Source organism: Citrobacter sp. CK194 (genome assembly GCF_030333395.1).
GTDB classification, from domain to species: Bacteria; Pseudomonadota; Gammaproteobacteria; order Enterobacterales; family Enterobacteriaceae; genus Citrobacter_B; species Citrobacter_B koseri.
On record NZ_JAOWGA010000015.1, the window covers coordinates 170,793 to 228,463 of the forward strand.

Below are 57,671 nucleotides of genomic sequence, written 5' to 3' on the forward strand. Positions count from 1 at the left end.
CGGTCCGATCGCGATCGAGCACGGCAAAGCGCAGGTTTTCCACATCCATGCTGATACCGTAGCCCATGATCAACATCAAAATGACCGTCCCCAGCAAGGCCAGCGTTGACCGCACCGGATCGCGGCGCAGCTCCAGCGCTTCACGGCGGCTGTAGCTGAACAGGCGTCGCAGACTAAAGCCCTGGCGCGGCGGTTTACTCGTTTTATGCGCGTCTGGCGCGTCCGTTGTCGGCAGCGGTGATACTGGCGCTGGCCCTGCGGCTTCCTGTAACCAGGAGATAAACGCCTCTTCAAGACTGGCAGCGCCCCGCCGCTCTACCAGTTCCTGCGGCGTGCCGCTGGCAAGCACCTTTCCGGCGTGCATCAGCGACATACGGTCACAGCGTTCCGCTTCGTTCATAAAGTGGGTGGAGATAAAAATGGTCACCTTATCCTGGCGCGACAGATCCACCATCAACTGCCAGAACATATCCCTGGCGACCGGGTCCACGCCGGAGGTCGGCTCATCCAGAATCAGCATTTCCGGGCGATGGATCACCGCCACCGCCAGCGACAAGCGCTGGCGAATACCGAGCGGCAGCGCCTCCGGCAGCATATCTTCGACGTCAGAGAGCATAAAACGCTCGCTCATCTGCGCTACACGCTGCGGAATCTCTGCGTCCGGGATGTGGAACAGGCGGGCATGTAGCTCCAGGTTTTGCCGCACGGTCAGCTCGCTGTAGAGTGAAAACGCCTGCGACATGTAACCCACCCGGCGGCGGGTTTCGATATCCTTCGGGTCAACCGACTGTCCGAACAGCCAGGCTTCCCCTTCGCTGGCAGGCAGCAGCCCGGTGAGCATTTTCATGGTGGTGGACTTGCCGCAGCCGTTCGATCCCAGAAAACCAAAAATCTCTCCGCGCGGGATGCGGAAATTGACGTGATCGACGGCGACGAAATTGCCAAACCGCATGGTCAGATCTTTCGCCTCAATGGCTATCTCTTCCTGCGTCGCATCATAAGGCGGGATAACAACGGGTTTGTGCGCCTGGCGCTGCGCCTCTGGCAACAGGGCGATAAACGCCTGTTCCAGCGTGGCGCTGCCGGTTTTGTCCCGCAGTTCTTGCGCACTGCCCGTCGCCATCACTTCACCTGCGTTCATCGCCACCAGCCAGTCGAAACGCTCGGCTTCTTCCATATAGGCCGTGGCGACCAGCACGCTCATGTTAGTCTGGCGCTGACGAATGCTGTCGATCAACGCCCAGAACTGGGCGCGGGAAAGCGGGTCGACCCCGGTGGTAGGCTCATCAAGAATCAGCAGTTCCGGGTCATGGATCAGCGCGCAGCACAGCCCCAGTTTTTGTTTCATGCCGCCCGAGAGCTTCCCCGCCGGGCGATCGCGAAACGGCGCCAGCCCGGTGCTGTTCAGCAGATCGGTAATTCGCGCTTCACGCTCCGCTTTATCATGCCCGAAGAGACGCGCGAAGAAATCGACGTTCTCATACACCGACAGCGTATGGTAGAGGTTCTTTCCCAGCCCCTGCGGCATCCAGGCTATCCGTGGGCAGACATCGCGGCGGTGCGTCGCGTCGCGCATGTCGCCGCCCAGCACCCGCACATTGCCCTGCTCGATAACGCGCGCGCCGGAGATAAGCGACAGCAGGCTCGACTTACCGACGCCATCCGGGCCAATCAGCCCCACCATACAGCGAGCGGGGATATCCAGCGTGATGTTGTTCAGCGCCACCGTTGCCCCGTAATGCTGACTCACGCCGTCAAGGTGCGCCACGGGAGGAATGGGAAGACGCGCCAGGTTCGTCATTGCGGCAGCCTCACCGCCAGATCGTCAGGCCAGGGGCGCTGTTCATCCAGCCGCACCCATGCCATACCCGGCAAACCGGTTTTAACGTATTCCAGATGCTGCTGTAACAGCGCTGGCGGGATACGCGCCTTCACGCGGAACATCAGCTTCAGCCGTTCATCGCTGGTTTCGACGGTTTTCGGCGTGAACTGCGCGACGCTGGCGACAAAACTGATGGTGGCCGGAATGCGCAGGCTGGGCGCGGCATCCAGCACCAGGCGCGCTTCTCCGCCAATTTTCAGCAGGCCGGCCTGCTCGGTCGGCAGGAAGAAGGTCATGTAGACATCGCTGAGATCGACCATATTCAGCACCCGACCGCCCGCAGACAGCACCTCTCCCGGTTCGGCAACGCGGTACTGGACGCGGCCATCTCGCGGCGCTTTTAATTCACTGTCATCGATGTCCGCCACAATGCGTCGCTCGGTAGCCTGCGCCGCGTCTACGCGGGTCTGCGCCTGAATAATGCTGGTGCGGGCCGCTTCAATCGCCGCTTTCGTCGCAGAGACCTGGGCTTTGGCGGATTCCAGCGCGGCGCGAGCGCTTTCGGCAGCGGCGCGATCGTCATCCAGCTGTTGAGCGGAAACCGCACCGCGCTGCGACAGCGAGCGGGAACGCACATGACGTTTGGAGACCGAATCCAGCTCTGCTTCACGCTGCTTCACCACCGACTGGGCGGCGCGCGTTTCGCTCTGGCGTTGCTCCAGCAGGGCGCGCGCGGCGGCAACCGCGCTTTCAGCCTCTTTGATTTGCGCGATGGCTTCCAGCCGCTGTTCCTGCAACACGCGGGTGTCCATCTTCGCCAGCACCTCGCCCTGGCGCACAAACTGCCCTTCCGACACCAGAATGGTGTCAATTCGACCGGCGATTTTGGTGGCAATATCGACTTCTGTTGCCTCAATTCTGCCGTTGCTGGCGGCAAAGCCATCCGGTACGCCAGCAGGACGTAGCATCCACCACGCTACGGCTGCTATTGCCACCAGGATGCCAACACTCCACCACACCAGATGACGCTTTATTTTGTCCATATCCGACCCGCCGTGATCCCTGTTAGCCAACAATGCGTGTCACAACACCCCCGAACACATGTTCAGCGGGATATTCCATCCGGGATAAGAAGGAAAAAAAGAAAATGGCCAGACGGCATGCAGGCGTCAGCGCGGCGCTCGCCGTAAAGGAAAGTGAATGACGGAAATGCTCGAAAAACGGGTACTAATGTTGTCATCATCAGCGTTCCTGGCCGTAAATGAAACACGCATACTCATATGTACTATCAATGAAATACTAACACCAATACCCGTGATGTCTATTCACTTCATTCTTTAATGGGTTTCGCTGGCTTTTATTGGCAGAGAGACAATGTGGTATATCAACCGTTGATAAACCATCTAAATTATAAACATTGTGAATGGTTAACATTCTCTATACTGGCGGCTCATTTTATCGATCTCGTTATGGCGAGGCTCCTGCACAAATATAAGTTACCGCCCTGCTGGTATCGAGAGAGACCACTCAGGGAAATACAGGCATCCATCGAATCAAGGTGTTGCCAAGGTAACTTCTGACGATATCACTATCGGGCAGATACGTTGTGCAGTGCTAAAACCAGGACGTAGGGATCTGCCTGTGCTCATCCTGTCTTGTTCGCCCCTATGAGAGCTTTTTATAGGGAATTACATCAATGTCATCCATCCACGTTTGCAACGCACATCACCCGGCTCCGGCTTTTGACGGCGATGCTATCGCGCAATATATGCGTACCGATTTTATTACGCTGCCGGATCATCTCAGCGTTCATGAGGCGCGTGAATTCTTTGTGTCGCAACTCACCTCAGATGATATTCCCGGCCAGGTGTTTGTGGTTGCGGAAAAACAGCTGCGCGGGGTTTTATCCATCAAGAAACTTTTGCAGGCAAGCGACACGGCGCAATCTATCCGCGCCTTAATGGACAGTTGCCTGTTTCGCGTCAAACCCGACGACGAACGTCCACACATCATTGCCGAGCTGACCGAACGCCAGCTCGATCTGGTGCCGGTCGTCGATAAAGGCGAGCTGGTCGGCTGCCTGATGGAAAAAGAGATTGCCCATCTTCTGGAAGATGACGTCACTGAAGACGTGCAGCGCCAGGGGGCGACGCTGCCGCTGGAGAAACCGTATCTGGACATCAGCCCGTGGACGCTGTGGAAGAAACGTTCTGTGTGGCTGCTGTTGCTGTTTGTGGCGGAAGCCTATACCAGTAGCGTACTGCAACATTTCGAAGAGGCGCTGGAGTCAGCGATTGCGCTGGCCTTCTTCATCCCCCTGCTGATTGGCACCGGCGGCAACAGCGGCACGCAAATAACCTCTACGCTGGTGCGCGCAATGGCACTGGGCGAAGTGCGGCTGCGCGACATGGGGCGGGTCATTCGCAAAGAGGCATCGACCTCGCTGCTGATCGCCATAACGCTGGGCCTGGCGGGTTGTCTGCGCGCCTGGATGATGGGTATCGGCGTGGAAATCACGCTGATCGTCAGCCTGACGCTGGTATGCATTACGCTGTGGAGCGCGGTGGTGTCATCAGTGATCCCGATGGTGCTCAAGCGCATCGGCATCGACCCTGCGGTGGTCTCTGCGCCGTTTATCGCCACGCTGATCGACGGCACCGGACTGATTATCTACTTTAAAATCGCCCAGTATTTTCTTGGCCTGAACTGACAACTGCGCCCGACCGCTCTCAGGTCGGGCAAACCCGTTATCCTTCGCTCAGCGCCTGCGCACATGCCCACGCGCTCGACCAGGCCCACTGGAAGTTGTAGCCCCCCAGCCAACCGGTGACATCCATCACCTCGCCGATAAAATAAAGCCCCGGCACTTTTCGGGCCTCCATCGTGCGCGAAGAAAGTTCATCGGTGTTCACGCCGCCAAGCGTCACTTCCGCCGTGCGATAGCCTTCCGTACCGTTAGGCTGTACGCGCCATTCGGTCAGCGTTTCAATCAGCGCTTGCTGCTCGCGTGCGTTCAACTGTTTCAGGGAAACATCCGGGATCTGCCCAAGCTGCTGTAAACATTCCACCAGGCGCTTCGGCAACTGCATCGCCAGCGTATTTTTCAGGCTTTGATTCGGGTGCGCGCAACGTTGTTCATTGAGGAAATCATCAGGATCGACCTCCGGCAGCAAATTGATGCTGACAAATTCGCCGGGCTGCCAGAAACTCGAAATCTGTAAAACCGCCGGGCCTGACAGCCCACGGTGGGTAAAGAGCAGATTTTCACGGAATACCATACCGTCCTGCGCCGCGATCACCGCAGGCACCGAAACGCCGGATAACACCTGAAGCTGCTCCAGCAGCGGTTTATGCAACGTGAAGGGCACCAGCCCGGCGCGGGTCGGCAGGACATCCAGACCAAACTGTTCGGCAATTTTATAACCCAACGGCGACGCGCCCAGACCGGGCATGGAGAGACCGCCCGTGGCGATCACCACTTTTTTCGCCGCGACCGTCATGCCGTTCAGTTCCAGGGTAAACCCTTCGTCATCACGCGCAATACTGAGCACTTCGCTGCGCAGGCGTATCGTCACGTTGCCCTTTTCGCATTCCGCCACCAGCATATCGACAATTTGCTGCGCAGAGTCGTCGCAGAACAGCTGGCCGAGCGTCTTTTCATGCCAGGCGATGCCGTGTTTGCCCACCAGATCGATAAAGTCCCACTGGGTGTAACGCGCCAGCGCCGATTTGCAGAAATGGGGGTTCTGGCTCAGATAGGCAGCAGGTTCGACATACAGATTCGTGAAGTTGCAGCGCCCGCCGCCGGACATCAGGATCTTACGCCCCGGTTTTTTACCATTATCGACGAGCAGCACGCGGCGCCCCGCCTGACCGGCCTGCGCCGCACAGAACATACCCGCCGCGCCAGCGCCTATAATAACGGCATCAAACCTTTCCACTTTGCGATCCTCTCTGAAAACAGGGCGTGAATTGTAAAGATTCCTCAGTGGTCGCACCAGCGACAAAATCAATGGATATGAGTATTTAATTGAATTCTATAAGATAATTCTTTAGTGGCATGGCATTAAGCAGGCGTTATATCAAAAAAAGTCTATATTTCACTTTGCCCGCGCCGCGAAAGTCACTGATAATGCGCCGCGTTCATGTCCTCAAAATGGCGTAACGTCCTATGCTACATTTGTTTGCTGGCCTGGATTTACATACCGGGCTTTTATTATTGCTTGCTCTGGCTTTTGTGCTGTTCTACGAAGCGATTAACGGCTTCCATGATACAGCCAACGCAGTGGCAACCGTGATTTATACCCGTGCGATGCGTTCGCAACTGGCGGTTGTTATGGCTGCGGTCTTTAACTTCTTTGGCGTTCTACTGGGCGGTCTGAGTGTAGCCTATGCCATCGTGCATATGTTGCCTACGGATTTGCTGCTTAACATGGGTTCCGCACATGGCCTCGCTATGGTGTTCTCTATGTTGCTGGCGGCCATTATCTGGAACCTCGGTACATGGTACTTTGGTCTGCCTGCCTCCAGTTCCCATACGCTGATTGGCGCTATCATTGGTATCGGTTTAACCAATGCAATGATGACCGGCACTTCAGTGGTGGATGCGCTAAATATACCTAAAGTTATCAATATCTTTGGGTCATTGATTGTCTCCCCTATCGTAGGCCTGGTGTTTGCTGGCGGTCTGATCTTTTTGCTGCGTCGCTACTGGAGCGGCACTAAAAAGCGCGCACGTATCCACCTGACCCCTGCTGAACGTGAAAAGAAAGACGGTAAGAAAAAGCCGCCATTCTGGACGCGTATCGCACTTATCCTCTCGGCTATCGGCGTGGCGTTCTCTCATGGCGCTAACGATGGTCAGAAAGGCATTGGTCTGGTCATGCTGGTTCTGATTGGCGTGGCGCCTGCGGGCTTCGTCGTCAATATGAACGCATCCGGCTATGAAATTACCCGTACCCGCGACGCCATCAACAACGTCGAAACGTACTTCCAGCAGCACCCTGATCTGCTGAAAAAAGTCACCGGCGTGGATCAGTTGATTCCCGCACCGGAACCGGGCGCGACAGAACCCGCAGAGTTCCATTGCCACCCGGCGAATACCATCAATGCGCTTGATCGCGCGAAAGGTATGCTGGCGAATCTGGAAAGCTACGACACGTTAAGCGTTGACCAGCGTAGCCAGCTGCGTCGCATTATGCTGTGCATCTCCGACACGACCGATAAAGTCGTGAAGCTGCCTGGCGTAAGCAATGACGACCAGCGTCTGCTGAAAAAACTGAAAACCGATATGCTGAGCACCATTGAGTACGCGCCGATCTGGATAATCATGGCCGTCGCGCTGGCGCTGGGTATTGGCACCATGATCGGCTGGCGCCGCGTGGCGACCACCATCGGTGAGAAGATTGGTAAGAAAGGCATGACCTATGCGCAAGGGATGTCGGCGCAGATGACGGCCGCAGTCTCTATCGGTCTCGCCAGCTACACCGGTATGCCGGTATCCACCACGCACGTCCTTTCTTCCTCCGTCGCGGGGACAATGGTTGTGGACGGTGGCGGTCTACAGCGCAAAACGGTCACCAGCATTCTGATGGCCTGGGTGTTTACCCTGCCAGCGGCGATTATTCTGTCCGGCGTGCTGTACTGGATCTCGCTGAAGATTATCTAAGCGCGACCGTGCCGGATGGCGGCGATACCTTATCCGGCCTACAAAAACGCAGCACGTAGGCCTTAAAGCGACGCGCCATCAGGCAAAGGAATGCAGAATCAACCGTATTGAGCGGGTCAGGAAACTGACCCGCTTTTTTTATATGCGCTGTTTTTCTATTAACTCTCTACTTTCATTAGGAAAATCTGAACACTTTTTGTTCAGATTATCGATACACGAGAAACTATCATGCCGGGCAGGATTAAAACCGAACACTGGAGGATGTATGGCTTCCGTTCCAACCCCTGGCCCTGGTTCAATTGTTATAGCTAACAACATGCGTGAAGCACGCCAAAATGGAATGTCTCGTAATATGGCCACGGCTTCTACTTACTACTGGTTCTATCAAAAAGTCAGAAATGGCGGCCCATGGGATTATAAAAAATTCGATCCGTATTTCGCAGCATTTGGCAATTTCAACTTCGGTGCCGCAGGGACTGCTGCAGGCATTCCTGCAAAGATCCTCCTTATTGGCGGGGGTTGGGCTCAGAACCGCGCAGGTACTTCAAAACCTGAATGGGGTAAATGGTACGATAAACCACCTTACGGTGATGACCCAACGGATCAGCGCAATATCAGAGAAGGAATAGACTATGCCATTCAGAACGGCTATTAGATGGCTCCATCGGCTTGTCACGCTTGTACTTCTCATCGTGGTTACAGGTTTTGCCTGGTTAAATCATCAGCCCGCCCCTCTCAGTGACGACGAGTTGCAGCGCGTTTATCAAGTTTCAGATTGCGTCTGGCTGTACATGACTGTGAATCATCAGGGTGGCGCAACCGTACCTACCATTTACCGATATTATCTGTCGAATAAGCTAGAGGGCAAAGACACAGACATTATCCAGCAACTCTCTACGAAATCTCCCGTCATTGAGGGTACTGGCACTATTACGAATGCCAGCCCAGATAAAAACGGGGCGGTGAGCATTTCTTATAGCGGTAAAGTTATCTCGATTCAGGACAATATCTCAGACCTCCGGTTCACAGTTGCGCCCTGAGCCGGATGATAAAAAGGCGAGGATATCCTCGCCTTTTTTATTTTTGCTCAGTGCCAAATCAACAGCGCAACCATACTGATCAGCACCAGACCGCATAATGCGCTGGTGAGGATGAACTGGCCGCGAACGCGTTCACAACGGCGGATGAATTCATCATCGTGGTGATCGCGATAACGTTGCGCGTAGATATACCACACCAGACGCATCTGTTTGTTGGGTTGACCATGCGAGGTAAAGAAGCCACCTCCATCCACATATTGGTAGAGCAATGGATCGCAACCACGCAGTACCACTAACAGCGCGCGTAACGATGAGAAATAGCGCGTCATATTAACAATGCAAACGACACATAAAGCCCAGAATAATGCGACGGTGCTTATCATACCTCCTCCCCGGCGACCCGCCCACGGAGCTCCTCTCCGGGACTACCGCTCCCCCGATACTCAGCCAGACAGTTCAGTGAAAGAGTCCTGCTAAACCGTTCACGCCAGTGCCCTGCATCCGAACGGCTCTATTAAATAGTGTAGGAGATCAGTTAATTTTTTTGCCAGAAGGTTAACCGCTATCAATGCAATTAACTGAAAATTTTGTTTAACTGATTGGCAAGCAAGGCGGATTGACGGATTATCCAGGTCGCTATAATGTAAGGATAGTCTTTACATTCACTTCTCGGCTGGGCTAGCCCCGCGCTGTAGTTCGCAGGACGCGGGTGACGTGGCGGCACAAGAAACGCTAGCTGGCTAGTCATCGACAACTTATGGAAGGAGTAACACTATGGCTTACAAACACATTCTCATCGCGGTTGACCTTTCCCCGGAAAGTAAAGTTCTGGTAGAAAAAGCGGTTTCAATGGCGCGTCCTTACAACGCGAAAGTCTCTCTTATCCACGTTGATGTCAATTACTCTGACCTGTACACCGGCCTGATCGACGTGAATCTGGGCGATATGCAAAAACGCATCTCTGAAGAAACACACCATGCGCTGACCGAACTTTCCACCAATGCCGGTTACCCTATCACCGAAACCCTGAGCGGCAGCGGCGATCTGGGTCAGGTACTGGTTGACGCGATCAAAAAATACGATATGGATCTGGTCGTTTGCGGTCATCATCAGGACTTCTGGAGCAAACTGATGTCTTCAGCACGCCAGTTGATTAATACCGTGCATGTCGACATGCTGATTGTTCCGCTGCGCGACGAAGAAGAGTAAGTTCCTGTTGTGCCGGATGGCGGCTGACGCCTTATCCGGCCTGGCATTCATCAGCCCGATATACACAGCGCCCGCCAATGCGGGCGTTTTTGTTTATGCCTTCCCTCGAACGCATTCCAGTACAACATTCCAGACCACAAATCATAATTAGTGTGATCAACTAATTAGATCGAAAACCATCTCTATAATAATCTATTCATTCGGTTAATGACCGCAGTCTATAACAGAGTCAGACTTTTTCGGCGCGTTTTGGCATACGCGTTCATACTTTTCGGGATGGCATTGAAAGGCGAAGGAATATGAATACAACTGCACCTACGGGCTTGCTACAGCAACCCCGTCCGTTCTTCATGATCTTTTTTGTAGAATTATGGGAGCGATTCGGCTATTACGGCGTCCAGGGCATCCTGGCGGTTTTCTTTGTTAAACAGCTTGGCTTCTCTCAGGAACAGGCATTTATCACCTTTGGCGCATTTGCCGCACTGGTGTACGGCCTGATATCCATTGGCGGCTACGTTGGCGATCACCTGCTGGGAACTAAGCGTACCCTGGTACTGGGGGCGATTGTCCTGGCGATCGGCTACTTCATGACCGGGTTATCGTTACTGAAACCGAACCTGATTTTTATCGCGCTAGGGACGATTGCCGTCGGTAACGGACTGTTTAAAGCCAACCCTGCGAGCCTGCTGTCCAAGTGTTACCTGCCCAAAGACCCCCGTCTGGACGGCGCGTTCACCCTGTTTTATATGTCGATTAACATCGGGTCGCTGCTGTCGCTCTCCCTCGCCCCGGTCATCGCCGACAAATTCGGCTATGCCGTTACCTATAACCTGTGCGGCGCCGGGTTGATTGTCGCGCTGCTGGTCTACTTCGCCTGTCGCGGTATGGTGAAAGATATCGGTTCAGAGCCAGACCATAAGCCGCTGAGCTTCCGTAATCTGCTCGCCGTACTGATCGGCACCGTCGCCATGATTTTCCTCTGCGCCTGGCTGATGCATAACGTAAAAATCGCCAACCTGGTGCTGATCGTCCTGTCGATTGTGGTCATCATTTTCTTCTTCCGTGAAGCGTTTCGTCTGGATAAAACCGGACGCAACAAAATGTTCGTCGCTTTTATCCTGATGCTTGAAGCGGTGCTGTTTTATATTCTGTACGCACAGATGCCTACATCGCTGAATTTCTTCGCAATCAATAACGTACATCACGATATTCTCGGTTTTACCATTAACCCGGTCAGCTTCCAGGCGCTGAACCCGTTCTGGGTGGTGGTTGCCAGTCCGGTACTGGCGGCGATTTACACGCGTCTGGGGAGCAAAGGCAAAGATCTGACCATGCCGATGAAGTTTACGCTGGGCATGTTCCTCTGTTCGCTGGGCTTTCTGACCGCCGCCGCCGCAGGCATGTGGTTCGCCGATGCGCAGGGGCTGACTTCACCGTGGTTTATCGTGCTGGTGTACCTGTTCCAGAGTCTGGGTGAGTTGCTGATTAGCGCCCTGGGGCTGGCAATGGTTGCCGCGCTGGTGCCTCAGCACCTGATGGGCTTTATTCTCGGGATGTGGTTCCTGACGCAGGCGGCGGCTTTCCTGCTGGGCGGCTATGTCGCAACCTTCACCGCCGTACCGGAAAATATCACCGACCCGCTCCAGACGCTGCCTATCTACACCGGCGTGTTCAGCAAAATAGGCCTCGTCACACTGGCGGTCACCGTTGTGATGGCGATTATGGTGCCGTGGTTGAACCGGATGATTAATACGCCGGATAGCAGTAAATAAGCGTCAGCGCCGGATGCGGACATAGCCGCATCCGGCCTGCGTTCGGGCATTTACCCTTTACGCGCGTCAATCCATTCCTGCACTTCAACCACAAAGGTCTCTGGCGCTTTGCGGTACATCTTACGCGCCAGATCGAGAATGGTATGCTGCCCTAACGCTTCTTCCATACGCTGCTGCGCCATGTCCATTACCGAGCGCACGCCGCAGATACCTTCACAGGCCCACGCCGGAGGCTGCTCATCAAAAACAGCCAGACGCTGGCGAATTTCACGGCATTCAAAGATGCGCTTGTCACCGTCAATGGCGTTGACCACATCCAGCACCGTGATGTGTTCGGCAGGCCTGGCGAGCTGAAAACCACCGCCTTTGCCTTCGATGCTGCGCACCAGGCCCGCTTTCGACAGACGGGTAAAAATCTTGGCCAGATAGTCGTAGGGCACGCTTTGCAGGTCAGCAATTTCGCGAACGCTCATATCGCGGGCGTCGCCTTTGCTGTCCACCATACACATCAGGCTATGGATGCCGTACTCAACCCCGGAACTGTAGAATGCCATGCTCTTATCTCAGCCAAAATAATTCTGAGTTATTGTAGCTTTTTCGACAGGCGCTTGCCAGACAGAGAACCACAGCACATTAGGAATTAAAATTTAATTCATTATTTATCATAATGATAACCAACAGATCTGGATCATTTTCCACCGGATCGCACAAATGACATTGCATTCATTAACTACGACCAATAAAATCCGAGTAAATAACTTCATCGTTAACATTGAGTGCAACCTAAATGCGTAAACAAATTCTGATCGTTGGTGCAGGTTTTTCCGGGATGTGGGCCGCGTTGAGCGCCGCCCGTCTGGCAGATAAACACCAGAATGACACAATTGATATCACCGTTATCGCCCCACAACCCGAACTTCGCGTACGCCCTCGCTTTTATGAAAATGCCGTCCAGACGCTGGTCGCTCCCCTGCAACCGCTGTTCGACGAAACCGGCGTCAACTTCCTGCGCGGGACGGTTGCGCAGATCCTTCCCGACTCAAAAGAGGTGAGCTGGGCAGATGCCTCCGGCAAAACGCACTTACATCGCTACGACCGTTTGATTCTGGCAAGCGGCAGCCACGTTAACCGTTCACTCGTAACGGGCGCAGATGCGCATGCGTTCGATCTGGATCAACTGGAAAGCGCCGCCGTACTGGAGCAGCACCTGAAGGATCTGGCGAACAAAGAAGAAAGCGACGCACGCAATACCGTTGTTGTTTGCGGCGGCGGCTTTACCGGGATCGAGATGGCGCTGGAGTTGCCTGGCCGTTTACGTGATATTCTCGGCGCTGATGCTAAGACCAGAGTAGTCGTAGTTGAACGCGGCCCGCAGCCTGGCGCTCGCTACAGCGAAGAACTGCGCAACGTGATTATCGAAGCGTCGGCAGAGCTGGGCGTGGAGTGGCTGGTGAATACGGAAGTGGAAAGCGTGGACGCAACGGGCATCACGCTGAAAGACGGGCAAACCATCGCGTCGCAAACCGTCATCTGGACCGTCGGCGTTCAGGCGAACGATCTGACCGGGCAGATTGACGCTCCACGCGACCGTCAGGGGCGTTTACATGTGAATGCTCAGCTTCAGGTGGTGGGTCACGATGACATTTATGCCACTGGCGATGTGGCGTACGCCGCAACCGATGACAAAGGCAATCATGCGTTAATGACCTGCCAGCACGCTATTCTGCTGGGCAAGTTTGCCGGGAATAACGCGGCCGCTGACCTGCTGGAGGTCGCTCCTCTGCCGTATCGTCAGGAAAACTATGTCACCTGTCTGGATCTTGGCGCATGGGGCGCGGTCTACACCGAAGGCTGGGATCAGCAGGTAAAACTGACGCGTGCGGAAGCGAAAAAACTCAAGCTGTCGATTGTCAGCGAGCTGATCTATCCACCGAAGGCCGACAGAGCCGTGGCGTTTGAGATTGCCGATCCGCTGGCGCCGTTTGTTTAGTCAGCCTTGCCGGATGGCGGCGTACCCTGCACTGAACCGTAGGCCCGATAAGCGAAGCGCCATCGGGCAATTCGTTACTCCACCAACGCCGTACCGGCATAAATATCAAACCGGTGGCCTTTGGTGACAACCGCGTTCGGCGTGGCGACATCCGCTAACGGTGGCGCGTAATCCGGGCGCTTCACCACGACCCGTTTGGTCGCCAGCTGGCGCGCTGGCGCCAGCAAACCATCGGCATCAAGATCCGGCCCGACCAGCGACTGAAACACCCGCATCTCTTTTTTCACCAATGCGCTTTTCTGCTTATGCGGGAACATCGGATCGAGATAAACCACCTGCGGGCGCGGCGTGATATCCGTCAGCGCCGTCAGGCTGGAGGCATGAATCAACTGCAAGCGTTCCTGCAACCACGGGCCGATTTCCGGGTCGGCATACCCGCGCGCCAGACCGTCATCCAGCAACGCCGCGACCACCGGGTTGCGCTCCAGCATGCGCACTCGACACCCCACGGAAGCCAGCACAAAAGCATCGCGCCCCAGTCCCGCCGTCGCATCGACCACATCCGGCAGGTAATCGCCTTTAATGCCGACCGCTTTCGCGACCGCTTCGCCGCGACCGCCGCCGAACTTGCGGCGATGGCCCATCGCCCCGCCGACAAAATCGACAAAGATGCCGCCAAGCTTCGGCTCATCGCGCTTACGCAGCTCCAGATGCGCAGTCGTCAGCACCAGCGCCATCGGGTTGTTTTCGTCATGCTCTAACCCCCAGCGGGCGGCAAGAACAGATAAGGCGCCGTCTCCGGCGCCTGTTTCATCAACTAAGCAGATCTTCACGTACGCTATCAGCCTTTAATGCCGTAGTGCGTCAGCATCGCGTCCAGCTGCGGTTCACGGCCACGGAAGCGCTTGAACAGCTCCATCGGCTCTTCCGAACCGCCGCGAGTCAGGATGTTGTCGAGGAACGACTGCCCGGTATCGCGGTTGAAAATGCCTTCTTCCTCAAAGCGCGAGAAGGCATCCGCCGCCAGTACATCGGCCCACAGATAGCTGTAGTAACCTGCCGCATATCCCCCGGCGAAAATATGGCTGAAGGCGTGCGGGAAGCGACCCCATGACGGCCCCGGCACCACGGCGACCTGTTTTTTGATCTCAGAAAGCGTCTCCAGAATTTTCGCCCCTTGTTCCGGGTTAAATTCCGCATGCAGACGGAAGTCGAACAGGCCAAACTCCAGCTGACGCAGAATAAACAGCGCCGCCTGGTAGTTCTTCGCCGCCAGCATTTTATCCAGCAGTTCCTTCGGCAGCGGTTCGCCGGTCTCGTAGTGACCGGAGATAAACGCCAGCGCGTCCGGCTCCCAGCACCAGTTTTCCATAAACTGGCTCGGCAGTTCGACCGCATCCCACGGCACGCCGCTGATGCCGGAAACGCCCGCCGTTTCGATGCGGGTCAGCATGTGGTGCAGACCGTGGCCGAACTCGTGGAACAGGGTGATCACTTCATCATGCGTGAACAGCGCCGGTTTACCGTTAACCGGACGGTTAAAGTTACAGGTCAGGTAGGCGACCGGTTTTTGCAGCGAGCCATCGGCTTTGCGCATCTGGCCGACGCAGTCATCCATCCACGCCCCGCCACGCTTGTGCTCACGCGCATACAGATCGAGGTAGAAGCTGCCGCGCAGTTCGTTGTTTTCGTCATACAGCTCGAAGAAGCGCACGTCGGGATGCCAGACATCCACATCGTTACGCTCTCTGGCCGTAATGCCATAAATGCGTTGTACCACTTCAAACAGGCCGTTCACGGCTTTGTTTTCCGGGAAGTACGGGCGCAGTTGCTCATCGCTGATGCTGTAAAGGTGCTGCTTCTGTTTCTCGCTGTAGTACGCGATATCCCACGGTTGCAGTTCATCGACGCCGAACGTCGCTTTCGCGAAGGCGCGCAGTTGCGCCAGCTCTTTCTCGCCCTGCGGACGCGCGCGTTTCGCCAGATCGGTTAAGAAATCCAGCACCTGCTGCGGGTTTTCCGCCATTTTGGTGGCGAGCGATTTAAAGGCATAGCTGTCGAAACCCAGCAACTGCGCCAGTTCATGACGCAGCGCGAGGATCTCTTCCATCACCGGGCTGTTGTCCCATTTACCCGCGTTCGGCCCCTGATCGGAGGCGCGCGTCACATAGGCGCGGTACATCTCTTCACGCAATGCCGGGTTGTCGCAGTAGGTCATCACCGGCAGATAGCTTGGAATATCCAGCGTCAGCAGCCAGCCTTCCTGTTCTTTCGCTTCCGCCTGCGCTTTCGCGGCGGCAAGAGCGCTTTCCGGCATGCCCGCCAGTTCCGCGTCGTCAGTCACTAACTTCGTCCAGCCCATCGTGGCGTCGAGCACGTTGTTGCTGTACTGATTACCCAGCTCGGACAGGCGAGTGGCGATTTCACCATAGCGCTGCTGTTTTTCCTTCGGCAGACCAATACCGGAAAGCTCAAAATCGCGCAGCGCGTTATCAACCGCTTTTTTCTGCGCGAGGTTCAGGGTCGCGTAATGGTCGCCGTCGCGCAGGTCGCGGTACGCATTGTACAGACCCTCGTGCTGACCAACCCAGGTGCTGTATTCAGACAGCAGCGGCAGCGTCTGCTCATAGGCTTCGCGCAGTTCCGGGCTGTTTTTAACGGAATTCAGGTGGCTGACCGGAGAGAAAATGCGCCCCAGCACGTCGTCCACTTCCGCCAGCGGCTGGCAGAGATTTTCCCAGGTGTACGGCGCGCCCTGCGCCACTACCCGCTCCACGTTTTCACGGCAGTCATTCAGCGCCTTTGTCACGGCAGGCACCACATGCTCAGGCTGGATTTGGGAAAACGGCGGTAGCGAGAAAGGCGTCAGTAATGGATTGGTCATAAGCGCTGTCCTGTTGAATGAGGTGAATGAAGCGCGCATCCGGCGCTGTGCATATTTGTTTCAGATGGGGGTAAGTGTAGTGAATTTCAATGGCGAGCGTAGCGGAAAAATACCCGGTAGCGCTGCGCTTACCGGCCTACGGGTAATCTGCCCTTTTCTGCTGTAAACTGTGACAAATCGTCTATTTCAGCGGAATTTAATTACCCATGCTCAGTTATCGCCACAGCTTTCACGCTGGCAACCACGCCGACGTCCTCAAACACACTGTTCAGAGCCTGATTATCGAGTCGCTCAAAGAGAAAGAGAAACCGTTTCTTTATCTGGACACGCACGCTGGCGCTGGCCGTTATCAGCTGAGCGGCGAACACGCCGAACGCACCGGTGAATATATGGAAGGGATCGCCCGCATCTGGCAGCAGGACGATTTACCGGCCGAGCTGGAGCCTTATATCGGCGTGGTAGAGCACTTTAACCGTAACGGGCAACTGCGTTACTACCCGGGTTCCCCGCTCATCGCCCGCCAGCTGCTGCGTGAGCAGGACAGCCTGCAACTGACGGAGCTGCATTCAAGCGATTTTCCGCTGCTGCGTTCTGAGTTTCAAAAAGACAGCCGCGCCCGCGTGGAGCGTGCCGACGGCTATATGCAGTTGAAGTCCAAACTGCCGCCGGTTTCGCGTCGCGGCCTGATCCTCATCGACCCGCCTTACGAAATGAAAACCGATTATCAGGCGGTCGTCAGCGGCATCAGCGAAGGGTATAAGCGCTTTGCCACCGGCACCTATGCGCTGTGGTATCCGGTGGTGTTACGCCAGCAAATTAAACGCATGATTCACGACCTGGAAGACACCGGAATCCGCAAAATCCTGCAAATTGAGCTGGCAGTACGCCCGGACAGCGACCAGCGCGGCATGACCGCCTCTGGCATGATCGTCATTAACCCGCCGTGGAAGCTGGAACAACAGATGAACAACGTGCTGCCGTGGCTGCACAGCAAGCTGGTTCCAGCGGGCACCGGGCACGCTTCCGTCAGCTGGATCGTGCCAGAGTAATCACAGCCATCGGTGGAACCTTTTAATTCCAGGTATACAATCGCGAATATTTTGGCGAATGGCATTGCGCTCATTCGCCCTACAATGAACATGAAGGAGCGGTCATGACCAAACACTATGATTACATCGCGATCGGCGGCGGAAGCGGCGGTATTGCCTCGATTAACCGTGCCGCTATGTACGGTCAGAAATGTGCGTTGATTGAAGCCAAAGAGCTGGGCGGCACCTGCGTCAACGTCGGTTGCGTCCCTAAAAAAGTGATGTGGCATGCCGCGCAGATTCGCGAAGCGATCCATATGTACGGCCCGGACTACGGCTTTGACACCACCATCAACGCGTTCAACTGGGACACGCTGATTGCCAGCCGCACGGCCTATATCGACCGTATTCACACCTCGTACGACAACGTGCTGGGTAAAAATAACGTGGATGTGATCAAAGGCTTCGCCCGCTTCGTGGATGCCAGAACCCTTGAAGTGAATGGGGAAACGATCACTGCCGATCACATTCTGATCGCCACCGGCGGTCGCCCGAGCCATCCGTCCATTCCGGGTACGGAATACGGTATCGACTCCGACGGTTTCTTTGCGCTGCCTGCGCTGCCGGAGCGCGTTGCGGTGGTCGGCGCAGGTTACATCGCCGTAGAACTGGCTGGTGTGATTAACGGCCTGGGCGCCCAAACGCACCTGTTCGTGCGTAAACACGCGCCGCTGCGCAGCTTTGACCCGATGATCACCGAAACGCTGGTTGAAGTGATGAACACAGAAGGCCCGACCCTTCACACCCACGCGATCCCGAAAGCGGTGGTGAAAAACGCCGACGGCAGCCTGACCCTGCAACTGGAAGACGGTCGCAGCGAAACGGTGGATTGCCTGATTTGGGCGATTGGCCGCGAACCGGCAACCGACAACGTTAACCTTGCCGCCGCCGGCGTGAAAACCAACGAAAAAGGGTACATCGTCGTCGATAAATTCCAGAATACCAGCGTGGAAGGTATTTATGCGGTGGGCGATAACACCGGTGCGGTTGAGCTGACACCAGTCGCCGTGGCGGCGGGTCGTCGTCTCTCCGAACGTTTGTTCAACAACAAGCCGAACGAGCATCTGGACTACAGCAATATTCCGACCGTGGTCTTTAGCCACCCGCCGATTGGCACCGTGGGCCTGACCGAACCACAGGCGCGCGAACAGTACGGCGACGACCAGGTGAAAGTGTACAAATCATCGTTCACAGCCATGTACACTGCGGTAACGTCTCACCGTCAGCCCTGCCGCATGAAGCTGGTGTGCGTCGGCGAAGACGAGAAGATTGTCGGTATTCACGGCATCGGCTTCGGGATGGATGAAATGTTGCAGGGCTTCGCGGTCGCGCTGAAAATGGGCGCCACCAAGAAAGACTTCGACAACACCGTGGCGATTCACCCAACGGCGGCGGAAGAGTTCGTGACAATGCGTTAATCGTCGATAAGCGCCGGATGGTGTGACGATCCTGTCGGCCGGATAGGCGTTTACGTCGCCATCCGGCGCCATGCCCGATGGCGCTATGCTTATCGGGTCTACGCATGCGGTTTTCCGTAGACCCGATAAAACTTCAGCCGTCATCCGGCATTCTTTTATTTTCCTTGCATATACGGCGTATACACCCCGTTCAGGCTTTCCAGAAACGCGACGATATCATCAATGTCTTTCTGCGGAATCTCTTTCCCCACCTGATAACGCAACATCAGTTTCACCGCTCCGTCGAGGGTTGGCACATCCCCCCGGTGGAAATACGGCGCGGTCAGCGCAACGTTACGTAATCCTGGCACTTTCTGACGCAATTTATCGCGAACTTCATTGGTGACGTTCATACGTCCAATGTCCGCAGCGGTAATTTCGCCGAAATTAAAGTCTTTCTTCAGACCCAACGGCTCGAAAGAACGCCCACCGAGAATAATACCGCCGTGACAGGTCGCGCATTTATTCTCTTTGAACAGCTCATAGCCATGCTTCTGCTGCGCCGTCAGCGCATTTTCATCCCCTCGTAACCACTTATCGAAAGGCGAATTTGGCGTAATCAGCGTCTTCTCAAACTCGGCAATGGCATCCGTAATCGCTTCTCCGCTGAAGCCCTGCGGATATATCGCCGTGAACTGCTGTTTTAGCACCGGGTCTTTATCGAGTTTCCCAATGATTTCATCCCAGGATTTAGAGGCCATTTCAATCGGGTTTAACGGCGGCCCGCCAGCCTGCGCCTGCAACGTCGGCGCGCGACCATCCCAGAATTGCTCAACGTTAAAGATTGAGTTGAACACCGTTGGCGCGTTGATTGGCCCTACCGCGCCGCCCACGCCGATGGAGGTTTTCCTGCCGTCCACGCCGCCCGCATTCAGCGCATGGCAATGCGCGCAGGAGATGGTGCTGTCACCCGATAAACGGGCATCGTGGTAGAGGGTAAAACCCAGTGCGACTTTTTGATCGTCAACCGGCAGTTTTTCGGGGACAGGCTGAACCGGCTCATTGCGATGCGCCGCCGCCGTATCCGCGCTGGCGTAGTAACGCTCGCGCTGTTTAGCGATCCAGCCGAGAATCTCCTCCCGCTCCGTATCACTGACCTTACCGGCCCAGTGCAGCGCGGTATAGCGCGTTGGCGGCATTGTTTCGTACTGCATCACCCATTCAATCTTATTCAGATCGCTTTGCGTGACGGGTTTATCCGCGACCAACGCGGCGCGTACTGCTTCAAGGTTGAAAGATTTATAGCCCAGTTGAATGTCATAATTCATCAACTGCTTAGCAACGGGAAAAGAGGAATAAAAAGGCAGTTCAGCAGAGGGGGTATGACAATAATCGCATCCCTTTTCCCGTAAAAAACCCAGGATTTTATTATTGTCTTCCAGCGTTGAGGCTTGCACATCAGCTTCTTTACTACGTTGATTATCGTGATACCAGACGTAACCAGATAATCCTAAATAACAAATCGCAATGCCTGCTATGGCTATCGCGGTAAGACGGGTAATGATTTTCATTATTTTACCCTCACTATAGTGAGATATTATGGCCCAGAAGATGAACATAAATCAGGCGTATGTCTTTATTAGACATAGCCATCATAGGAAATACAGGCGAAGGGTTTTTGATAAGTATCAAGCAATTACATGGGGATAAACTATCGATAAGATAGCTTTTCCCTATTATAAGCAGGGGCTTTCGGCGTCGGTATTCATAACTCGTTGCAATCGAATGTTCTGAAAGTGAAAATCTTCCTGTTACGGCTATTCCATATTTTTTATATTATTATCAGTAATCTATATTTAAAGACTCTTTTTCACGCATTAACAAAGCGTGATCTATCGCACAGTTTGCACCTCATATACCGAAGCGAATGTCTACGCTTAATAGACAGCCGGGCAACACCCGTATCATTTACGACGCAATCCGGAGGTCCTTCTCATTATGCTCAACCAGAAATTACACCCCGCCCCATCCGACGAATTAACGATCGAAATCGATCTGCTTTATGAAACGGACCCGTGCGAGTTAAAGCTGGATGAAATGATCGAGGCAGAACCGGAACCTGAGATGATTGAGGGGCTACCCGCCTCCGACGCCCTTACCCCAGCCGATCGCTATCTTGAGCTGTTCGAGCATGTGCAATCATCCCGGCTTTTTGCCGACAGTAAAACTTTCCCCGACTGCGCGCCAAAAATGGACCCGCTGGATATTCTGATCCGCTACCGTAAGGTCAGACGACACCGCGACTTTGACCTGCTGCGCTTTGTTGAAAATCACTTCTGGCTACCGGAAACCCGGTCCAGTGAATATGTCTCCAACCCGGAAAATTCACTGAAAGAGCATATTGATCAGCTCTGGCCGGTGCTGACGCGTGAGCCGCAGGATCACATTCCCTGGTCCTCGCTGCTGGCGCTGCCGCAATCCTATATCGTGCCGGGCGGACGTTTTAGCGAAACCTACTACTGGGACTCCTATTTCACCATGCTGGGCCTGGCGGAAAGCGGCCGGGAAGACCTGCTGAAATGTATGGCAGACAACTTCGCGTGGATGATTGAGAATTACGGCCACATCCCCAACGGAAACCGCACATATTATTTGAGCCGCTCGCAGCCGCCGGTCTTTGCGCTGATGGTCGAACTGTTCGAAGAGGATGGCGTGCGCGGGGCGCGGCGCTATCTGGATCATCTGAAAATGGAGTACGCCTTCTGGATGGACGGCGCGGAATCTCTGGTGCTCAACCAGGCCTATCGCCATGTCATCAGAATGCCGGACGGTTCCCTGCTCAACCGCTACTGGGACGATCGCGACACGCCCCGCGACGAATCGTGGCTGGAGGATGTGGAAACCGCCAAACATTCGGGTCGCCCGGCCAATGAGGTATACCGGGATCTCCGTGCTGGCGCGGCCTCCGGTTGGGATTACTCATCACGCTGGCTGCGCGATGCAAGCCGGCTGGCCAGCATCCGCACAACCCAGTTCATCCCCATTGACCTGAACGCTTTCCTCTACAAACTGGAGAGCGCGATTGCCAACATTTCCGCCCTGAAAGGCGACCGTGAAACCGAAGCGGCATTTCGCCAGAAGGCCAGCGATCGCCGCGCCGCCGTAAACCGCTATCTGTGGGATGACGAGAATGGCTGCTATCGGGATTACGACTGGCGGCGCGAGCAAATGGCGCTCTTTTCCGCCGCCAGTATCGTGCCGCTGTACGTCGGCATGGCGACTCACGAGCAGGCAGACCGCCTCGCTAACGCCGTTCGCAGCCGCCTGCTGACGCCTGGCGGGATCATGGCGACGGAGTATGAAACCGGCGAGCAATGGGATAAGCCTAACGGCTGGGCGCCACTACAGTGGATGGCAATCCAGGGCTTCAAGCTGTACGGCGACGATATGCTGGGGGATGAAATTGCCCGCAACTGGTTAAAAACCGTCAATATTTTTTACCAGCAGCACCATAAACTGATCGAAAAGTACCATATTGCCTGCGGCACGCCGCGTGAAGGGGGCGGCGGGGAATATCCGTTGCAGGATGGGTTTGGCTGGACCAATGGCGTGGTTCGCCGTTTGATTGGTTTATACGGCGAACCATAGCGGCGTTACCGAATCACATTATAAATGGCGGTCTGAATCTTTAACCATTTTTTGTTTTCCGCGCTGGGCTCGGCCTGAACACGCAGCCGGGCCTGCTCCATATCATGCTGCTGGCGCATCACCACCGCCGGAACGGTACAAAAACTTTGCAGATACTTTTTATGCAGCGACGTCAGCGACGCTCCGTTCAGCATGGCGTGGCTCAGCGACGTCAGGAAGCGTCGGCAGGGTTTTACCTCATCCATCAGCGAAGGGTAGCGCAGCAGCAGTTGCAGCACATCGGCATTGCCCGCCGAAAACGCCTGTTCGGTCCAGGCCAGCTGCCAGTTCATCCCGCCCTGTAAGAACAACGCCGTAACGCGCGTATCATTACGGTCGATCGCCGAGCGCATATTAAACGGGTCCCAGGTGATCCCCATGCGGCTCATGGTTTCCCGCGCGGAGGGCGCCTCAAGCCGGGCGTCATCCTGCATGACCTCGTCGCGTTGTACGGGCGCGGCAGAGGGAGGCGGAGAGCTGAACAACCAAAACGCCCCCACCAGAATCGCCAGCACCATTGCGCCAACCCCGCCCCACAACACCCCGGAAATCAGCTGCTCACGCTCTTCAGCCGTCCGCTGCTGTCGCTTGTGAGGCGGTTCAATACTCTCGCCAATTTCCTGGTTATCTCCCCCTGCCAGCGCGTCTTTTTCTCGCGCCTCCTCCCAGAATTTCTCCACCACGCCCTCATCGGACGCCATAAACGAAGCCGGGTTTATGCGGGTGCGTTTTTCATTAAACGCCCGCTGTACCGAGCGGGTGATCTGGCGGAACTGACAATCCAGTAGCGACAACTGTACGGAACTGAGCGGCTGCCCGGCGATGATGCCGTTACGCGCCTGACGGCAATCCTCAAGGAACATACGCAGGGTCGTACGCGGCTCAACAAACAGCGTCAGCGCAGACGCGTCTTTGAAAAATGCGGAATAGTGACGGGCAAACGACTTTTTATCGACCACCATCAATGCCAGCTCGCTGAACAGCATCGCGCTGAGCGCATCCTGTCCTTCGCTGAGTTTTAACCAGCGTCGCAGACGATCGGCGCCAAAATGCAGCTTCAGGTAGCTATTCAACTGATGACGATCTGGCCACACCTGCGAAATAAGCGCTTTCAGCGTGAGTTCAATCGCCCGCAGCTGACGCCGGGCCTGTATTTGCGCGTCCTGATTGCCTGCATCAATATCAGTCTGATAAGTGAGAAGCGGCTGCCGCTGGCGCAGTTGTTCCAGCGACGCCACAAAACGCAGGGCGGCAAGCAGTTGGTTTTCACTGACATCCTTCCCGCTGTCATATTGCGGAACATACTGCTGGAGATGTCGCAAATGCAGCATAAACTGGCTCAGTTGCGCATCGTTTATATGTAATTTTTTTGCCACCACGCTCCAGCCGCCTAAATTAAGGCGGGCTTGATCCAGTTGTTCCATAAACCAGCGCGGTTCTTTTCCTTCCGCAACATGTACGCCCAGCAGCAGCAGGATCTCCACTGACGCCTGACGGATGATGCCCAGACAGTGTTCAAAAGGCGAATGCATCGCCTGCGAAGCGTTATTCGTCATGATCGTCCCTAAAAAAGCCCCTCCATAAAGAAGGCTTTTAATATTATTTTAATTATCTGTTTTGATAGATATAACAGATTTTTTTGGCATTACAGTGACTATAACGCAAAGGTTGAGAAATTTATTTTGGGCGGCGAGAGAAATAAAGAGAAGTCGATGAACAATCATCGCGGAATATTAAAATTAACGTCAGGAATAAAACAGCGTTCCTGAAATAAGTTTATCCTTAATCTAAATTAATGTTGCGGGTGTAAACCACCCGCTTAATATTATCATCCTGATTATAAGAACATGCCGCCCGACACTTCGATACGCTGCGCGGTCATCCAGCCCAGTTCATCGCTGAGCAACGCAGCGATGGCATCACCAATATCGTCCGGCAAACCGACCCGTCCCAGGGCGGTTTGTGACGCGATATACGCATTCAGTTGTTCATTGTCCCGCACATTGCCGCCGCCAAAATCAGTTTCAATGGCTCCCGGCGCAATAATGTTCACGGTGATGCCGCGTTCGCCCAGCTCTTTTGCCTGATAACGCGTCAGCACTTCCATCGCCCCCTTCATCGCGGCATAAGCGCTGTAGCCAGGCAACGCAAAACGGGCCAGCCCCGTTGACACATTGAGGATCCTGCCGCCATTCTTCAGCAGGGGTAACAGCCCCTGAGTCAGGAAAAACGGCCCTTTAAACTGAATGTTCAAAAGCTGGTCAAACTGCGCTTCAGTGAAGGTCGAATACGGCGCGTTGATGCCGATTCCGGCATTGTTCAATAAATAATCAAATGAATCACGCTGCCACTCCGTTTTCAGGGTTTCCTGCACCTTTTCAACAAACGCCGGGAATCCCGAAATATCCCCGACATTCAACTGCAATGCTGCGGCTTTCCCGCCTGATTGCGTAATTTCATGCACGACCTGCTGCGCCTCTTTTTCATTGCTGTTCCACGTCAGAATGATCCCGATTCCTTTGCTCGCCAGCTTAAGCGCCGCGTTTTTACCGAGCCCTCGGCTGCCGCCGGTCACTAATGCGATACGTTGCGTCATAAGAAACCTCATTTCAGGTGTTGTGAAGATTGAGAAAGAGCTTATTAGGTGTTAGAAAAACAATAAATGTAGCGAAATGCGCTTCACTGTTTCATTCAGAACAACACCGGGACCTCGCGATGGATAAAATTCACGCAATGCAGTTGTTCATTCGCGTCGCTGAACTGGAGAGTTTTTCCCGCGCCGCCGAAACATCAGGCCTTCCTAAAGGTAGCGTATCCCGCCAGATACAGGCGCTGGAAAACCACCTCGGCACGCAGTTGCTGCACCGCACCACCCGGCGGGTTCAGCTTACTCAGGACGGAATGGTGTATTACGAACGTGCGAAAGATCTGCTGACGAACCTGGACGAGCTGGACGGTTTATTCCAGCACGACCCGGCTAGCATCAGCGGCAAGCTGCGGGTCGATATGCCGGTTGGGGTCGCCAAGAACCTGGTGATACCGCGCCTGCCCGCGTTTTTACAGCAATATCCGGGTATTGAGCTGGAACTCAGCAGCAGCGATCGCCTGGTGGATTTGATACGGGAAGGGTTCGACTGCGTAGTGCGGGTCGGGACGCTAAAAGATTCCGGGTTGATCGCCCGCCCGTTGGGAAAGTTGTCGGTCATTAACTGCGCCAGCCCGCAGTATCTGGCGCGTTTTGGCTACCCAGAAGGCCTGGACGATCTGGCTTCGCATGCGGTGGTTCATTATTCCGTCAATCTGGGCACGCGCCCGCAAGGCTTCGAAGTGGCAACGGCAAACGGCACGCAGTGGATTAAAACCGGCGGCATTCTGACGGTCAACAGCACCGAGACCTACCATGCCGCCTGCCTGGCGGGGCTGGGAATCATTCAGGTGCCGCGCATCGGCGTTCGCGAAGCATTGCGCGCCGGGACGCTCATCGAGATCCTGCCGCAGTATCGCGCTGACCCAATGCCGGTGTCCCTGCTCTACCCGCATCGCCGCAACCTCTCCCGCCGGGTGCACCTGTTTATGGAGTGGCTGACCGGCGTAATGAAAGACTACGTGGACTGACACGCTATACTGTTCTGAGAGTTAACAAAAGAAGGACTATCGACCTGATGACGCAGGAAAAAGATGTAAAACGCCCTATTCAGGAACTCGACCATGCGCCGGTGCCCAAAGTGGAGACGCACGATCGTGACGAACCAGAAACAAACAATAAGGCCACCCAGGCGCTCAAAACGGTCTCCACGACGGCAGCGAGAATCCAGCGTCAGCCGGTGATTGCCCACCTGATCCGCGCCGCAGAGCGTTTTAACGATCGGCTGGGCAACCAGTTTGGCGCCGCGATCACCTATTTCTCGTTTCTGTCGATGATCCCTGTCCTGATGGTGTCGTTTGCCGCCGCCGGTTTTATTCTCGCGTCGCATCCCACGCTATTAGAGGACATTTTCAATAAAATCCTGATGAACGTCAGCGACCCTACGCTGGCGTCCACGCTGAAAAGCACTATCAACACCGCCGTTCAGCAGCGAACCACCGTCGGCCTGGTGGGGCTGGGCATTGCGCTCTATTCCGGGATCAACTGGATGGGCAACCTGCGTGAAGCGATTCGCGCCCAGTCTCGGGACGTGTGGGAGCGCACCCCGCAGGATCAGGAAAAAATCTGGATAAAATACCTGCGCGATTTTGTCTCGCTGATTGGGCTGTTGGTTGCGCTGATTATCACGCTGTCCATTACCTCGATTGCCGGTTCTGCGCAGCAGATGATTATCTCCGCGCTGTATCTCGACAGCATTGAGTGGCTAAAACCCGCCTGGCGGTTGATTGGGCTGGCCATTTCGATTTTCGCCAACTACCTGCTGTTCTTCTGGATTTTCTGGCGGCTACCGCGCCATCGACCGCGCAAGAAGGCATTGATTCGCGGTACGTTTATCGCCGCGATCGGTTTTGAGGTGATCAAAATCATCATGACCTACACGCTGCCTTCCCTGGTGAAATCCCCGTCCGGCGCCGCATTCGGTTCCGTGCTTGGCCTGATGGCGTTCTTCTACTTCTTTGCCCGCCTGACGCTGTTTTGCGCGGCCTGGATAGCCACCGCCGAATACAAAGACGACCCACGTATGCCAGGGAAAACCCACCGCTAGTTCATTATTTGATGCCGGATGGCGCGATGCTTATCCGGCCTGCCGCCCGGCAGGTCGCTACGCCTTATACGGCACGCATTGCAGCATATAAATCCAGACCGTAACTTTTATTTAACCTAAAACCAGTTTTATCCTCTAAGTTTAAAATTGTGTGAAGCATTTCATAGACGTGAAATCGCAGGTCTAAACATTATCCCCTTTTTGACCATTATTTGAGCGAAATCCCGCTTTGTTACAGATTGAAATGTCGCTTTTGCTGTGCGTAATATGGCCGTTCGTTCGCCAAAAAATAAGAAAATACTATGCAAGCAACCGCCACCACACTCGACAACGAACAGGAACACGTTCCGGTAAACTCGCGCAATAAAGTCGTCGTTGCCTCCCTCATCGGCACCGCCATTGAGTTCTTCGACTTCTACATTTACGCGACTGCCGCAGTAATCGTGTTCCCCCATATTTTCTTCCCGCAGGGCGATCCGGCAGCGGCAACGCTTCAGTCCCTCGCCACCTTCGCCATCGCCTTTGTCGCGCGTCCAATTGGCTCTGCGCTATTCGGCCACTTCGGCGACCGCGTCGGGCGTAAAGTGACGCTGGTGGCGTCATTGCTGACGATGGGGATCTCCACCGTCGTGATCGGTCTGCTGCCGGGCTATGCCACCATTGGCATTTTCGCCCCGTTGCTGCTGGCGCTGGCGCGCTTTGGCCAGGGTCTGGGTCTCGGCGGAGAATGGGGCGGCGCGGCGCTGCTGGCGACCGAAAACGCCCCGCCGCGCAAGCGCGCGCTGTACGGCTCTTTCCCGCAGCTTGGCGCGCCTATCGGCTTCTTCTTCGCCAACGGCACGTTCCTGCTCCTCTCCTGGCTGCTGACCGATGAGCAGTTCATGACCTGGGGCTGGCGTTTACCGTTCATTTTCTCTGCGGTGCTGGTCATTATCGGCCTGTACGTCCGCGTCTCGCTGCATGAAACACCGGTATTCGCTAAGGTCGCCGCGGCGAAAAAGCAGGTGAAAATCCCGCTGGGCACCCTGCTGACCCGGCACGTACGCGTAACGGTACTCGGGACATTCATCATGCTGGCGACCTATACGCTGTTCTACATCATGACGGTCTATTCCATGACGTACAGTACCGCAGCCGCTCCTGCGGGGCTCGGTTTACCGCGTAACGAGGTGTTGTGGATGTTGATGCTGGCGGTGATCGGCTTTGGCGTGATGGTGCCGGTTGCGGGCCTGCTGGCAGACGCTTTTGGTCGCCGTAAGAGCATGGTCATTATCACGACAATAATCATTCTGTTCGCGCTGTTTGCCTTTAAACCGTTGCTCGGTTCCGGTAATCCGGCATTGATATTCGTTTTCCTGCTGCTGGGGCTGAGTCTGATGGGGCTGACCTTCGGCCCGATGGGCGCGCTGTTGCCGGAGCTGTTCCCGACAGAAGTTCGCTACACCGGCGCGTCCTTCTCGTATAACGTGTCGTCAATTCTTGGCGCGTCCGTAGCGCCATATATTGCCGCATGGTTGCAGGGGAACTACGGTCTGGCGGCGGTCGGCACCTATCTGGCGTCAATGGCCGCCCTGACGCTGATTGCGCTGCTGTTGACCCACGAGACGCGCCACCAGTCGTTGTGATTTGACCGCCATCACCCGTAGGCCGGATAAGGTGTTTACACCGCCATCCGGCACTATCATCATTTCTTCATCTGCGACAAAATCGTCCGACACTGATTCGCATCGCCTTCTGACGGGGAAATCAACGCCAGAAGCGCGGCGGCAGGCGTGACTAACGTCGCCAGCGCCGCAGCGACCGCGCCTCGCGCGATCAGCGGCCCGGCTTTCACCCCCGCCTGCGGGTTTTTAAACGACCCGCGCACATACAGCGGCGAACGCAGCGTAATAATACGAATCCCTTTGCTCTCTGGATCGATGGTTAAATCCAGTTGCTCAGAGGCGAAACTCGCGGTTCCGGTGACGTTAACCAGCGCATTTTCCGTATCAAAAGCAAAGATTTGCGGGCGCGCAACGCCATTAACGATGTCAAGATTAGCCGCCGCGCAGTTGACCCGTACCTCATCGTCGCCAAATATCTGCCCGACAATAAAGTTGCCCACGTTCAGGCCGACAATCTCCATCAGGTTGCGGCTGATCACGCCATCGTTCATCAGCAACTTCAGGTTGCCATTACTGTTACCTAACAGCGCCGCCACTGAATTGCCGCTTCCCCGGATATCCGCGTCACCGTTCATTTCGCCCAATGTTTTCTGCATCAGTTCGACATCCGGCATCAGCGCTTTCAGTTTAAGACGACGCGCCTGGATATTCGCCCTTCCCTGCATCGGCTTTTTATCCCCTTCCAGATGAATGCTGGAGACAATGCTGCCGCCAGCCAGGCCAAATTTCAGCGGCTGCAAACGTAAATCGGCATTTTTCAGGATGATATGGGTAGAGAGATCGCTGACCGGCAGGCTGCTGCCGTGCTCAATACGCCCGCCCTTAAAACGCACGTCGGCATCCATCACGTCCCATTTATCGGTTTCAAAGCGGTCATAAGGCAGCACTTTGTCGGCAGGCTGAATGCTCTTTTCGCCCTTGCTTTGCTCGGCGCGTTTCGACTGTTGCGCCCCCTTCCCGGAATCCACGCCGATCAGCGGCCCCAGGTCAGCCAGGCGAAGCTGGCGCGACTCCACATCCCCTTCCAGTTTGGGGCGCGGTTTGCCGGTGGTGTAAGCAAGAGAGCCGTGAATATCGCTGTCGCCGATGCGGCCATTAAAATTGCGGTAGTCAAAAACCGAGGATGTCTCCGTATCGATTTTCGCCACCAGGCGACCGTCCGTTTCAAACGGCGGCGTGTCCGGCAGCAGTACGCCGGTCAGGTCGTACAATTCGCCCAGCGAGTCGCCGGAAAACTTAAGCTGGAGATCGACGCCGCCCATGTTCAGCGGATCGTTGACCACCCCGGCAAAGGCCACGCGAGTATTGCCCGAGCGGAAATCAGCCTGCACCGGGAAAGGCGCGCCTTCGCTGCGTAACGCCAGCATACCGCCAATTTTGCCCGTGCCGGTCAGCGGTTCCCCGTTATAACGCCCCTGCGCCTTAAGGCCGAAAACATAATCCCCCACGTTGTTGTTGTCGTTGTTGCTTTTGGCTCCCGTGACTTCGCTAAAAGGCAGTGGTTTACCCAGCGGATCAACCAGGATCTCGATATCGGCTTTGCTGACCTTATCGTCAATGGCGATACGCCCCTGATCGAACAAAATCGTATCCAGACGGAACGACCAGGCGGACGGCTGCGCATTGGGATCGTTTTTCTCGTCAGCCGCAAGATTGAAGGTCCAGTTATTGTTTTTCTCCGAGAGGCGGATAAGGCGGGCGTCAGGCTTCACCAGTTTGATCCACGGCAGCCAGACGGTTTTGGTCAGCAACGCCAGCGGCGCCAGCGTGGCTTCAACGCGCGGGAGATGCACCATCGTGACTTCGGGGATATCCGGCGGATTGCCGAGGATAATGTCTTCGGCATGAACGTGCGGCCAGGGCACCCAGCTTCGCCAGCCGGTTTCCTGTTTTTGACGTTCCCACACCACGCCCAGATCGCCGCGAATGGCGAATGGCCGGTTGAGTTCTGTAGAGACTTTCTGGTTGATGGTCGGTTTGAGGCGATTCCAGTCAAATGTCGCAATCAGGACGATGAGTACGACGATCAACAACAACAAAGTCCCTGATACGGCAGCGGTTATTTTGCCTGCTTTCGTCATGTTTTACTTCCTCACTTCTTTCCTTGCCAGTCCTAAAGATAGTCCAGCAGACGGAAAAGGGAGGCAGGCTGCGTCCTGGAATACCGCGTGAAAGACGCGCCATTCCGGGAAACAGCGGGTATTACAGCATCAGGATCACCTGTTCAAGGTTCTCCAGCGGAACAGGACGCGACAGAAAATACCCCTGCGCCGCGAAAGCGGGCGAACGTTGTACATCGCGCCACTCTTCCAGCGTTTCCACGCCTTCGACGATAACGCCGCGGCAATAGCGGTTCATCAGTTGCAGCAGCAGCGTAAAGAGGTTTCGCCCTTCCGGCGTCTGGCGCAGCATCACAAACAGATCCCGCGCCACTTTGATGTAGTCGTAACGCACTTCGCTCAGGGCAGAGAAATTCGCCATGCCGGTGCCGAAATCATCCAGCCAGAGCGGGCCGAATTCACACATTGAGGCGAACGAAGAGTCTTTCGGTAAACGAATATGTTCCACCAGTTCGAATCGCAGCCAGGGCAGGCGCTCAATCGTTTTCAATACCTCTGGCTGCTGACGCATCGCGATCAGCGTCGGGCCATCGACATTGACCGAGGCCAGCAGGTCATGACGCATGAAAAAATCGGCTTTCTGCTCCAGAAACTGGAGCTGTTCTTTCACCACATCCACGCGGTGTCTTACCGCCAGTTCGGCAAAATAGCGATCCGGGGCAACGCGCCGGGAAGGGTTATCCGGGTGTACCACAACCGTCAGCAGTTCCACGGCCATCAATCGCCCGTTGGTCTGGTAGATTGGCTGATAAGTGTAAGCACGTTCGCACTGCAACCAAAAGCGCCGCTCCTGCAAGCTTTCAATGCTTGCCTCAGGAATGCTTAGCTGCTGGATAACCTGCTTTATCATCTCAGATGTCCTGTTAATGAGAGTGTGACTGCCCGGACTCGTCAAAGGTTATCGGCGCTCTGGCAAAGAACTTTATGTTCAGCGTCCCGCAAAATAGAAACAGCATGACAAAAATCAACACAGAATACGCGTTGGCTCAAAAAAATAATGGAACGATGTTTTAATATAGTTGACCGCTGAATACACCACAGCGCACACTAACGCTAATTTTTTTCAGAGCAGGTTCACGACTATGTCCAAAAAGATTGCCGTGATTGGCGAATGCATGATTGAGCTGTCACAGAAAGGCGCAGACGTTCAGCGCGGTTTCGGTGGCGACACGTTGAATACATCCGTTTACATCGCCCGTCAGGTCGATTCTGCGGCCTTGTCCGTACACTACGTGACGGCGCTGGGCACTGACAGCTTCAGCCAGCAAATGCTGGATTCATGGCAAGGCGAAAATGTCGATACCTCCCTCACGCAGCGCATGGAAAACCGTCTACCGGGCCTCTATTACATCGAGACGGACAGCACTGGCGAACGCACTTTCTATTACTGGCGCAACGAGGCGGCAGCGAAATTCTGGCTGGAGAGCGAGCAGTCTGCGGCAATCTGCGAAGAGCTGGCGACCTTCGACTACCTCTACCTGAGCGGGATCAGCCTTGCCATTTTAAGCCCATCCAGCCGCGATAAATTACTGTCGCTGCTGCGCGAATGCCGCGCCAACGGCGGGAAAGTCATTTTTGACAACAACTATCGCCCGCGCCTGTGGGCAAGCAAAGAAGAGACGCAGCAGGTATATCAGCAGATGCTGGAATGCACGGATATCGCGTTCCTGACGCTGGATGATGAAGACGCGTTGTGGGGTGAAAAGCCGGTTGCCGAGGTCATTGCCCGCACGCACGACGCAGGCGTCCAGGAAGTGGTGGTGAAACGCGGCGCAGATTCCTGCCTGGTTTCCATCAAAGGCGAAGAGGTGATTGACGTTCCGGCGGTGAAATTGCCAAAAGAGAAAGTGATCGACACCACCGCTGCGGGCGACTCCTTTAGCGCCGGGTATCTGGCAATACGTTTAACCGGCGGCGACGCTGCCGGGGCCGCACAGCGCGGGCACCTGACCGCCAGCACGGTCATTCAGCATCGCGGGGCGATTATCCCGCGCGATGCAATGCCGCAATAACCGTACTGTAGGCCGGATAAGCGTAGCGCCATCAGGCATGACATTCTCGCCGGATGGCGGCGTGACCGCCTTATCCGGCCTACTGCTACTGCGCAGCCGGGATATCCGTGACTTCCGGGTGGACATCATCGGTTTCTGCGCTTGTTGCTGCTGCTGTCACTGGCGCCATGATTTGATCCCACGTTGCCTGTAGGTCCTTCATATTCAGCTCCGGTTCGCCCTTCGGCTGAAGCAGAATCAACGCCATATCTTGCGATAGCTGCTGACGCAGGTTTTGATTCAACATCTCAACGGTCAGGTTATTCAGGAAGTTCTGCCGTAAACGCTGGTACTGTTCCGGGGCAATATCGACCACCTGATTTTGCAACGAGCGCATCCGTTGGCTGATCAAGATATCGGTATCGGTACGCGCATAAGTGGCGAACAGCTTCTGCAACTCCAGATTCTTCTGCGCCACCAGCGCGTTAAACTCCTCTTCCGGCAAGCCGTTATCACGGACTTTCGCCAGTTCACGCGCCACCAGCCCCAGGTTCAGATTCAGCTTATCGCCGGGAGATTCAACGTTGATCGCGCACTGCGCACGCAGGAACAGCACCCGGCAGTCAAAGCCGAGACCAATCTCTTTGGCGTTGTTCTTGCTGAGCGCCTGCTGAACATGCCAGAACAGGGCCTCACGGGCTAAATCCGCCTGCCAGTAGCGCAGCAGCGCGGCGGACTCGCGAATGGGCTGCCACGGCGTATCCCACATGATGGAGAGACGATCCTGGCGCACGGCGTCAGTCATAATGCTGACCGCTTCGGCGCGCAGAGGGGAAAGCGTCGGCACCGGCGCAGGCGTTTCACGTTTGCCTTGCAACTCGCCGAAGGTTTTGTTGATCTGCTCAGAAACCGAACGCGCGTCCACGTTACCGACGATAATCAGCGTCATCGCGTCCGGGGTGTACCATTTCTGGTAAAACGCGTTAAGTTTCTCCACATCCACAGGCTGTTTCAGCGGCTCGGCCGGATCGTGGCCTAACAGCGCAGACCCTTTCAGACGATAGCGCCACCAGCCCTCTTTGGTGTCCATAGGCCAGGTGGCAACCATATCTTCACTATTGACTGCATGCGCAACCGTCTCTGGCGTGATGGACAGTTTGCCGGAGGTATGCGCCAGATAAGAGAGCGCCTCTTTTAGCAGATCGTTACGGGTGTTGGGCAGGCTGAGGTTATATAACGTGGAATCATAAGAAACGATAACGGGCGGCACAGGGCGTTTGGGGTCAAAGCCCTGCTGCCAGAGTGAACGTGCTTGCGCGGCCTCAAGGCCGCCGCTTTGCGTCAGCGCGATACGGGGAATGGCATGGCTGAAACCGCTCTGTTGCGTACTTTCGGTGAGCGAACCGGTATTGACCAGCAGACGAACCTCAATACGATCGCTTGGGCGCTGCGGGGTAGCTAATACTTGCCACTGTAATCCATTTGCCAGCGTCCCCTGTTGCCATGCCGGGTCAGGCTGGAGCGCATCTGCCTGCACATAGCCGACAGTAGCCATCATCAGCAGACTGCCCGCTAAGAGTCGAATTTTTGTGCCCTGCATGTAAACCCCTGATCAACAATCCTGGTAATAAAAAGACAGCCTGGAAGGCTTATCTGAATATGACGTTAAAAACACTTCGTGTTAGACCGCGCGAACATAAAAATGTCACGCCAGAAGTGAAAAAATCCCGAAGCCACATGTTGAGTGATTCGGGTGCAGGGGTCAATTATGCGCAAACACCCGCAGTCCTGGAAGGGACTGCGGGCATAAGAGGTGAGATTAAGAGGATAATTCGTGCGTTTTGCCATCAGGCGCACGATTATTCAGCACATCATCCAGCTTTTTGTGGTCCAGTTCTTTCACCCACTTCGCCACAACGACCGTTGCCACGCCGTTACCGACCAGGTTGGTCAGCGCGCGGGCTTCAGACATAAAGCGGTCGATACCGAGGATCAGCGCCAGACCCGCAACCGGTAAGTGGCCCACCGCAGAGATCGTCGCAGCCAGCACGATAAATCCGCTCCCCGTTACCCCGGCCGCCCCTTTCGAGGAGAGCAGCAGCACCACCAGCAGGGTTACCTGATGGAAGATATCCATATGACTGTTGGTCGCCTGGGCGATAAACACCGCCGCCATCGTCAGATAGATCGAGGTTCCGTCCAGGTTAAACGAGTAGCCAGTGGGAATAACCAGCCCCACCACCGACTTACGGCAGCCCAGCTTTTCCATCTTATCCAGCATACGCGGCAGCACGGATTCGGAGGAGGACGTCCCCAGCACAATCAGCAGTTCTTCACGGATGTAGCGGATAAATTTAAAAATACTGAAGCCAGCTGCGCGGGCAATCGAGCCAAGCACCACCACCACGAACAGAATACAGGTGATGTAGAAGCAGACAATCAGCTGCCCCAACTGCACCAGCGTACCCACGCCGTATTTACCGATAGTAAAGGCCATCGCACCGAAAGCACCGATAGGCGCCAGGCGCATGATCATGTTGATGATGCCGAAAATGACCTGCGAGAAGCTTTCAATCACGTTGAAAATCAGCTGGCCTTTGCTGCCCAGACGATGCAGCGCAAAGCCGAACATCACCGCAAACAGCAGAACCTGTAGGATATTACCGCTGGCGAACGCGCCGATGACGCTGCCCGGGATGATATCCATCAGGAAGCCCACGATTCCCTGGTCTTTTGCTTGTTCGGCGTAGATCGCCACCGCTTTAGCATCCAGCGTCGCCGGATCGACGTTCATCCCGGAGCCAGGCTGAACGACGTTGACGATAATGAGACCAATGATCAGCGCAATCGTACTGACAATCTCAAAGTAAAGCAGCGCAACCGCACCGGTGCGGCCCACCGCTTTCATGCTTTCCATACCTGCAATGCCGGTAACGACAGTACAGAAGATAACCGGTGCGATGACCATCTTAATCAGCTTAACGAACGCGTCGCCAAGCGGTTTCATTTGTGCGCCTAATTCAGGGTAGTAATGGCCAAGGAGGATACCAATGGCAATTGCTGTCAGGACCTGAAAGTAAAGGCTTTTGAACAGAGAGGTTTTCATAGGGTGTCCTTGAAGTAAAAACCACAGGTCTTGTAAGGTTATGGTTAACCTGCGGCCTTAAAATAACACCCACACAACATGACAGAAATGCACCTGGATCATAATTGAAACAAAAATGTTAAAAACTTTGAGCTGGCTCGCACAAGTCTGACCTTTTTTAAGTTTTGTAATCAGGCTGCGCGTTCTTCAGGTAACGTTCTTCAAACACATCCGGCGGAACCGCGCGGGCAAACAAGAAACCTTGCGCCACGTCCACCCCTGCCTGCGCCAGCCAGTCGCGCTGCGCTTCGGTCTCCACGCCTTCCGCGATCATTTTCAGGTTAAGGCTGCGCGCCATCAGGATAATCGCCGTGACCATGCTGTCATCCTCCGGCAATCCCTCAACAAACATTTTGTCGATTTTTAGTATATCGACCGGCAGCGATTTCATGTGCTGAAGCTGACGCAACCCTGCGTATCCCATACCAAAGTCATCCAGCGCGATGCGTACGCCCGCGCTGCGCAGCGGGCGCAGGATGGCGACGGCGGCATGCGGGTCGTCGATGCGTCGGCTTTCCGTTACTTCCAGAATCAATGTATCCGGCTGAATACAATAGCGGCTTAGCAGCTCCAGCAGATCCGACACCATATTCGGGTGCATGAGCTGCAATGCGGAAAGATTCACCGAGAGCGGCATCATCACGCCGCGCTCCTGCCAGGCGGAAAGCTGGCGACAGGACTCTTCCAGCACCCAGTACCCGACCGTCACCATCAGACCGCAGGATTCGATACGGTCAATTAACCCTTCCGGGAGTTCCCAACTGCCATCCGGCTGCTGCACGCGTAATAATGCTTCTGCGCTCAGGACCTTACCGCTGGACATCTCCACCTGCGGTTGCAGCCAGATGGCGAACTGGTGGTTATCCAGCGCGTTGAGAATATCGCTCTCTTCCGTCAATCTCTGCTGCGCGGCTTCCATCTGCGCCGGGTCAAAGAACTGAATCTGATTTTTACCTTTGCGGCGGGCGGTAAAGGCGGCGGAGACGGCGCGACCATAAAGCGCCTCGGCCGTCAGGTCGCCGTAAAACATCGCCACCCCGATGCTGCAACTGGGGCGCAGCTGGATGCTTTCGATCGGCAGCCGTTCATTAATGACAGTGAGCACTTGCTGACCTAACGTAATCGCGTGCCACGGTTCTTTTACGCCGTGCGCGATGATGGCGAAATCAAAGCCGCTTACCTGCGTCAGCACCATTCGCGGCGCCAGTACCGATTTCAGTTTTTCCACCAGCGTAAGCAACAGGATTTCCCGCTGCGTCTCTTTGAGCACGCCTGCGGTATCGCGCAGCGTTTCACAGGTGACAATCATTAACGCCGTCGTCTGCTGACGCGTCACAACCTGTTCCAGAAGCCCCATCAGAAAAGCCTTGTTGGGGAGCTCGGAAACCGGAAAGCGCATCGCATGATCGTTTTGCTCAATGCTGTGACGCTGGGCAATCTGCTGATTCAGGTTGTAGCTACGCACCAGCATACCGATCTCATCATCATGATGCAGACGCGGCAGCGCCAGCTGATGGCCTGTCAGCTCCTGCGGCGGGATATCGTTAAGCTCCCGGGCGATTTTGCGTAGAGGATGCACAATCAGGCGGTTCATACACCAGGTTATCGCCACCGTCAGCATCAGCGATAAAAGTAAGTAAATGGTCACTAACGTCGAGAGCGTGCTCATCACGAACTTATACATGCGGAACGAGTCCGCCTGGAGCACCAGATACGCCAGCGGCTGTGGGTTGGCTGGCCGCTCAAGGGAATAGACCGGCAGCGAGATCTGCACCGGCAGTTCAAACAGACGCGTCACCGTCACCGGGACGGAGCGCTCAGGAATAAAACTCATTCGTAGCGCCTGGAATTGGTTCGGCAGCACCACGTCGGCGCGGCTGACCACGCCCGCAGGCTGAATGCGCGCCAGGATGGTTTCCGCTTCAGGGATATCCGCTTTCAGGATTGCGGCGGACAGCGGTTCGCGGACAGAACGGGCGATACTTTCCAGTTGCGTAGCCGTGTTATAGCGGTTCTGCTGTACTAAATGAAACAGCAAAACGGTGCAAAAAATAAATACAAACACCAGGACAACGGCCGCAACCATTGCCATCTGCTTAATTGTTAACGAGCGGCTGACGCGCAAATTGACTCTCCATGACTATCCCCAGGCTGCCGCCAGAGTATACCCGATCGCGCAGACATAAAGAGAGGCCGTATCTGAAAAGGACTTTTCCGAATCATCAGTGCCGGATGGCGGCGTAACCGCCTTATCCGGCCTACAGAAAGCGCACACTGCCGGATGGCGGCGTGACCGCCTTATCCGGCCTACGAAAGAGCGCATTGCCAAATGGCGGCGTGGCCGCAAGCGCGCGTTGTAGGCCTGATAAGACGCGAATGCGTCGCCATCAGGCGTTCGGCGCTTACCAGTCCGCGTACGGCACCAGCGGCTGCGGCGGTAAATCCATATCGCCCTGCCATCCCGCAGCGGAATAACGCACATACAGCAGGAAATGGCTCGGCGTATAATCCTTCGCTTCCTGAATATCAATTGCCGTTCCGAGGAACCAGTTAGACGTCACCCGTCGCTCGATCAGCGCCCGCGCCGTATAACCAAAGCCCTGACTGCTGCCGCCGCCATTCGTCTGCGTGGCCGCCTCTTCGCGGTAATCCGTCGGGATCAAATTCATCAGCGGATAACGCGGCATGGTTTTGGTGCGTGAATGCGACCAGGATACCGAACCGCCCAGTTCCCACGACCAGTTTTCCGTACGCTGCCGCCACATCACCGGCACGGCGAACGACACATACTCCTGCGGACTGTAATAACCGCCATGCCCCAGCGAATACCCGCTCAGGTCTTTGTCGTAGTGCCAGATCATATTGTTCAGGCCGACGGTGACGCGACGGTTATTCTCATTGATGATTTTATAGTAATAGCCCGTCATCCAGCGCACGCGCCAGTTATCCGCGACGTTCTTACCGGTCAGTTGATCGCCGCTCAGCGAAGCCCAGACGCCGTTGGCTTCACCTTTGTCATAGCTCAGGCTCACACCGCCGCCGTCCGCACGCACGCCGCCCCATTTTGTGCCCGTGTTGCTCGGCGCGTCTTTCTGCCCGCCGAAGGCCAGCAGAGAGCTGGAGATTGGCCGACGGTGCGCGTTCAGCGTATAACCCAGCGGCCCGATATCATTGCTGTAGCTCACGCCGCCAACCACATCGACAACGTTAAAGCCCATCGGCGTAGTCCCGATATCCCAGCTCCAGGTTTCGTTTTTCCAGCCGACCGCCACGCTCGTGCCGGTATCAGACTGGCTGCGGTTGCCGCTACAGTCATGCAGCGTACAGGTGCCCCAGTTCTTATCCCAGGTGCCGTCCGCACGGGTCGAGAAACTGCCGACATCCACGTTCACCAGGTCAGCACGGAAGAACATCCGGCCATCTGACAACGGCGCGTCAACCTGGAACATGGTGGTATGCGCTTTCAGATCGGAGTAGCCGCCGGTGCCGCTCGATCCCCAGTAATCATGCTCCAGCGTGACGTTCAGATCCTGCTGTCGGTATAAATCCGCCGCATCGCTGCGCACGCCGCGTTTTAACCAGTCATCTTTCGCGTCATTACGGGTCAGGCGAGTAAAGGTGTCATTATCCTGCGGGCGGGTCGGCGTAATGCCGGAAGCCACCATCGCATCTTTGTACGTCTCAAGCGCCTGCTGCGGTTCGCCGTTTTGCGCCTGAAAGCCCGCCGCGTCGCGCAGCACCATCGCAGTTTCCATAGAAGGCGGCTGTGACTTCGCCTGCGGTACAATCGTGTTGAAGGTCTGCTGCGCCGCGACGGTATCGCCCAGTTGCGCCTGGGCCCGCGCCATACGGCGCTGCATATTGATGGACAGCGACTCCCCGGTTGCCGGGGCGGGAAGTTTCGCCAGTTCCGCCCGCGCCGCCGCGTTATCGCCCTGCGCAATATAGACTTCCGTCAGGCCAAGCCGGGCATCGACATTACCCGGCTCCCGCGCCAGAACCGCATCATAGGCGGCGCGCGCCGAAGAATAATCGCGCCGCTGCTGCGCCCAGTCGGCAAGGGTTAAATCAATGCGCGTAGAGGCGGGCTGTTGGCGAAGCAGCGTTTCCGCTTCCCGCTCTTTGCCGCTATCACGCAGGCGGCTGGCGGTTTCCAGCACCTGATTATTTTGCAGCCTGTCCGCCAGTTCCTGAATGTTGCTGTTCCACTGGCTACGCGGCAGATTATTGATATGCGCCATCGCCGCGCGATCCTGATCGTTGCCCGCGAGGTACAGCCCATAGGCATACACCTGATCCGGGTCGTTCGGTTTCTGACGCGCCAGCGCGCGCATTTGCGCATCGGCCTGGCTGCGCTGCCCGGCGTTCCACAGATCGCGGGACAAACGATACGTTACCCAGACGCTGCCGGGGTCCAGCGCCAGCCTGCGACGATGCAGTTCCGCCGCCTGCGCCCAGTTCCCCTGGTTTTCCAGCGCTTCGGCCTGCTGCGCCAGCCGGTCGTTTTCAAGGCTACGCTCAATATCATCAATACTTTGCCGCTGACGACTGGAGAGCGACGCGATAAACGCCGAGGCTTTCTCCGGGGACTGCTGACGATAGATATTCGCCAGGCCGCGCACGGCGTTGCTGTTGCCACTGTCCATTCGCAGCGTCTGCTGATAGTAGCGCTCGGCGGCGGGATAATCTTTACGCGCCATCGCCACGTCGCCCAGCCCCAGCACGGCATAGCTGTCGGTATTGTCGATGCTCCTGGCCTGCCGGTAGAGGCGTTCCGCCTGGTCCGGGTTATTCGCTTTCAGCGCGGCGTCGCCCTGCTGAATCGCCAGCCAGTAGCGGTTTACCTTCAGCAGGCTTTCCCATTTGCCGCGACTGCTGCTGTTCGGGTCCATCGCAAGCGCTTTCTGGAACTGCGCCACCGCGCGGGCACGATCGCCGCGCTGCGAATAGGCCTGCCCCAGCGCGCCGACGGCTTCGCTGTCGCGGTGATCCGCGCTTACCGCCTGCTGCAATTCCGTTACGGCTTTGCCGCCCTGTCCGGCTTCCACCGCCGCCAGGCCTTGCGCTCTGGCTCTGAACGCCGGGTCGGAAAGCTGTTGCTGCTGTTCACTCAACTTGCTGCGCGCGGCATTGACGCTGTCGCCTTCGCTAAACACCGTCAGGTATTTTTGCAGCGCTTTTACGCTGGCGTCGCTGGCAGGCAGATCTTTAATCTGCTGATACCAGAGGGCGGAAGCCGTCGTGCGCCCGGCGCTGGAATTCGCCATCTGCTCTAATACGGCAAATCCCTCATCGCGTCGCCCGCCGTCAAACAGCAACTGCGCCAGCGTGTTTTGCAGAGCGGTATTGCCCGGCGTACTGGCGTTAATTCTTTTAAGCTGATTAATCGCCTCGTTACGTCTCGCGGGAGATTTCGCCACCGTCGTCCAGTATTCCACCGCCAGATCGCCTTGCGGCGGATGACCTTTAAACAGCGCGTCGTAGGCGGCAATCGCTTCTTCGGTATGACCGGTGGTCGCCTGTAAACGCGCCTCCTGCAAGGACTGGCGCCCTTCCGGCGTGGAAAGCATCATCGTCGTGCGGGAGGACTGATACGCACTGGAACCCGGCGCTAACTGGGAAAGCCTGTCGAGCTGTTTCTGCGCCCCGTCATTGTCGCCCTGGCGCAGCAGGTAGCGAAACCGGGCGGCGACCACTTCCGGGTTGTTCGGGTCGATCAGTTCCAGGCGATAAAGCGACTGGCGCACCAAATCCTCACGGTGCGAGGCTTCGCCTAACCGAACCTGTTGCAACAACTGCTGTTGCGCGGAAGGCGCCGCCTCAGCGAACGGCATCCAGGCGATGCCGAGCGTCAGGCCGAGCACGGCCCGATGGCGACGCTTTAGCGTCTTATCCGGCCTACAATCAGCGGCATCCCGTAGGCCGGATAAGGCGTTACCGCCACCCGGCAAAAGGAGATCGATGAGACTTAATTTGAACTTGCGCATTCCTGGCCCCAGTCAGGTAGTAATTCACCTTTAGCGGTGAAGCGAAAACGATGCTGATCCCATCCTTGTCCGAAAAGCGTTAGCACATAGCTATAGTAGGCATCGCTACCGGGAAAATTGTCCGCCACGCGCTGTCGCTGCACCGCCTGAGCATCACGGTTTTGCAGGAAAGGCAATAAAGAAGCCGAAAAGCCCACCGGCCCGTCGCCCTGGGCTTTACCACTGGCGACATCCACCTTCTCTGGCGGAACGCCGTTTTTTGTCGTCAGCGTCGCCATCGGTTTCAGGCGCGTCAGCAGCCGCGCTTTTTGCGGATCGCCGTCGTGCATCATCCCCGCCCATAAATAAACGCGGATGGCATCGTAACTGCTGACCAGCGTTTTTTCCGGTTTCAGCTGCCAGCCTTTGTCTTTTTCATAGCGCACCCAGTCCGGCGAGAACCCTTTCGGGGCGGTTTCCATCAGCAAACGCATATTGGTTTCACGCAGCGTGGTCCAGGGCGCGCCAAAGCGGGTAAAATATTGCGCCAGCTGCGGGGGTAAATAGCTCGGGTTAAAGCGCCAGCGCGTCTTTTCCGCAAAACCCACGTTCCCCGGCAGCAGCATTGACCCCAGCCCCGGCACCGTTACCACCTCTTCACGCGCAATGCGTTTTAGCAGCGCGGCGCCAGTGTCGGTATAGCGCGACGTTTTCCATAAGCGCCCGGCTTCCAGCAGCGACCAGGCCATCCAGATATCGCCGTCGGAAGCGGAGTTTGCATCCAGCACCTCCCAGGTCGAGGGGTCTTTCTGCCCCCACAGCCAGGCAGGCAGATGCGCCTGTAAGGAACCCTGCGCCAGGTTGTTTTGCGTCCAGTCGAGGATCAGGTCAAATGCCGGCCGATCGTTGGCGGCGAGGGCAAAGAACAGCGCATAGCTTTGCCCTTCCGACGTCGTGATTTTGCGCGCGTCGCTGGGGTCAATCACCCGTCCTTCCTGACTGATATAGTCCTTTTTGAACTGTATCCATGCCGGCCACGTACAGGCCGCCTGTACGCTGACGGTCGCCAGCATCAGGGCAGTTAACATCCATCCACGCAACGCGTTCATCATCGATTACTCGTTATCGGGATCGAGTCGACGACGGCTGATAATGCGCAGCAGACGCCACAGAACCCAGGCCAACAGCACGACGCTAACCGCCGCCAGTATCGCCAGCAGCACCGGATGATTCGATAACGCGTACCAGAGGCGTTCGAACCACGGTAAATGCCCTACGTAGTAAATATCGCCCACCCGCAGGCTGTTGACGCCAGACTCGCGGATCACCGACACGGAGCCAAACATGGCGGCGCGTTTTCCGCTGTCGTTCATCGCTTCGGTCAGCAGTTCATACCCGCGCGGGCTGTCTGCCAGCAGCGCCACCACGCTACGCTGGTCGTTGAACGGCGACTGGAAGCCCACTACCGCCGCCATCGCGCCAGCAGAGGTGATGGTGGATTTCGCATCCGGCGCGCGGTCGGCCTCATCCGGCATGATGCTCGGGAAGGTCGTCTGGCGCATCGGCGTGTTCACCCAGCTTTGCGTCGCCTGTACCAGCAGGTCGATGCGTTTGTCATCTTTCAGTGCGTCGGGGATTGTCCCGATCACCATAATATCCGCGTCTTTACCCTGAATCTGGCGGCTATCGTCGGTGATATTCAGGTTAATCGACGGGAAACCGGTCTGCGCGCCAATCGTTCCGGTCACATCCAGCAGCGTTTCCATCTGCGCTTCGTTCGGGTTTTTCGGCATCACGGCAATGGTTTCTGAAAGGTCAGCCATCCGGCTGAACGGGAAGCCCGCATTGGCGAAGGCACGCAGGTCCGGCATCGCGATAAAGTGATAATATTTCGAGAAATCAATGGTGGAGTCGTCGCCAATCACCACATGGTTTTGTACCGGCTGGAACGTCACGCAATTATCCACCGAGCCGCCCGGCATCGGGTTCATGTACTGGAAGTCAAAGCGCAGCTGGTTCATCGCCCCCAGCTTCAGCGCCGGGATCGACACGTCCGTTTTACCGTCAATCAGCCCCTGCAATACCGGCAAACGCAGCAGCAGGCGATTGCTTTCCTGGGTGCTGTTCAGGCTGAACGCTTGCAGGAACTGATCGTTCAGGCTGATATCCATACGCGAGCTGTCTTTGCTCGGCGGCGTGGTGTAACGGTAGTTGAGGTTCATATCAATACCGTTGCTGCGCAGCAGATAGAGATCCGGCGGCAGATTCAGCGACAGCGAAATCGCCGCAGGTTCCAGCCCGGTGGACTGGAGCTGCTCTTTATAGGTTTTCAGCTCGCCGAACGTCACCGCACGGTCAGTACGTACCCAGTTCGGCGCATCATAAGGTTTACGCGCCAGCAGAGGCTTCACCTCATCCACCACCACGCTGTCGCCACGGAACAGAATATTCCCTTGCGCAATGCCTTTCGCCGCCTGCAACAGATCGTTATCGTCGCGGCCAAAGACCACCAGCAGCTTCACATATGGGTTGTCCGGGTGGCTGATCATCTCAATCACCGGCGCTTTTACCGGCGGATGATCGCGCAGGAAATCAGGGCGCTTGTCGTTCGTGGCAAAGACGATGGCATTACGATCCGGCAGCGTGTTGTACATCACCGGGAAATGCTGGCCGCGCCAGCCTGCGCGCGAACCGAACCATGAAGAGACAATGGATGCCGCCTGCTGCTGCATCAGATCCGGCGAACCGGCAAAGACCACAGGCAGCGTAACCTGGCGGTTGTCCCGCGGATCGAAGAACGGCACCGGGAAGTGCGACAGATCGTTTTTCACCGGCAGGGTCTGATACGTCAGATCCAGCACGCTGCTGCGGCCAACATCCAGCCAGAGCGTACTGCTGGCCGGGTTTTCGCAGACATCGCGATAGTGCCCGACGAACTCCAGCCGCACGCGGTTAAAATCGGTGATAAAGAGCGGGTTGATCGGCATCTGGGCCAGCGTCTTTTTGCCCAGTTGCTCTTTCGTGACCGGCAACACGCCCATCAGCTCATCATTGAGGTAGACCTTCAGCTGCGACTGGATCGGCAGCAACGACGGCGACGGGGTGTATTCCAGGTTCAGCATCGCTTTCGACACCACTTCATCGCTGCGCATACCGAACTCAATGCTGCCATTCGGGTTCACGCCACGCAGCACCATGCTGCCCGGCGGCGGCGCGATTTGCGCGAAGGTCAGCTTCACATCGCGGGAAGGCCCGTTTTGCGCCACCACGGGCGCATCGGCGCCCGGCACGCCCGGCATTACCTGGCCGACCGGCTGCTCCGGCGTTTCTGGCGCAGGCGCTGTCGGCGCTTGCGCTGGCTCAGCATTGATCAATGGTTGCGTTGCAGGCGTCGCATTCGTCATGAAAGTGGGGAAAGCGCTTATCCCCATAGCCACTGCATAAACCCAGGAAAGTTTTCTTTTCATCGCGTTATCATCATTGTTGAGCCATCACCTGATCCGGCTGCCGCTCCGGGCGACGCGGAATAAACGACACAATCCAGGAAACCAGCGTCGTCAGAGAACGGAAAATTACTTTGACGGAAGACGGAGCAAATTCCGCAAGATGGCGGTAGCCACGGAAGCCCAGCTTCAGAATATCCAGCAGGCTTTCCAGCGGTTTGTCTTCCGGGAAGCTGTCCTGCCAGAGCGCCCACGTATCCGCGCGGGCAAATGTGCACTGCACAAAGTCGATATGTTGTTTCGTGGTCATCGGCAGCAATTGCAGCCCGACCTCATTGCCCAACACGCGCACGACCTGAGTAGGAAAGACGTACTCTTGCTGGCCGCGTTTAAGCAATAAATTAACCTTTTGCCCTTCCAGCACCTGCGCCTGCCCGTTGATCCGAATCCCCAGGCCGCCGTCGGAGAAGTCATGCACGGTGCATGAGAACAGGTGGCCATCTTCACGGGCAATGGCCGCCGGCATGGAGATTTCAACGCGGTGCGCCCGGCGTACCTGCTTACTTTCCACAGAGACCGCCACCGCGCCGCCCAGAATGATCAGGTTATAGAAAACCCACACCAGACTGACGATCACCGTGAGTATTTCGTTGGCGGGGCCGTAGTAGTAACGCCAGACGCCCACCACGACCCCCAGCAGGTTGAGCAGCACCAGGAAGATATAGGGCCGGGAAATCACCCAGTCGACATATTCTTCCTCTACCAGCCCGCCTTTCGCGGTAACGTTGAATTTCCCTTTATGCGGGTTGATCAGCGCCACCATCGTCGGCGGCGCGATATACCAGGCCAGCACCGTTTCGTAGATTTCACTCCAGAAGGAATGGCGGTATTTCCCCTGAATCTTCGAGTTGGTGAGGCTGGCGTGAATCATGTGCGGCAACACAAACAGCGCAATCATCAGCGCAGGCGCATAGATGATATAGGCATGCAGCAGCAGGAAAGCCAGCGGCGCCGTCAGGAAGATGAGCCGTGGAATGCCCGATAAAAAGTGGAACATGGCGTTGACGTAACACAGACGCTGCGCCAGCTTTAAGCCTTTGCCGAACAGCGGGTTATCCAGACGGAAGATTTGCACCATGCCGCGCGCCCAGCGAATACGCTGCCCGATGTGCGCGGACAGGCTTTCCGTCGCCAGACCTGCCGCCTGTGGAATGCGCATATAGGCCGAGGTGTAGCCACGACGGTGCAGGCGCAGCGAGGTATGCGCATCTTCGGTCACGGTCTCAACGGCAATGCCGCCAATCTCATCCAGCGGTTTACGGCGAATCACCGCGCACGATCCGCAGAAGAACGTCGCATCCCACATGTCGTTGCCATCCTGCACCAGCCCATAAAACAGCGTGCCTTCGTTCGGCGTTTTACGGAAACGACCGAGGTTGCGTTCAAACGGGTCTGGCGAGAAAAAGTGGTGCGGCGTCTGCATCATGGCGAGCTTTTTCTCTTTCAGGAACCAGCCCATCGTCATTTGCAGGAACGAGCGTGTCGGGACATGGTCGCAGTCAAAGATCGAGACAAACTCGCCTTTCGCGTATTTTAGCGCGTTATTGATGTTGCCGGCCTTGGCGTGTTCATGCGTGGTACGGGCGATGTACTGTACGCCGACGGTCTGGGCAAACTGGCGGAACTCTTCGCGCCCACCGTCGTCAAGAATCCAGATGCTCAGCTTGTCTTTCGGCCAGTCGATGCCCAACGAGGCGTAAACGGTGTTTTTCACCACGCTGAGGTCTTCGTTGTAAGTCGGAATAAAAATGTCCACCGTCGGCCACTGCGCCATCTCTTTCGGTAGCGGCACGGGCTGGCGGTTAAGCGGCCAGACGACCTGGAAATACCCCAGCACCAGGACAATCCATGCGTAGGTTTCCGCAAACAGCAAAATCAGCCCGCAAACCAGGCTCAGCGGGTCATCCCAGTTTAACGTCGAGGTATAGCGCCACCAGATATAACGGCATGACACCGTCAGCGACAGCACGATCAGCATCAGGGCGGAGAAACGCCCCGGTATCCGCCGCACCAGCAGCGCGACGCCCCACAGCAGTATCAGGAAGATAAACTGCGACAGCGGGTTAAACGGCTGGGTAATACAGATGATCGCCAGAATCAGGGAAAAAGTGACGATGACGCCGAGGATAAAGCGGCGCACCCCGTTGCTAAGATGGCCCAGCTCTTTTTCGCTTTCCAGGTGCGTGGTCTTTTTACTGACGCGGTCGGGCAGCGTGTCCATCCACTGATGATAGCGACCGCGCACGCCCAGCAGGCGGGAGAGCGACCGCCAGCGCGGTTCGACCTTCTTCTCTTTACGCGGCGAGAAGGCCATCAGCCAGAGCGTTTGAATGGCATAGCGGGCCGGGTCCAGCGGACGCGGTCGGTTGGCGTTAATGTGCGGATAGAGCGCTTTATGCTGCGCGCGAATGCGCTGCCAGCGCGGATGCTCAAGCGGAATAAAAATCCACGCCAGAATCACCCACAGGCAGCCCAGCATCGCACTGAACGGCGACGCGCCATGACGGCGATACCCCTGATAGCGCTCGCTCAGGCGTGCGCCGACCGGCGGAATGAGAAGCCACCGGGTCAGGATGTTCATGATGCGCTCCCGGCAGGGGCGCGATTGCCCGCATAGTGCAGCAAACACCAGTTTGCCAGCGTCAGCACCTCTTCTGCCGCCAGCGAATCGCCACGGTACTCGCCCAGCGGCTGTTTCGAAGCCATACACTCCACCATCGCTTCATCGCGATGGATCACCATCGGCAGCAAACGACGCTGGCTTTGCAGCCAGACCTGGTACAGATCGTCCTGCAACTGGCTGGCAATGCGTAAATCGTTAATCAGGATATGCGCACCCGTGGGCAGCGCCTGTTGATGCAGCCGGATATGGCAATTGGTGTCCGCTTTTACCACCGCCAGCGTATGATCGCAGAGACTGACCAACTGTTGCGTCAGCGGTGAGACGCCGTGGGGAAGATCCAGCAAAATCCACGAATAGCGCCGGCTCTCTTTCAGTTCGCGCAGGCCAGCGCAAATAGCTCCCAGCTTTTCCGCCCATTCCTGAGGATTCTCCCGCTCTTCCACCGTAAGCTGTCCGAACGGCAGCAGATCGAGCTGGGTGGTATAACGCAGTCCGGCATCGCGCCAGTCTTTACCGTCCAGTAGCGCCCTGGCCCAGCCGTCGCGATGGACAAAATCGACATTGAATGACATACGCAGCAGGTTATCGGGGCTGGCATCAACGACCAGCACATTTTCCCCGAGTATTTGCAGCGCCCAGGCGAGCGCCGAAGTGATTGATGTGGTGCCTACACCGCCGCGCACGCCCTGCAATCCCAGAATGGACATCCCTGACTCCCTTATGATGGTTGTTGCGCAAATTCAGCCAATAAAGGCCAACGTTTAATCGCCGCAGCCAGCTGTTCGCGTTGGGAAATATCGGTATAGTCTATTTCGGGCAAGGAGAAAGCCTGACTTAACGCCAGAAAATCATTTTGAAAGGTATAGCCCAATGCTGAATCAAACTGAGAGTCAGGTTCGTTGTTGTTATACATTCTGTATTGTGTCCCTTTTGAATATACTCACCATGCTTCAGACAATTTTTCTGGCAGCATCCCCCCCTCTTCACTGTTAATCTTCAATGCAGGGGATCGTTCATTTCTCGCCTTTCCGTTACGCAAACTGTAAGAGTAAAGAAAACACCATGACCGAGGTCGCAAGGCTTCCTGCCCGCCGAATTGATTCATATGCTAAATCTGATGTGTTTTAATTTCAATGTTAGGTTTATTTCTGAGCTTTCGCTAGTAAACTGATAAACAGATAAAATAGCGACAAGAGGGACGCTGTGGACCCCGTATTTTCTATCGGCATCTCATCATTATGGGATGAACTACGCCACATGCCTGCCGGCGGTGTCTGGTGGGTTGACGCTGATCGCAATGAAGATGCCATCAGCCTGGTGAATCAAACGATTGCCTCGCAGGCAGGGAACGCGAAAGTCGCGGTCATTTGTATGGGCTGCGATCCGGGTGAATTAATCAAATTAGATGAGTCTCACGGCCCGGAAAAAATCCAGTTATTTTCAATGCCGGATTCTGAAAAGGGGTTATACTTTTTGCCCCGCGATTTGCTTTGTTCTGTTGATCCTACACATTACTTTTTCATTCTTCTTTGCGCGAATAACGCCTGGCAAAATATATCAGGGGAACGCCTTCATCAGTGGCTGGAAAAAATGAATAAATGGACCCGGTTCCATCACTGTTCGCTTCTGGTTATTAACCCTGGAAATAATAATGACAAACAGTTCTCCCTGTTGATGGGAGAGTACCGTTCGCTTTTCGGCCTTGCCAGCTTACGTTTTCAGGGCGACCAGCATCTGTTCGACATCGCGTTCTGGTGCAGTGAAAAAGGGGTCAGCGCCCGGCAACAACTGACGCTGCGCCATAAAGATGCGCACTGGGAGCTGGCCCACAAGGAAGAGGCGAACATCCAGCCGCGCAGCGACGAAAAACGCATCCTCAGCAATATCGCCGTTCTTGAAGGCGCTCCGCCGCTGTCGGAACACTGGGCGCTTTTTGATAATAACGAAACCTTGTTCAACGAGGCGCGAACTGCGCAGGCGGCGACGATCATCTTCTCCCTGACGCAAAATAGCCAAATCGAACCCATGGCGCGAAATATCCATACGCTGCGCCGCCAGCGCGGAAGCGCGCTGAAAATTATCGTCCGCGAAAATCTCGCCAGTTTGCGGGCAACCGACGAGCGACTGCTGTTAGGCTGCGGCGCGAATATGGTTATTCCGTGGAATGCGCCGCTTTCCCGCTGCCTGACGCTGATTGAAAGCGTGCAGGGACAGCAATTCAGCCGCTACGTCCCGGAAGAGATCGCCACACTCCTGTCGATGACGCAGCCCATGAAGCTGCGCGGTTTCCAGACATGGGACGTCTTCTGCGAAGCCGTACATAACATGATGAGCAACACGCTGCTGCCCGCTGACGGGAAAGGCGTGATGGTCGCATTGCGCCCGGTGCCGGGTATCCGCATCGAGCAGGCGCTGACGCTCTGCCGCCCAAACCGTACCGGCGATATCATGACTATCGGCGGCAACCGGCTGGTGCTGTTTTTATCATTCTGTCGGGTCAACGATCTGGACACTGCGCTGAACCATATCTTCCCTCTGCCGACCGGCGATATCTTTTCCAACCGCATGGTCTGGTTCGAAGATAACCAAATCAGCGCTGAACTCGTGCAAATGCGCCTGCTGTCGCCTGAACTGTGGGGCACACCGCTGCCGCTGACCCAGGGGCCGAACCCTGTGCTCAATGCCGAGCATGACGGGCGAGTCTGGCGACGTATTCCCGAACCCTTACGACTGCTGGATGACAGCGTGGAGCGCCCACAATGATGAACGTCAACGATATCATCCAGATCATCGTCTTTTGTGCGCTGATCTTTTTTCCTCTGGGCTATCTGGCGCGCCATTCGCTTCGCCGCATCCGTAACACAGCCCGACTGTTATTCGCCAGACCCCGTTATGTAAAACCCGCCGGAACCTTGCGCCGTGCAACAAACGTCAAGGCAGACAAAAAATGACTCAGCATACTCAAACCTCATCCATGCCTTCACCTCTCTGGCAATACTGGCGCGGCCTTGCGGGCTGGAATTTCTACTTTCTGGTAAAGTTTGGCCTGCTCTGGGCGGGATATCTCAACTTCCATCCGTTGCAGAACCTGGTCTTCATGGCCTTTTTGTTAATGCCAGTCCCCAAACTCAGCCTGCACCGTCTGCGCCATTGGGTCGCTATCCCAATCGGCTTTGCGCTTTTCTGGCATGACACCTGGCTGCCTGGCCCACAAAGCATTATCAGTCAGGGCTCGCAGGTCGCGGGTTTTAGCGCGGACTATATGCTCGATCTGGTGACTCGCTTTATCAACTGGCAGATGATCGGCGCCGTGTTTGTGCTGCTCGTCGCCTGGCTGTTTTTATCGCAGTGGATTCGGGTCACTCTTTTTGTTGTCGCCATTATGATCTGGCTGAACGTGCTGACGCTGACAGGGCCAGTCTTTACACTGTGGCCTGGCGGCCAGCCGACCGACACGGTGACGACCACCGGCGGCTCTGCGGCGACGACGGTCGCAACGGCAGGAGACACCCCGGTGGTCGGCGATATCCCGGCGCAGACCGCGCCTCCGACCTCAGCCAATCTGAACGCGTGGCTGAACACCTTCTATAACGCGGAAGAAAAACGAAAAACGCCGTTCCCGACGGCGCTGCCGGCCGATGCGCAGCCGTTTGAACTGCTGGTGATCAACATCTGTTCCCTCTCGTGGTCTGATGTTGAAGCCGCAGGCCTGATGTCACATCCGTTATGGTCGCATTTCGATATTCTGTTTAAGCACTTTAACTCCGCCACCTCCTACAGCGGCCCGGCGGCGATCCGCCTGCTGCGCGCCAGCTGCGGCCAGTCGTCGCACACGAATCTGTATCAACCGGCAGGCAACGACTGCTACCTGTTTGATAACCTGTCGAAGCTGGGCTTCACGCAGCATTTGATGATGGGTCATAACGGCGAATTCGGCGGCTTCCTGAAAGAAGTGCGTGAGAATGGCGGTATGCAGACGGAGCTGATGGATCAAAAAGGGCTGCCCGTCACGCTGCTGGGCTTTGACGGTTCTCCGGTTTATGACGACACCGCCGTGCTCAACCGCTGGCTGGAAACCACCGATAAAGATCAGAACTCGCGTAGCGCAACGTTCTATAACACGCTGCCGCTGCACGACGGGAACCACTTCCCTGGCGTCAGCAAAACGGCGGATTACAAAATTCGCGCGCAAAAGCTGTTCGATGAGCTGGACGCCTTCTTTACCGAACTGGAGAAATCGGGCCGTAAAGTGATGGTGGTGATGGTCCCGGAACACGGCGGCGCGCTCAAAGGCGACAGAATGCAGGTTTCCGGGCTACGCGACATCCCCAGCCCGTCTATCACCAACGTACCGGCAGCGGTGAAATTCTTCGGTATGAAAACGCCTCATCAGGGCGCATCGATTGAGATTGACCAGCCGAGCAGCTACCTGGCGATTTCCGAACTGGTGGTGCGCGCCCTTGACGGCAAACTGTTTGTCGAAGACAACGTCAACTGGGATCAGCTCACCCGTGGGTTGCCGCAGACCGCACCGGTCGCTGAAAACGCCAACGCGGTGGTTATCCAGTATCAGGGTAAACCGTATGTGCGTCTGAACGGCGGCGACTGGGTGCCTTATCCGCAGTAAACGAAAAAGGCCTGATGGCGCTACGCTTATCAGGCCTACAGGTCAGGCACAATCTCCTGAAATTATGCCGATTTGTAGGCCGGATAAGACGCTTTCGTCGCCATCCGGCAAAACTCGCGCAAGCGCCGCAACACGCTGGAAAGATTCTTGCCAGCTGGCAACTTTTCTGACGACCCGTAAAAAACGAAACCCACTAACTCGTTGATATATAAAAACTCCTTTTCTGGCACAGCGATTGCTATTTGAGTGTGAGCTGTTCTGTTCCGAATCAAAGGAGATATCATGTCTGACTGTCGTACTTACGGATTCAACACCCAGATCGTTCACGCGGGGCAACAACCCGATCCTTCAACTGGCGCGCTCAGTACGCCAATCTTCCAGACGTCGACGTTTGTTTTCGACAGCGCCGAACAGGGGGCCGCCCGCTTTGCGCTCGAAGAGTCCGGGTACATTTACACCCGCCTGGGCAACCCCACGACGGACGCGCTGGAGAAAAAGCTGGCGGTACTGGAAAGAGGCGAAGCGGCGCTGGCGACCGCGTCCGGCATTTCCGCCATCACCACCACGCTGCTGACGCTCTGTGAGCAGGGCGATCACATTGTCTCAGCCAGCGCGATTTATGGCTGCACGCACGCATTTTTGTCGCACAGCATACCGAAGTTCGGTATTGACGTGAGTTTCGTTAATGCCGCCAACCCGGATGAGATCCGCGAAGCCATCCGCCCGGAAACCAAAGTGGTGTACATCGAAACGCCCGCCAACCCAACGCTCTCCCTGGTCGACATCGAAACGGTCGCCGGGATCGCCCATCAGCGGGGCGTGCTGTTGGTTGTGGATAACACCTTTATGTCGCCGTACTGCCAGCAACCCCTGCTCCAGGGAGCCGATATCGTGGTTCACAGCGTCACGAAATACATCAACGGACACGGGGATGTTATTGGCGGAGTCATCGTCGGCAAGCAGGAGTTTGTCGATCAGGCGCGGTTTATCGGGCTGAAGGATATCACCGGCGGCTGCATGAGCCCCTTTAACGCCTGGCTGACGCTGCGCGGCGTGAAGACGCTGGGGATTCGCATGGAGCGCCACTGCGAGAACGCGCTGAAAATCGCCCGTTTCCTGGAAAGCCATCCGAAGATTACCCACGTCTGGTATCCGGGGCTTCCTTCGCACCCGCAGTATGAACTTGGCAGACGCCAGATGAGCCTGCCCGGCGGCATTATCAGCTTCGAAATCGCGGGTGGCCTGGAGGCTGGCAGACGCATGATCAATTCGGTAGAATTGTGCCTCCTCGCGGTCAGTCTCGGTGATACCGAAACCCTCATTCAGCACCCTGCGTCTATGACACATTCGCCTGTTGCGCCAGAGGAACGGCTTAAAGCAGGTATTACCGACGGGCTTATCCGCCTTTCTGTGGGTCTTGAAGATCCAGAAGATATTATTAACGACCTTGAACACGCCATCAGAAAGGCGACATTCTGACCATTACGGTCGGAGCTGGCCTGCGTCGGCTCCGGCTGTTGAGAATCAAGGCACAACGGCCTGGCTATACGCATCATCCTTCCCGGGGTGACGCGTATTTTGGGCAGGGGGCTCTATGCAGGACAACACATTACAATTAAGCAACAGTAAAGCGACCACCGCAGCGTTCTCAAAAAAACTACCGTTTACGAAATACGATTTTGGCTGGGTGCTGTTATGTATCGGCATGGCCATTGGCGCCGGAACGGTGCTGATGCCGGTACAGATTGGGCTAAAAGGAATTTGGGTCTTTATCACCGCGTTTATTATCGCCTACCCCGCAACCTATATCGTGCAGGATATTTACTTAAAGACGTTATCAGAAAGTGAAACTTGTAATGACTACACCGATATTATCAGTCATTACCTGGGGAAAAACTGGGGCGTCTTCCTCGGCGTGATCTACTTTTTGATGATTATCCACGGCATTTTTATCTACTCTTTATCCGTGGTTTTCGACAGCGCGTCGTACATTAAAACCTTCGGTCTGACCGATGCCGATCTCTCGCAGTCCATCCTCTATAAAGTGGCGATCTTCGCCGTACTGGTCGCTATCGCCTCCGGTGGAGAAAAGCTGCTGTTTAAAATCTCCGGCCCTATGGTGGTGGTGAAAGTAGGCATCATCCTGATCTTCGGTTTCGCGATGATTCCGCACTGGAACTTCAGCAATATTACGGCCTTCCCGCAGGCGTCGGTCTTCTTCCGCGATGTGCTGCTCACCGTCCCCTTCTGTTTTTTCTCGGCGGTGTTTATTCAGGTACTGAACCCAATGAACATTGCCTACCGCAAACGAGAAGCCGACAGAGTGCTGGCGACGCGCATGGCCATTCGTACCCACCGCATCAGCTATATCACGCTGATTGCCGTGATCCTGTTCTTCTCGTTTTCGTTTACCTTCTCCATCAGCCACGAAGAAGCCGTTTCCGCCTTTGAGCAGAATATCTCCGCGCTGGCATTGGCTGCGCAGGTCATTCCCGGACAGATCATTCATTTCACCTCAACGGTACTGAATATCTTTGCGGTTCTCACCGCCTTCTTCGGTATTTACCTGGGTTTTCATGAAGCGATTAAGGGCATCATTCTCAACGTGCTGAGCCGGGTTATCGACGTGGAGAAGATCAATCCGCTGGTACTGACGCTTGGCATCTGTACCTTTATCGTTATCACGCTGGTCATTTGGGTATCGTTCCGCGTCTCGGTGCTGGTGTTCTTCCAGTTGGGTAGCCCGCTGTACGGCATTGTGTCGTGCATCATCCCTTTTTTCCTGATCTATAAAGTCACGCAACTGGAAAAACTGCGCGGCCTGAAAACCTGGCTGATTCTGCTGTATGGGATTTTGCTGTGCCTGTCGCCGCTCCTGAAGCTGATTGAATAACGTGTTCCGTGCGCCGTCGGTTCCTGGCGGCGCTTAACTCACCCCTTCCAGTTGGTAGCTGCGTATTTTATTCAGCACCGTCGTGTGCGAAACCCCCAACGCTTTTGCGATATGCCGGGAGGAGACATTCTCTTCCACCATCTGCTCAATCAGCTGCCGCTCAGCATGTTGCACCTGCTCTTTGAAGGGGCGGTCGGGATGCCCCGGCAACGCTTGTGACACCGTTGAAAGCCCCAAATCATTGCAGGTGATGACATCACTTTCTGACATCAGCATCAGACGGATAATGGTGTTCTCCAGTTCGCGAACGTTGCCCGGCCAGTGGTGGTGACGCAGTGACTCAAAACAGGCTTTGTCCAGTATCAGCCGCCGTTGAAACTCTTTGGCATATTTCTGTACAAAATGGCGAATCAGTAAAGTGATATCCGAAGGGCGCTCGCGCAACGGCGGAATCGTGAGCGTCAGTACGTTAATGCGATACCAGAGATCGGCGCGCAGCAGGCGCTGTTCGACCATCTCTTCCAGGTTCGCGTTGGTGGCGACAATAATACGCGCGTTAACCGGGATCACCTGCGCCCCGCCGACGCGGCGGATTCCGCCGTCCTGAAGCACCCGCAGCAGCTTGGCCTGTAAATTCAGCGGCATTTCGCCAAATTCATCAAGAAACAGCGTTCCCTTATCCGCCATTTCAAACAACCCTTTTTTCCCTCTGCCGTCCGCACCGCTGAACGCCCCTTTTTCATAACCAAAAAGTTCGCTCTCCATCAATGCCTCAGGCAGCGTTGAGCAGTTGACGGGGATAAACGGATAAAAGCGCCGCTGCCCGGAATTATGAATGGCGCGCGCCAGCAACTCTTTACCCGTGCCGGTCTCACCACGGATCAGGACGGTATATTTGCTGTCAGCGATTTTTAGCGCTTTTTCAATCAGCACCTGCATACTCTGGCTGCTACAGATAATGTCGGAGAAATAGCGCGGTCGCGTCAGTTCGGGCGTGGTCAGTTCAGAAAGATTCTCAGAGAGATAAGCGACATTAATAATGTCGGCATGTTGATTGAGGCAGGTCTGGACGCTGGAAATATCCTGCAACTGGCGGCACCAGGATTTAATCAGAATCCGACCTGGTGTGACCTTCATGGAGATAATATTAATATCGCGGCAGGAAAACTCCTTGAGGACATCCTCAACCATAGACAGACGATCGATTGTTTTAATATCCCAGCGTATCGTGACCACGTTGGCTCCAGATATTTCTGTGGCAATCAGAAATCTGCTTACATTCTAGTCGCTATGGGATAATGTTCTGCCGATGGACTCACATTGTGGAGCCAAAAAAGGAATATAAAAAAACCGGAGCACAAGGCTCCGGTTATGAGGCAATAACCAACAGTTATTGCTGTGGGTTCTCATCCTGATCGACGGCGAAACAGGCCACCAGTTGACCGCCGTAATCTTTAAGCTGCGGCTGCAACTGGGTGCAGGGGCCAAAGCGACGACGGCAACGGGCGTTGAAGGCGCAGCCCGGCGGCGGATTCAGCGGGCTTGGCAGCTCGCCGGTCAGCTTGATGCGCTCGCGGCGGTCATCCGGGTTCAAACGCGGCGTCGCGGAGAGCAGCGCCTGCGTATACGGATGGCGCGGGTTGGTAAAGATCTGCTCCTTCGTCCCTTTCTCCACGCAGCGGCCGAGATACATCACCATCACCTCATCGGCAATGTGTTCGACCACCGACAGGTCGTGCGAGATAAAGACGTAAGACAGCCCCAGCTCCTGCTGCAAATCCATCATCAGGTTCAACACCTGCGCGCGCACGGAAACGTCCAGCGCGGAGACCGGTTCATCGGCGATCACCACGTCCGGGTCAAGCATCAGACCGCGGGCGATAGCAATACG

Annotated in this window: 42 protein-coding genes and 1 riboswitch (2 of these 43 cut by a window edge); of the genes, 19 read left to right on the top strand and 23 right to left on the bottom strand. The window is 55.8% G+C overall.

Annotated features, from left to right (window positions below):
• Both rbbA and OGX80_RS06320 read right to left on the bottom strand, forming a co-directional pair.
• Positions 1-1,801, bottom strand: the 5' portion of a protein-coding gene (rbbA, locus tag OGX80_RS06315; RefSeq protein WP_012135620.1) for a ribosome-associated ATPase/putative transporter RbbA. The gene continues 947 nt to the left of window position 1, outside the view; the window shows 1,801 of its 2,748 coding nt (coding positions 1-1,801); it begins with the start codon at positions 1,799-1,801; the stop codon falls past the left edge of the window.
• Positions 1,798-2,865 carry an HlyD family secretion protein gene (locus OGX80_RS06320; protein WP_012135621.1) on the bottom strand — a complete coding sequence of 356 codons (1,068 nt, stop codon included), beginning with the start codon at positions 2,863-2,865 and terminating at the stop codon, positions 1,798-1,800. The genes rbbA and OGX80_RS06320 overlap by 4 nt, the downstream gene beginning before the upstream one ends.
• Before the next feature lie 413 nt (positions 2,866-3,278).
• A riboswitch (M-box (ykoK) riboswitch) is annotated at positions 3,279-3,462 on the top strand.
• A gap of 56 nt (positions 3,463-3,518) precedes the next feature.
• Between OGX80_RS06320 and OGX80_RS06325 the strand changes: the two genes are divergently transcribed.
• Positions 3,519-4,532, top strand: a complete 1,014-nt coding sequence (locus OGX80_RS06325; protein ID WP_049011520.1) for a magnesium transporter — start codon at positions 3,519-3,521, stop codon at positions 4,530-4,532.
• Between the two features lie 37 nt (positions 4,533-4,569).
• Here the strand turns inward: OGX80_RS06325 and OGX80_RS06330 are convergent, their stop codons facing one another.
• Positions 4,570-5,763, bottom strand: a complete 1,194-nt coding sequence (locus OGX80_RS06330; protein WP_115181014.1) for a BaiN/RdsA family NAD(P)/FAD-dependent oxidoreductase — start codon at positions 5,761-5,763, stop codon at positions 4,570-4,572.
• Positions 5,764-5,993: 230 nt separating this feature from the next.
• On the opposite strand from OGX80_RS06330, the gene pitA reads away from it, so the two are divergent.
• From pitA to OGX80_RS06345, 3 genes are all read left to right on the top strand, one after another.
• A complete protein-coding gene (gene pitA, locus OGX80_RS06335) occupies positions 5,994-7,490 on the top strand; it encodes an inorganic phosphate transporter PitA (protein WP_012135626.1) in 1,497 nt (498 codons plus the stop codon).
• Between the two features lie 265 nt (positions 7,491-7,755).
• Positions 7,756-8,145 (top strand): polymorphic toxin type 44 domain-containing protein, encoded by a 390-nt coding sequence (locus OGX80_RS06340; RefSeq protein WP_071259290.1) that lies wholly within the window; start codon positions 7,756-7,758, stop codon positions 8,143-8,145.
• Positions 8,123-8,530: a hypothetical protein gene (locus OGX80_RS06345; RefSeq protein WP_110493687.1), complete on the top strand. Its 408-nt coding sequence runs from the start codon at positions 8,123-8,125 to the stop codon at positions 8,528-8,530. Before OGX80_RS06340 ends, OGX80_RS06345 begins: the two co-directional genes overlap by 23 nt.
• A 47-nt stretch (positions 8,531-8,577) precedes the next feature.
• Here the strand turns inward: OGX80_RS06345 and uspB are convergent, their stop codons facing one another.
• Complete coding sequence (gene uspB / locus OGX80_RS06350) at positions 8,578-8,913, bottom strand: universal stress protein UspB (RefSeq protein WP_115181013.1); 336 nt, start codon at positions 8,911-8,913, stop codon at positions 8,578-8,580.
• A gap of 391 nt (positions 8,914-9,304) precedes the next feature.
• Between uspB and uspA the strand changes: the two genes are divergently transcribed.
• On the top strand, positions 9,305-9,739 hold the full coding sequence (uspA, locus tag OGX80_RS06355; protein WP_000323571.1) for a universal stress protein UspA: 435 nt from the start codon (positions 9,305-9,307) through the stop codon (positions 9,737-9,739).
• Positions 9,740-10,038: 299 nt separating this feature from the next.
• Positions 10,039-11,511, top strand: coding sequence for a dipeptide/tripeptide permease DtpB (gene dtpB, locus OGX80_RS06360; protein ID WP_047460450.1), 1,473 nt, complete (start codon positions 10,039-10,041; stop codon positions 11,509-11,511).
• A 50-nt stretch (positions 11,512-11,561) separates the two neighbouring features.
• Here dtpB and OGX80_RS06365 read toward each other — a convergent pair whose 3' ends face one another.
• Positions 11,562-12,065: an RrF2 family transcriptional regulator gene (locus OGX80_RS06365; protein WP_012135633.1), complete on the bottom strand. Its 504-nt coding sequence runs from the start codon at positions 12,063-12,065 to the stop codon at positions 11,562-11,564.
• 233 nt (positions 12,066-12,298) lie between these two features.
• Between OGX80_RS06365 and OGX80_RS06370 the strand changes: the two genes are divergently transcribed.
• Positions 12,299-13,501, top strand: coding sequence for an NAD(P)/FAD-dependent oxidoreductase (locus OGX80_RS06370; protein WP_012135635.1), 1,203 nt, complete (start codon positions 12,299-12,301; stop codon positions 13,499-13,501).
• Between the two features lie 74 nt (positions 13,502-13,575).
• Here the strand turns inward: OGX80_RS06370 and rsmJ are convergent, their stop codons facing one another.
• Positions 13,576-14,334, bottom strand: a complete 759-nt coding sequence (gene rsmJ, locus OGX80_RS06375) for a 16S rRNA (guanine(1516)-N(2))-methyltransferase RsmJ (RefSeq protein WP_115181012.1) — start codon at positions 14,332-14,334, stop codon at positions 13,576-13,578.
• 8 nt (positions 14,335-14,342) lie between these two features.
• Positions 14,343-16,385, bottom strand: a complete 2,043-nt coding sequence (prlC, locus tag OGX80_RS06380; protein WP_081353211.1) for an oligopeptidase A — start codon at positions 16,383-16,385, stop codon at positions 14,343-14,345.
• A 206-nt stretch (positions 16,386-16,591) separates the two neighbouring features.
• Here prlC and OGX80_RS06385 point away from each other — a divergent pair, with 206 nt between their 5' ends.
• Both OGX80_RS06385 and gorA read left to right on the top strand, forming a co-directional pair.
• The gene (locus OGX80_RS06385) at positions 16,592-17,434 is read left to right on the top strand and encodes a 23S rRNA (adenine(2030)-N(6))-methyltransferase RlmJ (RefSeq protein WP_012135639.1); all 843 of its coding nucleotides are present in this window, start codon (positions 16,592-16,594) and stop codon (positions 17,432-17,434) included.
• A gap of 104 nt (positions 17,435-17,538) precedes the next feature.
• Entirely contained in the window at positions 17,539-18,891 is a 1,353-nt protein-coding gene (gene gorA, locus OGX80_RS06390; RefSeq protein WP_115181011.1) for a glutathione-disulfide reductase, read from the top strand.
• Between the two features lie 155 nt (positions 18,892-19,046).
• On the opposite strand, the gene OGX80_RS06395 is transcribed toward gorA, so the two are convergent.
• Positions 19,047-20,441 (bottom strand): cytochrome-c peroxidase, encoded by a 1,395-nt coding sequence (locus tag OGX80_RS06395; RefSeq protein ID WP_047460433.1) that lies wholly within the window; start codon positions 20,439-20,441, stop codon positions 19,047-19,049.
• A 427-nt stretch (positions 20,442-20,868) separates the two neighbouring features.
• Between OGX80_RS06395 and OGX80_RS06400 the strand changes: the two genes are divergently transcribed.
• The gene (locus OGX80_RS06400) at positions 20,869-22,518 is read left to right on the top strand and encodes an alpha,alpha-trehalase (protein ID WP_060816131.1); all 1,650 of its coding nucleotides are present in this window, start codon (positions 20,869-20,871) and stop codon (positions 22,516-22,518) included.
• A gap of 5 nt (positions 22,519-22,523) precedes the next feature.
• Here OGX80_RS06400 and OGX80_RS06405 read toward each other — a convergent pair whose 3' ends face one another.
• Entirely contained in the window at positions 22,524-24,113 is a 1,590-nt protein-coding gene (locus OGX80_RS06405; RefSeq protein WP_115181010.1) for an STY4199 family HEPN domain-containing protein, read from the bottom strand.
• Positions 24,114-24,394: 281 nt separating this feature from the next.
• Positions 24,395-25,153: an SDR family NAD(P)-dependent oxidoreductase gene (locus OGX80_RS06410; RefSeq protein WP_115181009.1), complete on the bottom strand. Its 759-nt coding sequence runs from the start codon at positions 25,151-25,153 to the stop codon at positions 24,395-24,397.
• A gap of 119 nt (positions 25,154-25,272) precedes the next feature.
• Between OGX80_RS06410 and OGX80_RS06415 the strand changes: the two genes are divergently transcribed.
• The 3 genes from OGX80_RS06415 (at position 25,273) to OGX80_RS06425 (ending at position 28,873) form a co-directional block, all read left to right on the top strand.
• On the top strand, positions 25,273-26,172 hold the full coding sequence (locus OGX80_RS06415; RefSeq protein WP_047460427.1) for a LysR family transcriptional regulator: 900 nt from the start codon (positions 25,273-25,275) through the stop codon (positions 26,170-26,172).
• 47 nt (positions 26,173-26,219) lie between these two features.
• The gene (yhjD, locus tag OGX80_RS06420) at positions 26,220-27,248 is read left to right on the top strand and encodes an inner membrane protein YhjD (protein ID WP_012135646.1); all 1,029 of its coding nucleotides are present in this window, start codon (positions 26,220-26,222) and stop codon (positions 27,246-27,248) included.
• Positions 27,249-27,550: 302 nt separating this feature from the next.
• Positions 27,551-28,873, top strand: a complete 1,323-nt coding sequence (locus OGX80_RS06425; RefSeq protein WP_115181007.1) for an MFS transporter — start codon at positions 27,551-27,553, stop codon at positions 28,871-28,873.
• 59 nt (positions 28,874-28,932) lie between these two features.
• Here the strand turns inward: OGX80_RS06425 and OGX80_RS06430 are convergent, their stop codons facing one another.
• Both OGX80_RS06430 and pdeH read right to left on the bottom strand, forming a co-directional pair.
• On the bottom strand, positions 28,933-30,993 hold the full coding sequence (locus OGX80_RS06430; protein ID WP_115181006.1) for an AsmA family protein: 2,061 nt from the start codon (positions 30,991-30,993) through the stop codon (positions 28,933-28,935).
• A 121-nt stretch (positions 30,994-31,114) separates the two neighbouring features.
• The gene (gene pdeH, locus OGX80_RS06435) at positions 31,115-31,882 is read right to left on the bottom strand and encodes a cyclic-guanylate-specific phosphodiesterase (protein WP_012135651.1); all 768 of its coding nucleotides are present in this window, start codon (positions 31,880-31,882) and stop codon (positions 31,115-31,117) included.
• A gap of 232 nt (positions 31,883-32,114) precedes the next feature.
• Between pdeH and kdgK the strand changes: the two genes are divergently transcribed.
• Positions 32,115-33,044, top strand: a complete 930-nt coding sequence (kdgK, locus tag OGX80_RS06440) for a 2-dehydro-3-deoxygluconokinase (RefSeq protein WP_012135652.1) — start codon at positions 32,115-32,117, stop codon at positions 33,042-33,044.
• Between the two features lie 85 nt (positions 33,045-33,129).
• Here the strand turns inward: kdgK and OGX80_RS06445 are convergent, their stop codons facing one another.
• The 9 genes from OGX80_RS06445 to bcsR form a co-directional block, all read right to left on the bottom strand.
• Positions 33,130-34,623: a M16 family metallopeptidase gene (locus OGX80_RS06445; protein ID WP_115181005.1), complete on the bottom strand. Its 1,494-nt coding sequence runs from the start codon at positions 34,621-34,623 to the stop codon at positions 33,130-33,132.
• Positions 34,624-34,842: 219 nt separating this feature from the next.
• Positions 34,843-36,129, bottom strand: a complete 1,287-nt coding sequence (dctA, locus tag OGX80_RS06450; protein ID WP_012135654.1) for a C4-dicarboxylate transporter DctC — start codon at positions 36,127-36,129, stop codon at positions 34,843-34,845.
• Positions 36,130-36,286: 157 nt separating this feature from the next.
• Positions 36,287-38,293, bottom strand: a complete 2,007-nt coding sequence (gene hmsP, locus OGX80_RS06455) for a biofilm formation regulator HmsP (RefSeq protein ID WP_286471129.1) — start codon at positions 38,291-38,293, stop codon at positions 36,287-36,289.
• A 277-nt stretch (positions 38,294-38,570) separates the two neighbouring features.
• Positions 38,571-42,155 carry a cellulose synthase complex outer membrane protein BcsC gene (gene bcsC, locus OGX80_RS06460; RefSeq protein WP_115181004.1) on the bottom strand — a complete coding sequence of 1,195 codons (3,585 nt, stop codon included), beginning with the start codon at positions 42,153-42,155 and terminating at the stop codon, positions 38,571-38,573.
• Positions 42,137-43,246, bottom strand: coding sequence for a cellulose synthase complex periplasmic endoglucanase BcsZ (gene bcsZ / locus OGX80_RS06465; RefSeq protein WP_080750344.1), 1,110 nt, complete (start codon positions 43,244-43,246; stop codon positions 42,137-42,139). Before bcsZ ends, bcsC begins: the two co-directional genes overlap by 19 nt.
• A 3-nt stretch (positions 43,247-43,249) precedes the next feature.
• A complete protein-coding gene (gene bcsB / locus OGX80_RS06470; protein WP_012135659.1) occupies positions 43,250-45,601 on the bottom strand; it encodes a cellulose biosynthesis cyclic di-GMP-binding regulatory protein BcsB in 2,352 nt (783 codons plus the stop codon).
• A gap of 10 nt (positions 45,602-45,611) precedes the next feature.
• Positions 45,612-48,218 (bottom strand): UDP-forming cellulose synthase catalytic subunit, encoded by a 2,607-nt coding sequence (bcsA, locus tag OGX80_RS06475; protein WP_104868057.1) that lies wholly within the window; start codon positions 48,216-48,218, stop codon positions 45,612-45,614.
• Positions 48,215-48,967 carry a cellulose biosynthesis protein BcsQ gene (gene bcsQ / locus OGX80_RS06480; protein WP_115181003.1) on the bottom strand — a complete coding sequence of 251 codons (753 nt, stop codon included), beginning with the start codon at positions 48,965-48,967 and terminating at the stop codon, positions 48,215-48,217. The genes bcsA and bcsQ overlap by 4 nt, the downstream gene beginning before the upstream one ends.
• Before the next feature lie 11 nt (positions 48,968-48,978).
• Complete coding sequence (gene bcsR / locus OGX80_RS06485) at positions 48,979-49,173, bottom strand: cellulose biosynthesis protein BcsR (RefSeq protein ID WP_012135663.1); 195 nt, start codon at positions 49,171-49,173, stop codon at positions 48,979-48,981.
• A gap of 290 nt (positions 49,174-49,463) precedes the next feature.
• Between bcsR and bcsE the strand changes: the two genes are divergently transcribed.
• The 5 genes from bcsE (at position 49,464) to OGX80_RS06510 (ending at position 55,780) form a co-directional block, all read left to right on the top strand.
• The gene (gene bcsE / locus OGX80_RS06490) at positions 49,464-51,023 is read left to right on the top strand and encodes a cellulose biosynthesis c-di-GMP-binding protein BcsE (RefSeq protein WP_115181002.1); all 1,560 of its coding nucleotides are present in this window, start codon (positions 49,464-49,466) and stop codon (positions 51,021-51,023) included.
• Positions 51,020-51,211 carry a cellulose biosynthesis protein BcsF gene (gene bcsF, locus OGX80_RS06495; RefSeq protein WP_012135666.1) on the top strand — a complete coding sequence of 64 codons (192 nt, stop codon included), beginning with the start codon at positions 51,020-51,022 and terminating at the stop codon, positions 51,209-51,211. The genes bcsE and bcsF overlap by 4 nt, the downstream gene beginning before the upstream one ends.
• Positions 51,208-52,887 (top strand): cellulose biosynthesis protein BcsG, encoded by a 1,680-nt coding sequence (gene bcsG, locus OGX80_RS06500; RefSeq protein WP_115181001.1) that lies wholly within the window; start codon positions 51,208-51,210, stop codon positions 52,885-52,887. Before bcsF ends, bcsG begins: the two co-directional genes overlap by 4 nt.
• Positions 52,888-53,169: 282 nt before the next feature.
• On the top strand, positions 53,170-54,366 hold the full coding sequence (gene megL / locus OGX80_RS06505) for a methionine gamma-lyase (RefSeq protein ID WP_115181000.1): 1,197 nt from the start codon (positions 53,170-53,172) through the stop codon (positions 54,364-54,366).
• Between the two features lie 115 nt (positions 54,367-54,481).
• Positions 54,482-55,780, top strand: coding sequence for an aromatic amino acid transport family protein (locus OGX80_RS06510; RefSeq protein WP_047460388.1), 1,299 nt, complete (start codon positions 54,482-54,484; stop codon positions 55,778-55,780).
• Positions 55,781-55,813: 33 nt separating this feature from the next.
• On the opposite strand, the gene OGX80_RS06515 is transcribed toward OGX80_RS06510, so the two are convergent.
• Positions 55,814-57,016, bottom strand: a complete 1,203-nt coding sequence (locus OGX80_RS06515; protein ID WP_115180999.1) for a sigma-54 interaction domain-containing protein — start codon at positions 57,014-57,016, stop codon at positions 55,814-55,816.
• A 154-nt stretch (positions 57,017-57,170) separates the two neighbouring features.
• On the bottom strand, positions 57,171-57,671 hold the end of the coding sequence (dppF, locus tag OGX80_RS06520; RefSeq protein ID WP_049009744.1) for a dipeptide ABC transporter ATP-binding subunit DppF. Its footprint extends 504 nt past the window's final position; the window shows 501 of its 1,005 coding nt (coding positions 505-1,005); its start codon lies off the right edge, out of view; it ends in the stop codon at positions 57,171-57,173.

Excerpts from the sequence above, each read along its gene's own strand:
- OGX80_RS06320 (WP_012135621.1), bottom strand. The coding sequence starts at position 2,865 with ATGGACAAAATAAAGCGTCATCTGGTGTGGTGGAGTGTTGGCATCCTG.
- OGX80_RS06325 (WP_049011520.1), top strand. The coding sequence starts at position 3,519 with ATGTCATCCATCCACGTTTGCAACGCACATCACCCGGCTCCGGCTTTT.
- pitA (WP_012135626.1), top strand. The coding sequence starts at position 5,994 with ATGCTACATTTGTTTGCTGGCCTGGATTTACATACCGGGCTTTTATTA.
- OGX80_RS06340 (WP_071259290.1), top strand. The coding sequence starts at position 7,756 with ATGGCTTCCGTTCCAACCCCTGGCCCTGGTTCAATTGTTATAGCTAAC.
- OGX80_RS06345 (WP_110493687.1), top strand. The coding sequence starts at position 8,123 with ATGCCATTCAGAACGGCTATTAGATGGCTCCATCGGCTTGTCACGCTT.
- uspB (WP_115181013.1), bottom strand. The coding sequence starts at position 8,913 with ATGATAAGCACCGTCGCATTATTCTGGGCTTTATGTGTCGTTTGCATT.
- uspA (WP_000323571.1), top strand. The coding sequence starts at position 9,305 with ATGGCTTACAAACACATTCTCATCGCGGTTGACCTTTCCCCGGAAAGT.
- dtpB (WP_047460450.1), top strand. The coding sequence starts at position 10,039 with ATGAATACAACTGCACCTACGGGCTTGCTACAGCAACCCCGTCCGTTC.
- OGX80_RS06365 (WP_012135633.1), bottom strand. The coding sequence starts at position 12,065 with ATGGCATTCTACAGTTCCGGGGTTGAGTACGGCATCCATAGCCTGATG.
- OGX80_RS06370 (WP_012135635.1), top strand. The coding sequence starts at position 12,299 with ATGCGTAAACAAATTCTGATCGTTGGTGCAGGTTTTTCCGGGATGTGG.
- prlC (WP_081353211.1), bottom strand. The coding sequence starts at position 16,385 with ATGACCAATCCATTACTGACGCCTTTCTCGCTACCGCCGTTTTCCCAA.
- OGX80_RS06385 (WP_012135639.1), top strand. The coding sequence starts at position 16,592 with ATGCTCAGTTATCGCCACAGCTTTCACGCTGGCAACCACGCCGACGTC.
- gorA (WP_115181011.1), top strand. The coding sequence starts at position 17,539 with ATGACCAAACACTATGATTACATCGCGATCGGCGGCGGAAGCGGCGGT.
- OGX80_RS06395 (WP_047460433.1), bottom strand. The coding sequence starts at position 20,441 with ATGAAAATCATTACCCGTCTTACCGCGATAGCCATAGCAGGCATTGCG.
- OGX80_RS06400 (WP_060816131.1), top strand. The coding sequence starts at position 20,869 with ATGCTCAACCAGAAATTACACCCCGCCCCATCCGACGAATTAACGATC.
- OGX80_RS06405 (WP_115181010.1), bottom strand. The coding sequence starts at position 24,113 with ATGACGAATAACGCTTCGCAGGCGATGCATTCGCCTTTTGAACACTGT.
- OGX80_RS06410 (WP_115181009.1), bottom strand. The coding sequence starts at position 25,153 with ATGACGCAACGTATCGCATTAGTGACCGGCGGCAGCCGAGGGCTCGGT.
- OGX80_RS06415 (WP_047460427.1), top strand. The coding sequence starts at position 25,273 with ATGGATAAAATTCACGCAATGCAGTTGTTCATTCGCGTCGCTGAACTG.
- yhjD (WP_012135646.1), top strand. The coding sequence starts at position 26,220 with ATGACGCAGGAAAAAGATGTAAAACGCCCTATTCAGGAACTCGACCAT.
- OGX80_RS06425 (WP_115181007.1), top strand. The coding sequence starts at position 27,551 with ATGCAAGCAACCGCCACCACACTCGACAACGAACAGGAACACGTTCCG.
- OGX80_RS06430 (WP_115181006.1), bottom strand. The coding sequence starts at position 30,993 with ATGACGAAAGCAGGCAAAATAACCGCTGCCGTATCAGGGACTTTGTTG.
- pdeH (WP_012135651.1), bottom strand. The coding sequence starts at position 31,882 with ATGATAAAGCAGGTTATCCAGCAGCTAAGCATTCCTGAGGCAAGCATT.
- kdgK (WP_012135652.1), top strand. The coding sequence starts at position 32,115 with ATGTCCAAAAAGATTGCCGTGATTGGCGAATGCATGATTGAGCTGTCA.
- OGX80_RS06445 (WP_115181005.1), bottom strand. The coding sequence starts at position 34,623 with ATGCAGGGCACAAAAATTCGACTCTTAGCGGGCAGTCTGCTGATGATG.
- dctA (WP_012135654.1), bottom strand. The coding sequence starts at position 36,129 with ATGAAAACCTCTCTGTTCAAAAGCCTTTACTTTCAGGTCCTGACAGCA.
- bcsC (WP_115181004.1), bottom strand. The coding sequence starts at position 42,155 with ATGCGCAAGTTCAAATTAAGTCTCATCGATCTCCTTTTGCCGGGTGGC.
- bcsZ (WP_080750344.1), bottom strand. The coding sequence starts at position 43,246 with ATGATGAACGCGTTGCGTGGATGGATGTTAACTGCCCTGATGCTGGCG.
- bcsB (WP_012135659.1), bottom strand. The coding sequence starts at position 45,601 with ATGAAAAGAAAACTTTCCTGGGTTTATGCAGTGGCTATGGGGATAAGC.
- bcsA (WP_104868057.1), bottom strand. The coding sequence starts at position 48,218 with ATGAACATCCTGACCCGGTGGCTTCTCATTCCGCCGGTCGGCGCACGC.
- bcsQ (WP_115181003.1), bottom strand. The coding sequence starts at position 48,967 with ATGTCCATTCTGGGATTGCAGGGCGTGCGCGGCGGTGTAGGCACCACA.
- bcsR (WP_012135663.1), bottom strand. The coding sequence starts at position 49,173 with ATGTATAACAACAACGAACCTGACTCTCAGTTTGATTCAGCATTGGGC.
- bcsF (WP_012135666.1), top strand. The coding sequence starts at position 51,020 with ATGATGAACGTCAACGATATCATCCAGATCATCGTCTTTTGTGCGCTG.
- bcsG (WP_115181001.1), top strand. The coding sequence starts at position 51,208 with ATGACTCAGCATACTCAAACCTCATCCATGCCTTCACCTCTCTGGCAA.
- megL (WP_115181000.1), top strand. The coding sequence starts at position 53,170 with ATGTCTGACTGTCGTACTTACGGATTCAACACCCAGATCGTTCACGCG.
- OGX80_RS06510 (WP_047460388.1), top strand. The coding sequence starts at position 54,482 with ATGCAGGACAACACATTACAATTAAGCAACAGTAAAGCGACCACCGCA.